Origin of the sequence: Streptomyces sp. NBC_00385 (assembly GCF_035917155.1) — a bacterium.
GTDB classification, from domain to species: Bacteria; Actinomycetota; Actinomycetes; order Streptomycetales; family Streptomycetaceae; genus Streptomyces; species Streptomyces poriferorum.
Genome location: NZ_CP107951.1, coordinates 2,552,663 through 2,608,276, shown reverse-complemented (window position 1 = coordinate 2,608,276; position 55,614 = coordinate 2,552,663). Strand labels below are relative to the sequence as shown.

Annotated in this window: 50 protein-coding genes and 3 pseudogenes (1 of these 53 running past the window's edge); 29 read left to right on the top strand and 24 right to left on the bottom strand. The window is 71.4% G+C overall.

What is annotated here, in order from left to right; genetic code table 11:
* Positions 1-102: 102 nt before the first annotated feature.
* From OG959_RS11230 to OG959_RS11215, 4 genes are read left to right on the top strand one after another with little or no spacing between them, the layout of a single operon-like run.
* Positions 103-1,467 carry a choice-of-anchor A family protein gene (locus tag OG959_RS11230; RefSeq protein WP_326658017.1) on the top strand — a complete coding sequence of 455 codons (1,365 nt, stop codon included), beginning with the start codon at positions 103-105 and terminating at the stop codon, positions 1,465-1,467.
* 10 nt (positions 1,468-1,477) lie between these two features.
* A complete protein-coding gene (locus OG959_RS11225) occupies positions 1,478-1,834 on the top strand; it encodes a DUF952 domain-containing protein (protein ID WP_326658016.1) in 357 nt (118 codons plus the stop codon).
* Positions 1,831-2,763, top strand: coding sequence for an SDR family oxidoreductase (locus OG959_RS11220; RefSeq protein WP_326658015.1), 933 nt, complete (start codon positions 1,831-1,833; stop codon positions 2,761-2,763). Before OG959_RS11225 ends, OG959_RS11220 begins: the two co-directional genes overlap by 4 nt.
* Before the next feature lie 31 nt (positions 2,764-2,794).
* Positions 2,795-3,409 carry a nucleotidyltransferase domain-containing protein gene (locus OG959_RS11215; protein WP_326658014.1) on the top strand — a complete coding sequence of 205 codons (615 nt, stop codon included), beginning with the start codon at positions 2,795-2,797 and terminating at the stop codon, positions 3,407-3,409.
* A gap of 50 nt (positions 3,410-3,459) precedes the next feature.
* Here OG959_RS11215 and OG959_RS11210 read toward each other — a convergent pair whose 3' ends face one another.
* The gene (locus tag OG959_RS11210) at positions 3,460-4,080 is read right to left on the bottom strand and encodes a TetR/AcrR family transcriptional regulator (RefSeq protein ID WP_326658013.1); all 621 of its coding nucleotides are present in this window, start codon (positions 4,078-4,080) and stop codon (positions 3,460-3,462) included.
* Positions 4,081-4,181: 101 nt separating this feature from the next.
* On the opposite strand from OG959_RS11210, the gene OG959_RS11205 reads away from it, so the two are divergent.
* Positions 4,182-5,639: an MFS transporter gene (locus OG959_RS11205; protein WP_326658012.1), complete on the top strand. Its 1,458-nt coding sequence runs from the start codon at positions 4,182-4,184 to the stop codon at positions 5,637-5,639.
* A gap of 110 nt (positions 5,640-5,749) precedes the next feature.
* Here the strand turns inward: OG959_RS11205 and OG959_RS11200 are convergent, their stop codons facing one another.
* A complete protein-coding gene (locus OG959_RS11200) occupies positions 5,750-6,100 on the bottom strand; it encodes a hypothetical protein (RefSeq protein WP_326658011.1) in 351 nt (116 codons plus the stop codon).
* 177 nt (positions 6,101-6,277) lie between these two features.
* Between OG959_RS11200 and OG959_RS11195 the strand changes: the two genes are divergently transcribed.
* The gene (locus OG959_RS11195) at positions 6,278-7,387 is read left to right on the top strand and encodes a hypothetical protein (RefSeq protein ID WP_326658010.1); all 1,110 of its coding nucleotides are present in this window, start codon (positions 6,278-6,280) and stop codon (positions 7,385-7,387) included.
* Positions 7,388-7,444: 57 nt separating this feature from the next.
* Here the strand turns inward: OG959_RS11195 and OG959_RS11190 are convergent, their stop codons facing one another.
* Together OG959_RS11190 and OG959_RS11185 are read right to left on the bottom strand one after the other, a co-directional pair.
* On the bottom strand, positions 7,445-7,747 hold the full coding sequence (locus OG959_RS11190; protein ID WP_326658009.1) for a hypothetical protein: 303 nt from the start codon (positions 7,745-7,747) through the stop codon (positions 7,445-7,447).
* A 281-nt stretch (positions 7,748-8,028) separates the two neighbouring features.
* The gene (locus OG959_RS11185; RefSeq protein ID WP_326658008.1) at positions 8,029-8,376 is read right to left on the bottom strand and encodes a DUF1330 domain-containing protein; all 348 of its coding nucleotides are present in this window, start codon (positions 8,374-8,376) and stop codon (positions 8,029-8,031) included.
* A 120-nt stretch (positions 8,377-8,496) separates the two neighbouring features.
* Here OG959_RS11185 and OG959_RS11180 point away from each other — a divergent pair, with 120 nt between their 5' ends.
* On the top strand, positions 8,497-8,817 hold the full coding sequence (locus OG959_RS11180) for a hypothetical protein (RefSeq protein ID WP_326658007.1): 321 nt from the start codon (positions 8,497-8,499) through the stop codon (positions 8,815-8,817).
* On the opposite strand, the gene OG959_RS11175 is transcribed toward OG959_RS11180, so the two are convergent.
* Both OG959_RS11175 and OG959_RS11170 read right to left on the bottom strand, forming a co-directional pair.
* Positions 8,789-9,190, bottom strand: coding sequence for a VOC family protein (locus tag OG959_RS11175; protein WP_326658006.1), 402 nt, complete (start codon positions 9,188-9,190; stop codon positions 8,789-8,791). The two genes, OG959_RS11180 and OG959_RS11175, sit on opposite strands and share 29 nt — an antisense overlap.
* A 58-nt stretch (positions 9,191-9,248) precedes the next feature.
* Positions 9,249-9,431 (bottom strand): hypothetical protein, encoded by a 183-nt coding sequence (locus OG959_RS11170; protein WP_326658005.1) that lies wholly within the window; start codon positions 9,429-9,431, stop codon positions 9,249-9,251.
* 106 nt (positions 9,432-9,537) lie between these two features.
* Here OG959_RS11170 and OG959_RS11165 point away from each other — a divergent pair, with 106 nt between their 5' ends.
* Positions 9,538-10,191, top strand: coding sequence for a TetR/AcrR family transcriptional regulator (locus tag OG959_RS11165; RefSeq protein ID WP_326658004.1), 654 nt, complete (start codon positions 9,538-9,540; stop codon positions 10,189-10,191).
* 259 nt (positions 10,192-10,450) lie between these two features.
* Here OG959_RS11165 and OG959_RS11160 read toward each other — a convergent pair.
* A pseudogene (locus OG959_RS11160) lies at positions 10,451-10,810 on the bottom strand (relaxase/mobilization nuclease domain-containing protein); the annotation flags it as partial.
* Positions 10,811-10,820: 10 nt separating this feature from the next.
* Here OG959_RS11160 and OG959_RS11155 point away from each other — a divergent pair.
* Entirely contained in the window at positions 10,821-11,546 is a 726-nt protein-coding gene (locus OG959_RS11155; RefSeq protein WP_326658003.1) for a site-specific integrase, read from the top strand.
* A gap of 7 nt (positions 11,547-11,553) precedes the next feature.
* Here the strand turns inward: OG959_RS11155 and sodN are convergent, their stop codons facing one another.
* Positions 11,554-11,949: a superoxide dismutase, Ni gene (gene sodN, locus OG959_RS11150; RefSeq protein WP_219567071.1), complete on the bottom strand. Its 396-nt coding sequence runs from the start codon at positions 11,947-11,949 to the stop codon at positions 11,554-11,556.
* 180 nt (positions 11,950-12,129) lie between these two features.
* On the opposite strand from sodN, the gene sodX reads away from it, so the two are divergent.
* The gene (gene sodX, locus OG959_RS11145) at positions 12,130-12,588 is read left to right on the top strand and encodes a nickel-type superoxide dismutase maturation protease (protein WP_326658002.1); all 459 of its coding nucleotides are present in this window, start codon (positions 12,130-12,132) and stop codon (positions 12,586-12,588) included.
* Here the strand turns inward: sodX and OG959_RS11140 are convergent.
* Positions 12,492-13,121 (bottom strand): CGNR zinc finger domain-containing protein, encoded by a 630-nt coding sequence (locus tag OG959_RS11140; protein ID WP_326658001.1) that lies wholly within the window; start codon positions 13,119-13,121, stop codon positions 12,492-12,494. The two genes, sodX and OG959_RS11140, sit on opposite strands and share 97 nt — an antisense overlap.
* Positions 13,122-13,196: 75 nt before the next feature.
* Here OG959_RS11140 and OG959_RS11135 point away from each other — a divergent pair.
* From OG959_RS11135 to OG959_RS11125, 3 genes and pseudogenes are all read left to right on the top strand, one after another.
* Positions 13,197-13,972 (top strand): annotated as a pseudogene (locus OG959_RS11135) (class I SAM-dependent methyltransferase).
* Positions 13,973-14,119: 147 nt separating this feature from the next.
* Positions 14,120-14,608 carry a SigE family RNA polymerase sigma factor gene (locus OG959_RS11130; protein WP_326658000.1) on the top strand — a complete coding sequence of 163 codons (489 nt, stop codon included), beginning with the start codon at positions 14,120-14,122 and terminating at the stop codon, positions 14,606-14,608.
* Complete coding sequence (locus tag OG959_RS11125; RefSeq protein ID WP_326657999.1) at positions 14,605-15,372, top strand: hypothetical protein; 768 nt, start codon at positions 14,605-14,607, stop codon at positions 15,370-15,372. Before OG959_RS11130 ends, OG959_RS11125 begins: the two co-directional genes overlap by 4 nt.
* A 66-nt stretch (positions 15,373-15,438) precedes the next feature.
* Here the strand turns inward: OG959_RS11125 and OG959_RS11120 are convergent, their stop codons facing one another.
* The 3 genes from OG959_RS11120 to OG959_RS11110 are packed head-to-tail and all read right to left on the bottom strand — an operon-like array spanning position 15,439 to position 18,150.
* Positions 15,439-16,200: an amino acid ABC transporter ATP-binding protein gene (locus OG959_RS11120; RefSeq protein WP_326657998.1), complete on the bottom strand. Its 762-nt coding sequence runs from the start codon at positions 16,198-16,200 to the stop codon at positions 15,439-15,441.
* Positions 16,197-17,147, bottom strand: a complete 951-nt coding sequence (locus OG959_RS11115) for an amino acid ABC transporter permease (RefSeq protein ID WP_326657997.1) — start codon at positions 17,145-17,147, stop codon at positions 16,197-16,199. Before OG959_RS11115 ends, OG959_RS11120 begins: the two co-directional genes overlap by 4 nt.
* A gap of 28 nt (positions 17,148-17,175) precedes the next feature.
* Complete coding sequence (locus tag OG959_RS11110) at positions 17,176-18,150, bottom strand: ABC transporter substrate-binding protein (RefSeq protein ID WP_326657996.1); 975 nt, start codon at positions 18,148-18,150, stop codon at positions 17,176-17,178.
* Positions 18,151-18,672: 522 nt separating this feature from the next.
* Between OG959_RS11110 and OG959_RS11105 the strand changes: the two genes are divergently transcribed.
* The 4 genes from OG959_RS11105 (at position 18,673) to OG959_RS11090 (ending at position 21,831) form a co-directional block, all read left to right on the top strand.
* On the top strand, positions 18,673-19,893 hold the full coding sequence (locus tag OG959_RS11105; RefSeq protein ID WP_326657995.1) for an NAD(P)-dependent malic enzyme: 1,221 nt from the start codon (positions 18,673-18,675) through the stop codon (positions 19,891-19,893).
* A gap of 149 nt (positions 19,894-20,042) precedes the next feature.
* Positions 20,043-21,014, top strand: a complete 972-nt coding sequence (locus OG959_RS11100) for a zinc-binding dehydrogenase (protein WP_326657994.1) — start codon at positions 20,043-20,045, stop codon at positions 21,012-21,014.
* 32 nt (positions 21,015-21,046) lie between these two features.
* Entirely contained in the window at positions 21,047-21,256 is a 210-nt protein-coding gene (locus OG959_RS11095) for a sigma factor-like helix-turn-helix DNA-binding protein (RefSeq protein ID WP_326657993.1), read from the top strand.
* A complete protein-coding gene (locus OG959_RS11090; RefSeq protein ID WP_326657992.1) occupies positions 21,256-21,831 on the top strand; it encodes a Clp protease N-terminal domain-containing protein in 576 nt (191 codons plus the stop codon). Before OG959_RS11095 ends, OG959_RS11090 begins: the two co-directional genes overlap by 1 nt.
* Positions 21,832-21,909: 78 nt before the next feature.
* Here the strand turns inward: OG959_RS11090 and OG959_RS11085 are convergent, their stop codons facing one another.
* Positions 21,910-22,914: a PadR family transcriptional regulator gene (locus OG959_RS11085; RefSeq protein ID WP_326657991.1), complete on the bottom strand. Its 1,005-nt coding sequence runs from the start codon at positions 22,912-22,914 to the stop codon at positions 21,910-21,912.
* Between the two features lies 1 nt (position 22,915).
* Positions 22,916-23,773: a DUF4097 family beta strand repeat-containing protein gene (locus tag OG959_RS11080; RefSeq protein WP_326657990.1), complete on the bottom strand. Its 858-nt coding sequence runs from the start codon at positions 23,771-23,773 to the stop codon at positions 22,916-22,918.
* Positions 23,774-23,937: 164 nt separating this feature from the next.
* Here OG959_RS11080 and OG959_RS11075 point away from each other — a divergent pair, with 164 nt between their 5' ends.
* Positions 23,938-24,801, top strand: coding sequence for a hypothetical protein (locus OG959_RS11075; protein WP_326657989.1), 864 nt, complete (start codon positions 23,938-23,940; stop codon positions 24,799-24,801).
* Between the two features lie 34 nt (positions 24,802-24,835).
* Here the strand turns inward: OG959_RS11075 and OG959_RS11070 are convergent, their stop codons facing one another.
* Positions 24,836-25,018 (bottom strand): DUF6104 family protein, encoded by a 183-nt coding sequence (locus OG959_RS11070; protein ID WP_018535226.1) that lies wholly within the window; start codon positions 25,016-25,018, stop codon positions 24,836-24,838.
* Between the two features lie 901 nt (positions 25,019-25,919).
* Here OG959_RS11070 and OG959_RS11065 point away from each other — a divergent pair.
* The 8 genes from OG959_RS11065 to fxsT all read left to right on the top strand — a co-directional run bounded on the left by OG959_RS11065 (position 25,920) and on the right by fxsT (position 39,249).
* Entirely contained in the window at positions 25,920-26,513 is a 594-nt protein-coding gene (locus OG959_RS11065; RefSeq protein WP_326657988.1) for a CU044_2847 family protein, read from the top strand.
* Complete coding sequence (locus OG959_RS11060; RefSeq protein WP_326657987.1) at positions 26,510-28,579, top strand: VMAP-C domain-containing protein; 2,070 nt, start codon at positions 26,510-26,512, stop codon at positions 28,577-28,579. The genes OG959_RS11065 and OG959_RS11060 overlap by 4 nt, the downstream gene beginning before the upstream one ends.
* Before the next feature lie 127 nt (positions 28,580-28,706).
* A complete protein-coding gene (locus OG959_RS11055; RefSeq protein ID WP_326657986.1) occupies positions 28,707-29,735 on the top strand; it encodes an AAA family ATPase in 1,029 nt (342 codons plus the stop codon).
* 34 nt (positions 29,736-29,769) lie between these two features.
* A complete protein-coding gene (locus OG959_RS11050) occupies positions 29,770-33,171 on the top strand; it encodes an SAV_2336 N-terminal domain-related protein (RefSeq protein WP_326657985.1) in 3,402 nt (1,133 codons plus the stop codon).
* Between the two features lie 173 nt (positions 33,172-33,344).
* A complete protein-coding gene (gene fxsA / locus OG959_RS11045) occupies positions 33,345-33,548 on the top strand; it encodes an FxSxx-COOH cyclophane-containing RiPP peptide (RefSeq protein ID WP_326657984.1) in 204 nt (67 codons plus the stop codon).
* A gap of 1 nt (position 33,549) precedes the next feature.
* Positions 33,550-34,791 (top strand): FxsB family cyclophane-forming radical SAM/SPASM peptide maturase, encoded by a 1,242-nt coding sequence (locus tag OG959_RS11040; protein ID WP_326657983.1) that lies wholly within the window; start codon positions 33,550-33,552, stop codon positions 34,789-34,791.
* Positions 34,788-36,176, top strand: a complete 1,389-nt coding sequence (locus OG959_RS11035; protein WP_326657982.1) for an HEXXH motif domain-containing protein — start codon at positions 34,788-34,790, stop codon at positions 36,174-36,176. The genes OG959_RS11040 and OG959_RS11035 overlap by 4 nt, the downstream gene beginning before the upstream one ends.
* 79 nt (positions 36,177-36,255) lie before the next feature.
* The gene (fxsT, locus tag OG959_RS11030; RefSeq protein WP_326657981.1) at positions 36,256-39,249 is read left to right on the top strand and encodes an FxSxx-COOH system tetratricopeptide repeat protein; all 2,994 of its coding nucleotides are present in this window, start codon (positions 36,256-36,258) and stop codon (positions 39,247-39,249) included.
* 74 nt (positions 39,250-39,323) lie between these two features.
* Here the strand turns inward: fxsT and OG959_RS11025 are convergent, their stop codons facing one another.
* From OG959_RS11025 to OG959_RS11000, 6 genes and pseudogenes are all read right to left on the bottom strand, one after another.
* Complete coding sequence (locus OG959_RS11025) at positions 39,324-43,136, bottom strand: multifunctional oxoglutarate decarboxylase/oxoglutarate dehydrogenase thiamine pyrophosphate-binding subunit/dihydrolipoyllysine-residue succinyltransferase subunit (RefSeq protein ID WP_326657980.1); 3,813 nt, start codon at positions 43,134-43,136, stop codon at positions 39,324-39,326.
* A gap of 257 nt (positions 43,137-43,393) precedes the next feature.
* Positions 43,394-44,470, bottom strand: coding sequence for a HAMP domain-containing sensor histidine kinase (locus tag OG959_RS11020; protein ID WP_326657979.1), 1,077 nt, complete (start codon positions 44,468-44,470; stop codon positions 43,394-43,396).
* On the bottom strand, positions 44,467-45,204 hold the full coding sequence (locus tag OG959_RS11015) for a response regulator transcription factor (RefSeq protein WP_148020697.1): 738 nt from the start codon (positions 45,202-45,204) through the stop codon (positions 44,467-44,469). The genes OG959_RS11020 and OG959_RS11015 overlap by 4 nt, the downstream gene beginning before the upstream one ends.
* A gap of 231 nt (positions 45,205-45,435) precedes the next feature.
* The gene (locus OG959_RS11010) at positions 45,436-46,131 is read right to left on the bottom strand and encodes a spermidine synthase (RefSeq protein ID WP_326657978.1); all 696 of its coding nucleotides are present in this window, start codon (positions 46,129-46,131) and stop codon (positions 45,436-45,438) included.
* 153 nt (positions 46,132-46,284) lie between these two features.
* Positions 46,285-47,102 (bottom strand): annotated as a pseudogene (locus OG959_RS11005) (nucleotidyltransferase domain-containing protein).
* Positions 47,099-47,698 (bottom strand): cysteine hydrolase family protein, encoded by a 600-nt coding sequence (locus tag OG959_RS11000; RefSeq protein ID WP_326657977.1) that lies wholly within the window; start codon positions 47,696-47,698, stop codon positions 47,099-47,101. The pseudogene OG959_RS11005 and the gene OG959_RS11000 overlap by 4 nt, the downstream one beginning before the upstream one ends.
* 247 nt (positions 47,699-47,945) lie before the next feature.
* On the opposite strand from OG959_RS11000, the gene lon reads away from it, so the two are divergent.
* Positions 47,946-50,366, top strand: coding sequence for an endopeptidase La (gene lon, locus OG959_RS10995; RefSeq protein WP_326657976.1), 2,421 nt, complete (start codon positions 47,946-47,948; stop codon positions 50,364-50,366).
* A 100-nt stretch (positions 50,367-50,466) separates the two neighbouring features.
* On the opposite strand, the gene OG959_RS10990 is transcribed toward lon, so the two are convergent.
* Positions 50,467-51,147: a polysaccharide deacetylase family protein gene (locus OG959_RS10990; RefSeq protein WP_326666325.1), complete on the bottom strand. Its 681-nt coding sequence runs from the start codon at positions 51,145-51,147 to the stop codon at positions 50,467-50,469.
* Between the two features lie 282 nt (positions 51,148-51,429).
* Entirely contained in the window at positions 51,430-52,275 is an 846-nt protein-coding gene (locus tag OG959_RS10985; protein ID WP_326657975.1) for a lysozyme, read from the bottom strand.
* A 224-nt stretch (positions 52,276-52,499) separates the two neighbouring features.
* Here OG959_RS10985 and OG959_RS10980 point away from each other — a divergent pair, with 224 nt between their 5' ends.
* Positions 52,500-52,997, top strand: coding sequence for a MarR family winged helix-turn-helix transcriptional regulator (locus OG959_RS10980; protein ID WP_389055172.1), 498 nt, complete (start codon positions 52,500-52,502; stop codon positions 52,995-52,997).
* Between the two features lie 47 nt (positions 52,998-53,044).
* Here OG959_RS10980 and OG959_RS10975 read toward each other — a convergent pair whose 3' ends face one another.
* Complete coding sequence (locus tag OG959_RS10975) at positions 53,045-53,827, bottom strand: protein phosphatase 2C domain-containing protein (RefSeq protein ID WP_326657974.1); 783 nt, start codon at positions 53,825-53,827, stop codon at positions 53,045-53,047.
* Between the two features lie 364 nt (positions 53,828-54,191).
* Between OG959_RS10975 and OG959_RS10970 the strand changes: the two genes are divergently transcribed.
* Positions 54,192-55,614: the 5' end (the start) of a sensor histidine kinase gene (locus tag OG959_RS10970; RefSeq protein WP_326657973.1), read on the top strand. The gene runs 1,577 nt beyond the window's last position; 1,423 of the gene's 3,000 nt are visible here — the first part of the coding sequence; it begins with the start codon at positions 54,192-54,194; the stop codon falls past the right edge of the window.

Here is a 55,614-nt window from a genome sequence, read left to right as displayed (position 1 = left end):
CGGCAGCCGCCCGAGGGGAGTCGGCGGACGAAGGCGACTGCCCGGCGTGGCAAGCCATCTCAGTGCCCCATAAGCTGCATATTGCGCTATATGGGAACCAAAATGCGCAGAAGCGGTAAAAACCACCGCGTGGCGGTGGCGGTGGCAGCGGCGGCGGTCATGGTGGGGGCGTTCGCACCCACCGCCGCCGCTGATCCGCTGCCCGGTGGGCTCGGCCCGTGCCTGGGGGACGACTGCCCTCCCGTCTGGCCGGATCCGAGCAATGATCCGGTCATCCACCACGACAGCAACATCAACATCTTCGTCGGGGGCGACTACCTGGTCAGGGAAGCCGCAGCGGAGGCCGAGGGCAAGATCGTCACCCTTGGGCAGTTCGACATGAACAAGCGGCAGGGCGCCTCGCAGGTCTACAACGTCGGCGTCGCGGGCGTGGGATCGCGGGTGCCGCCGCCCGACGGCTCCGACTACCTGACGGTGGGCGGCGATCTGAGCGTCGCGGACGAGCAGCGCCTCCTGGCCGAGGAAGGCTCCAACCACGGTGTGGTGCGCTATGCCCAGGACCTCAGCGGGACGGTGATCCCCGCCCCTGTCCACGACGCCGACGCCACCGGTCCGTACACCGGGCTGCGCGACCACCTGACGGCGGCCAGCCACTGCTACGCGTACGACGACAACGAGGACCACCGGCGCCCGGCCAACGGAACGGTGGAGCGGGACGGCTCCGAGACCTACTTCACCGGCGACGGTACCTCCGCCCTCCAGGTCTTCGCGGTGGACGCCGATCTGACGACGGAGGCGGGCGGTCAGGAGGGCATCTTCTTCCGTGACATCCCGGACGGCGCGACCGTGCTGGTCAACGTCTACGGCACCACCCGCAACATCAGCACCTACATGGGCTCACTGCCGCAGTCCGGACTCCGCGAGCACCTGATGTGGAACTTCCCGGACGCCACCACGATCGGGCTGAAGGGCACCGGGCAGTTCCAGGGAAGCGTGCTGATCGGCCAGCCGTCCAGCGTGGCGACGGTCGCGATCAGTGGCACCAACGGCCGTTTCTACAGCGCCGGTTCGCTGACCCACACGTCGGAGGGGGAGTCGGGCGGCCAGGAGCTGCACGCCTACCCGTTCGACGGTGATCTGCCGGACTGCGGAGAGGAGCCGTCGCCCACGCCCACGCCGACGGACTCGCCGTCACCGACCCCGACGGATTCGCCCACGCCGACGGACTCGCCCACGCCGACGCCCACCCCCTCCGACAGCCCCGGCCCGTCCCCCTCGGAGTCGACGCCGGCCCCGCGGCCCACTCCGACGGACAGCGGGCGGCCCGGGCCGCCCCATGACGGCGGACAGCTCCCGGACACGGGCGCGCGCGGCGGTGAATGGGTGATCGGCGGAATCGCGGCCGCCCTGCTCGTCGCCGGTTCGGCGGCCACGCTCATCGCCCGCAGGACGCGCCGGCGCGGCTAGTTTTGCACCCATGGCCGAACTGTTGCACCTGACCGACCGCCCGTTGTGGGAGGCGGCCCGCGGGACCGGGACGTACGAGATGTCCACCCGCGGCCGCACCCTGCGCGAAGAGGGCTTCATCCACTGCTCGCTGCCCCATCAGCTCGCCGGTGTGGCCGAGTTGCTGTACGGCGCCGGGAGCCGGGCCGGAGCCGGTGACCAGGACCTGGTGGTGCTCGTCATCGACACCGGACGGCTCCCCGTGCTCGTGCGGTACGAGTCGCTCGAACCCGGTGGCGAGGAGTTCCCGCACATCTACGGACCGGTTCCGGTCGAGGCGGTCGTGGAGGTGCGCCCCTGGCCGTACAAGAAAGGCAACCCCTCATGAGCCCCACAGACCCCACGCAGGAATCCGAAGGCGTCACGAACGGCCCCCTCACCGCCGTCACCGGAGCGAGCGGCGCGCTCGGCGGCCGGGTCGCGAAGCGGCTGACCCGGGCGGGCGTCCCCGTACGGCTCCTCGGCCGCGACCCGTCCCGGCTGCCCGAACTGCCCGGCGCCGACACCGCTCCGCCCGCCCCGTACGGGGACGGCGAGGCCATGCGCCGCGCCCTGGCCGGAGCCCACACCCTGTTCCTCGTCTCGGCGCACGAGAGCCCGGACCGCGTGCACGAGCACACCACGGCCGTGGACGCGGCGGTCGCGGCAGGCGTCGAACGGATCGTGTACGTCTCCTTCCTCGGCGCCGCACCGGACGCGACGTTCACCTTCGCCCGGGACCACTGGGACACCGAGGCCCATATCCGGGTCTCCGGCGTCCGGCACACCTTCCTGCGCGACAGCTGGTATCTGGCAGGCCTCCCGGCGATGACGGGCACCGACGGCGTCCTGCGCGGACCCGCCGGCGACGGCAGGGTCGCCGCGGTGGCCCACGAGGACATCGCCGACGCGGCGACCGCCGTCCTCCTGTCCGGCACCGATCCCACAGGCCCGACGCACGACGGGGTGACGTACGACCTCACCGGGCCCGAGGCGTTCACCCTCGCCGAGGCCGCCGAGGAGCTGGGCCGGGTCACCGGACGGACCGTCACCTACGTGCCGGAGACCCGGGAGGAGGCCTACGCCTCACGGTCCGGCTACGGGGCACCGGACTGGGAGGTGGCCGGCTGGGTGACCTCGTACGAAGCCATCGCGGCCGGGGAGATGGCCACCGTCTCCGACGCCGTGGCCACCCTCACGGGCCGGCCGCCCATGAGTCTGGCCACGTACCTCCGCGAGCACCCGGACAGCTACCGCCACCTCCTCACCGGCAACTGAGCGGCCGGGCCGACGATCCGACGGGAACCCGATGCGCACGGAAACACCCTGGGGCCCCTGGGAGCCGATGTCCCTCGCCGGCGCCGTACACCTGCTCGCCCCGCTGCGCACGCCGTGGTGGATCGCGGGCGGGTACGCGGTCGAACTGGCCGTGGGCCGCGCCTTCCGGGACCACGGTGACATCGACGTCCTGCTGCTGCGCCGCGACCAGCTCGCCGTCCAGCGGATCCTGCCGGACGGGCAGTGGTGGGCCGCCGACCCGCCCGGCACCCTGCGCCCCTGGCTCCCCGGCGAGATCCTCCCGCCGCGGGTCCACGACATCTGGTGCCGGCCGGGCACGGGCGAACCGTGGCGGGTGCAGTTCATGCTCGACGACGCGGAGGACGGTGACTGGGTGTTCCGCCGCGACCCACGGATCCGCCTCCCGCTGGAGCGGCTCGGCAGGATCTCCGACGACGGCGTGCCCTACCTCGCGCCGGAGGTCCAGCTCCTCTACAAGGCCAGGTCCCGGCGGCCCAAGGACGAGCAGGACTTCGAGGCCGCACTGCCCGTTCTCGGTGCGGACGGGCGCGCCTGGCTGACGGAGACGATCACCCTGGCCGAGGGCGCCGGCCATCCCTGGGCGGCCCGCCTGCGGGCGAACTGACCGCACTCACCTCGCGTACGCACGCCACTCACCTCTCGTGCGTACCGCACTCAGCTCACGTACGTCCCCGCCTTCGCCGCCACGACCGCGGCCTCGGCTGCGCGGTCGGCGGCCGCCTCGTCGAGCGGGTCGCCGCTGGCCAGGAGGCGGTAGTAGAGGGGGGCCGACACGGCGCGGATCACCTCGTCCGGGTCGGTACCGGCGGGAAGCTCGCCGCGCTCGACGGCCTCGGTGACGCACCCGGCCCACTCCTCGATGCGGACCGCGTAGAACCGGTGCAGGGCCTGCGCCGTGCGCGCGTCGCAGGTCGCCGCGGCGATCACGGACCGGAACAGGGCGCCCTGGCGGGGATCGGTGAGCGTCGACAGCACGAGCCGGGCATTGGCCCTGAGGTCCTCGGCCAATGAGCCGGTCCGGGTCCGTGGCGAGGACTGTTCGGCCATGTCGTCGAGCAGGTCGGCGATCAGGCCGGTCGTGGTGGACCAGCGCCGGTAGACGGTCGTCTTGCCCACCTCCGCGCGGCGCGCGACATCGGCGAGGTCGAGCCGGTCGAAGCCGTGTTCCGCCAGCGCGTCACCTGCCGCGCGCAGGACTGATTCACGGACCCGGGCGGTGCGCCCTCCGGGCCGGACCGTGCCGGGTTCCACGTTCTCCGCACTCTCGGATGTCATAACGGGTCTCCAGTTCCATTAATGGCCGTTCCTCTGCTACGGTCATCCCATCTTAACGGAACTCCAGACCCGTTAAAACTCCCGTCCGAGGAAGGACGACCATGTCCGCACCCAGCCAGATCCAGCAACGCGGCGCGACCGCTCCCGCCGTGGCCCCGCCGGCCACTCCCCGCATGACCGGGCGGCAGAAGCTCGTCCTCGCCCTCCTCCTCGGCGCCCAGTTCATGATCGCCGTGGACTTCTCGATCCTGAACGTCGCACTGCCCGTCGTCGGCGAAGGACTCGGCTTCTCGCTTCCGAACCTTCAGTGGATCGCCACCTCCTTCGCCCTGGCCGCCGCCGGATTCACCCTCCTGTTCGGCCGCATCGCCGACCTCGTCGGCCGCAAGCGCCTCTTCGTGGGCGGCATGGTCGTCCTCGGCCTCTCCTCGGCGCTCGGCGGACTGGCGACCTCCCCCGAGGTCCTCCTCACGGCCCGGGTCCTCCAGGGCCTCGCCACGGCGGCCGTCACCCCGGCCGGACTCGCCCTGCTCACCACCGCGTTCAAGGAGGGCCCGCTGCGCGAACGCGCCCTCGGCCTCAACGGCGCCCTGATGTCCGCGGGGTTCACCGCGGGCGCGATCCTCGGCGGACTCCTCACCGACCTGCTCTCCTGGCGCTGGGCCTTCTTCGTCAACGTCCCCGTCGCCGCCCTCGTCGTCGCCCTCGCCCCGTCCGTCATCACCGACTCACGCCCGGCCGGCCGGCCCCGGCTCGACATCCCCGGCGCCGCGACCGTCACCGGTGGACTGCTGCTCCTGGTCTACGGCCTGACCCAGGCCGGTGCGACCGGCTGGACCGAGCCCACCACCCTGACCGCCCTGCTCGCCGGTGCCGCGCTGCTCATCGCCTTCTGGTTCGTCGAGAAGAGGGCCGCCGCACCGCTCGTCCCCGTACGCATCCTCAAGCGCCGCAGCGTCATCTGGGGCAACGCCACCGGTCTGATCGCCTTCGTCACCGAGACCTCACTGGTCTTCCTGCTGACGCTCTACCTCCAGGAAGTCCTCGGCTACTCGCCGCTGGCGACGGGCCTCGCCTTCGGTGTCCTGGGCATCGGTACGGTGATCGGCGGCACGCTCGGCGGCCGGGCCGTCGGCCGCTTCGGCAACCGGGCGACCATCGTGACCGGCGGTGTCGTCCAGGCCGTCGCCACGCTCTCCCTGGTGGCGCTCGGCACCTCCGGTGCCTGGATCTGGCTCCTGCTGGCCGCCACGTTCATCGGCGGGATCGGCAACATGCTGATGATCGTCGGCTTCATGGTCACCGCGACCTCCGGCCTCCCCGACGACGAACAGGGCCTGGCCACCGGCCTCGCCACGATGACCCAGCAGGTCGGCATCACCATGGGCATCCCGATCATGAGCGCCATCGCCACGGCCCGGATGTCCGGCCTCGGCGACGGCGACCCGCAGTCCGTCCTGTCCGGGGTCTCGCTCGCGATCCTGGTCAACTCCGGCCTCGTTCTGGCGGGAGCCCTGCTGGCGGGGGCGTTCCTCGCGCCGCGGCGCGAGGCGCGCTAGCAACGGTGCGGAGCGCGCACCGTACGCAGACGACCACCGACCGGAGACGCGGGGCCACGGGGGCCCCGCGTCTCCGGTCGGTGGTCGCCCGTACGCCGTGAGCCGAGGCCTTACGAAGGCGTGCTCCCCGTCTGCCGCTGCTGCCGCACCCGCCGCATCATGACCACACCGGGTACGGCGACCGCGGCCAGGACCGGTGTCGCGGCGGCGATCCCGAACCAGAGGAAGATGGCGCCGTAACCGTGGGCACCCTTCGCCGAGTCCGCGTCCGCCTCGGCCAGGAGGACGAAGCTCATCACGAACGCCACCGCCATGAGGGCGGCGATGATGACGGCGAGCGAGACGAGAAGACCGGCCCCGCGCCGGTAGGCGGCGCTGACCGGCCGGGCCTGCGGTGGCGCGTACCTGCTGTGCGTACCGGGCACCTGCGCCGGGTGAGGGCCTGGCTGCTGGTTGGACATGGGGCTCAGTTCTACTGTGCCGGGTCCGGAAACACCACACCCATCAAAAGCGGCGGCCCTCCACGCAGGAACGCATCAGCTTCCTGCGCTGCGTCTCGGCGGGTTGGCCACTCGTAAACATGTTGGCCGGCTGCCGGCGAGCTGCGAGGATGCGTCTGTTTCCCAGGTGGAGGACCCTTGTTCGTATTCGCATGTGCGGGATGCGGTGACGAGTTGACCACCCCGCTGTCCCAGGTCGCACTGCCCATCCACGCCCGCCAGAAGTACGGGAACGGCGCCCAGCTCCCGGTGCTCATGAAGGCAGGAACGTTTGCCGTGGACCCGGACCCCTGGAGCGGGCCGTGGCGGATGTGGGACGAGACCGATCCCGCTGAGGCGGAGGTGCGCGGCATCTACGCGCCGGTCCGCGCTCTGTCCGACGGCACGCCCGGAGCGGCTGTCATCGCGCCCGGAGACGTCCGTGGAACCCGGCTGATTCCGGAGCGCGGTGGCGCCTGCTGTGGCCTCGATGGAGGCGACGGGCCCAACATGGCCTGCGAGGCATGCGATCTCCCCGTGGCGACCAGGGTCGACGATTGCTCGCTCTGGCAGGCGGTACGGCTCAGTTCGGACGCAGTGCACCGCATCCCCGTCGACGGCACCCACCCTGTGCCCCTCTCCTGGGCGGAGCTGGCAGAACAGGGGGAGGAAACGCCCCTGTTCGAGCCGATCTCCACGTGGGGAGGACCGCTGGGGCCGAGCCACTACTGGTCCTGGAGTCCGCAGTGGGAGGCGGCGGCCGGCCATGCGCTCGCCCACCTGCTGGTGGCCTCCCGGAGGCAGCCGGTGAAGGTTCCCGACGGTGCGGCTGCGGACGTGTTCCAGCGCGCGCTCGACACCCTGTTGCCCTCAGGTGCCCCGAAGCGGCGGGCCGTTCTGGCTGGACCGGGACGGCCTGCCCCCGACGCGGATGCCGACATCCTCCTCGTACCGGTCCATCCGCAGACGGGCCGGACCTGGGCCCCTGGGGGTCCGGCCGCGTCGGCGTACCTGGTGCCCCTGCCGCTTGGGGTGTGGCTGTGGCTGGCCTCGCCACAGCAGTACCTGCCGGTTCCCGCGTCGGGCCGCATACCCCAGGACGTCCTCCGCGACGACCCGCTCCCCATGCTGCCCGACTACCTCTTCCGGGCCGATCGGGAAACGTTCCAGCACACCCTGGTCCGCCTGCCGGCCGCGCGCAGCCCGTGGCTGCGCGCGATCCTCGAGGACCTCCCGCATCTCTCCGGTGCCTCGACTGCCCTCTTCTAGAAGGGAGCAGCCGGGGAGGGGATACCTTCACGTCTCGGTGCGGAGCTGCGGCGGCGTTTACGGTTTGTGGGTGACCCAGAGCATTTCTGCCGGCCGGCGGTGGGCCGGGTCAGGCGGATCGGTCCGGTTGTACCCGTTGGCCGTTCCGGGTTCGGGCCGCGGCTCGATGAGGTCATAGATGATGAGACCTGCGCCGCGCAGGAACCTGATCCCGTCGCCGCAGGTGAGCTGATAGCTGACCGCGCCCTGGCCTTCGGCGATGGTGTCCAGCCCGAAGTAGTCCTGGTGCGGCGTCGTGGTTGCGCGGCCGGCGGCTTCGTCGTAGCAGGCTTCGAACCACGGGCCGGCGACGTGGAACACCAGGCGCCCACCGCGGCGCAGGATGCCCGCCGGTGAGATCACCCTTGCGGTGGCCAGGGCCCGGCGAGCAGACGTCGTGGGTTCGGATCGCCGCGGCCAGGGCGTCGGTGCCGAGGTCCTCGCGCATGTGGTCGGCGATCGCCCAGCCGGCCAGACGGCGTGCTTGCGACCGTCGCATAGACGGAACCAACAAGCCGTACCTCGCCTGTTGGGCCTCGGGGGTGACTCTGTTCACGAGCTCGGGCCGGTGGAAGGCGGGCTCTGCAGCCTGGGGCCCGGGCTTAATCGGCAGGCAGAGCCTCCCTCATAGCCTTTGTGGTGGCGGTCGGGTCGTAGTCCTCGGAAACGCCTTCGACCAGGATGATGTCGCCTTCGATGTGCCGTGAGCGCAGCGGTGCGATCGCCTGGTAGGCGGGTGAGTCCCACCAGGCCCGCGCCTCGGCGATCCCGGGGAAGCCGATCACCACGACGTGTCCGGGCCAGTTGCCCTCCTTCACCTCGTGCTGGGTGGCGTGCACGAGGAAGCGGCCGCCGTACGGTTCGAAGGTGGCGGGTATGCGCTCGATGTATTCGACGATCTCCGGGTGTGGTGCGGCCTCTTGCAGGTGAGCTATGGCGTAGGCGGGCATGGCGTCCTTACGGTCGGTCGGGCTGCACGAGACGGGCCGCACCGCTGAGCGGCAACGTGCTGAGGCGCCTAAGGGCTGGCGAAGTGCAAGCGGTTCCAGGCAGGGCAGATCGCTGAGGCGGTGTACCGCAAGGAGGCCGCGTCGAAGAACCGCCTCGTCGCTCTGATCAATATCGCGCTGGGGAAGGTGGTGGCTGCCGGACTGAAGCTGCCGACGCTTTCCGCCTTCGACACGATGACCTTCACGAGCCGCATCGAGGTGAACACCTCGATCTGGTGCGGCATCCACGACCGGATGAGCCTTGCCGAGCGGGCAAGGATGCCGCAGCTGCCGGGTTGCGGGTTGTGCCACATGATGAGGGGCGTGTGGTGCCGCGTGTGGATGCGATGTGGCCAGGCGGGGTGGACGGTTGTCAGGCGTTCTCAGAGCTGGACGGCGTGACCCACTCGACGAACTGGACGATCACGCCGTTGGGATCGGTGACCTGGAAGAGCCGCTCGCCCCAGGGTTCCTCGCGCAGAGGCATGGTGATGTCCACGCCCTCGGCGCGCAGCCGCTTCTCCTCGTCCTCGATGCCAGCGGTGAGGGTGAAGGCGAGGATGAGGCCGGAGGCGCGCTTATCCCGCTGCTCGGGCGGCAGTATCTCGATGCCGCCGGCGAGCAGGACGATGTCGGCGGCCGCGTCCGGCCGGGTGAGCGAGGCGAAGCCGTCGGCGGCGGCCTGCTCGCTGTAGCCGAGGCGGGTGGTGAAGAACGCCTGGGAGGCGGCGACGTCGTCGACGGTGAGCGAGACGGTGGAGGCGGTGATCTGCAAGGTGATTCTCCTCTGTGGTTTCCGGGAGGCGAGAGGACGGGTGCCGGGTGGGTGCAGGTCAGTAGCCGGAGCGGCGCGGCAGATTGCGGGCCTTCGGGGGAACTTGGCGGGTGGGCGCGGGGATGGCGCGGGTGGGGCGCTTTCCGCGAGGAAGGGCCGGGGTGCGGCTGGTGCGCTCGGTCAGGACCGGGCCGATCTTGACGGGTGCGATGAGAACGGCGACAGGGCGGAGTTCGAGCATGGGCACATCCATTCTTAGTGTCGTGGAAAACTTGCGACGGACGTAAACTTAACCCGAACCACGCCAGGGAGTCAACATATAAATGCCACGAGGGTAAGATTGCCTCATGACTACAGAAGCCACCTCGTCCGCACCCCCTGTCGGCCTGCGGGAATCGAAGAAGCAAGAGACCCGGCAGCTCATCTCCGACGTCGCCACCGGCTTGTTCCTCCGCCAGGGCTTCGAGCCGACCACCATCGCCGAGATCGCCGCCGCCGCGCGGGTGGCGAAGAAGACGGTGACCAACTACTTCCCACGCAAGGAGGACCTGGCCCTGGACCATCAGGACGCCTTCACCGCCTCCCTGGCCCACACCGTGACGGGCCGACGGGTCGGCGAGTCGGCTCTGTCGGCCCTGCGCCGCGCCTTCCTGGACGCGGCCACGGATGCCAACCCGGTCGCCGGGTTCTCCGGCCCCGACTTCGCCCGCATGGTCGCCGACAGTCCTACCCTCTCCGCCCGTCTGCGCGATCTGCACGACCTGCGCGAGGCAGCCCTGGCCGATGCCCTGGCCGACGCCGTCGGCGCATCCCGCGGCGACATCGCCCCCCGCACCGCCGCCGCCCTCCTCGGCTCCGTACACCGCACCCTGTTCCAGCGGATCCAGGAACTCACCCTCGCCGGCCAGGACAACGCCGGGATCTCCGCCACTGTCATCGCGGAGGCGGACACCGCCTTCGGCCTGTTGGAACCCTCGCTCGCCGACTACGCCGTGGCGTGAGCCACGCGTCGCTCGTCGGCGTTCCGGCACAGCCCGGACCCTGGCGGCAAAACTGATTCAGCAGAGACGCTCATGCTGTTTGAGTAGACACTGCGGCTCCTCCGGCCTGACCACTTGTGGCGGAGGGCTCCGCGGCGGCTCTCCGGAGGGGCAAGCCCCGTGAGCACTCGGCGACAGGCGCGGCTCGGATTGCTGCCCCTTGCGCGCACCCAGACGTTCAACGGCCCCACCACGGTCAGTGGTGGGGCGGCTGGCGGGCTTAGCGGCTTCGACCGGGTTCTTCGGACCTGTTGCCTATCGGTGGTGAGGTCGGAGGACGGATGATGGCGGAAGCGGGCGAGACGCTCCTCAGGGTGCTTCGGCTGCGAGCTGCTGGCGTCCGCCGGTTCGGTTGTGCGGCGATGCGCCAGTTGAGGACCTCGGCGGCGGGCTCGGCGCTGTCGAGCTCTCGTTGGGCGCTCGCCTCGATCAGGAGACGTCGAGGGTGGTGGCCGGCGGCTTCGGCTCGAACGAGGGTTGTGGTCAGGGCGGTCCACGTGGGGTCGGCGAGGATTCGGTGGGCGTGGCCGGGGAGGGCGGCGCGTACGTCCCGCTCGAAGCGACTCTTCGAGCTCCCCCGCGAAGAGCTGATGTCGCCACCCCTCGAAGGGCTCGACGTCGACAGCCGACGGCTCGTCCAGGAAGCCGTCGAAGCGTTCTGCGAAACCCGTGACGCCCGCGACCGTCTGCACCGTGCAGTGGTCGCCGTCGTCATGCTCGCCGGGTCAGGCTTGCGCATAGGTGAGTTGCTGGGCCTGAAGGTGTCGGACATCGACTTCAAGGCCGGCAGCATTCGCGTGGAGCGGCAGCGGCTCCAGTCGGGGAAGGTCGGTCCGCCGAAGACCGCCAAGTCCCGGCGGACGGTTCCGGTCGGGGAGATCGTCACCGACGCGCTCCTCGGGCATCTCGCCGCGCGCCCCTCCGCGGAGTGGCTGTTCACCATGGAGGAGGGGGAACCGCTCAACTGCCGACGCTGGAAGACCGAGTGGAACTGCGCCCGCAGGGCGCTCCAGGCGGAGGAGAACAAGGCGGCCGGGCGTGAGGGCCGCAAGTCCGTCGAGCTGCCGCACATGGTGACCCACGACCTGCGGCACTTCTGCGCCTCCGCGCTCATCGCGGGCGGGGCGAGCGTCAAGCAGGTTCAGATGGTCCTCGGCCACGCCTCCGCCGTCATCACGCTGCGGATTTACGCGCACCTGTGGCCGGGGGAAGAAGACCGCACCCGGTCCGTGATGGACGCCGTTCTCGGCGGCCTGCGGACCGGGTGCGGACAGGTAGGCGACGTGACCAGCGAAACCGCAGGTCAGACGGCCTAACCAGAGATCAAGCCTTCTTGGTCTCCCAGAAGATCTTGTCGATCTCGGCGATCAGGTCGAGCGCCTTCTGGCCCGTGGCCGGGTCCGTGGAGCCCTTCGCGGCCGACAGCGCCTTGAGGGCGTCGTTGACCAGCTGGTGCAGCTCCGGGTACTTCTCGAAGTGCGGGGGCTTGAAGTAGTCGCTCCACAGCACCGAGACGTGGTGCTTCGCGAGCTCGGCGCGCTGCTCCTTGATGACCACCGCGCGGGCCCGGAAGTGCGGGTCCTCGTTGGCCTGGTACTTCTCCTGGACGGCCTTGACGGACTCCGCCTCGATGCGGGCCTGGGCCGGGTCGTACACGCCGCAGGGGAGGTCGCAGTGGGCGCTGACCTTCACCTTGGGGGCAAACAGGCGGGAAAGCATTGAGCTGTCCTTCCTCGTGATCGTCTTCTCAGGTGGGACATTACTCCGTGAGAAGCGTGTTTTTGCGGGTGCCCCCAAGGGCTTAGGCCAAAAGTCCAGGGTGGGGATGAGACCAGTGGCCGAATGTACGGAACTCTGTCAAGGACGGTGTACCGGACGGACCGGGGAGGTGCAGGAGAGATGCGAGAGGTGCCGGAGGTGCCGGAACTGACCGATGACCAGCCACGAAGGGGTCTGGCGGCGAGAGTGCCGTTCCAGGTGGTGGAGGTGACGGGGCCTTCGATGGTGCCCACGCTCCACCACGGGGACTGGCTGCTCGTGCAGTACGGGGCGCAGGTGCGCCCCGGTGACGTGGTGATTCTGCGGCATCCGTTCCAGCAGGACCTGCTGGTCGTGAAGAGGGCCGTGGAGCGGCGGCCCGGGGGCTGGTGGGTGCTGGGTGACAACAGGTTCGCGGGCGGGGACAGCACGGACTACGGGACCGTGCCCGAGGATCTCGTACTGGCCAGGGTCCGGGCCCGGTACCGGCCGCTGACGAAGGATCAGCGCTCGGTGCGCGGGGTGGCGGGCTGGGCCGTGTCCGCGCTGCGGCCGGTCTCCGTGGCCCGTTCCGTCTCCAGGCGCTTCCGGGCCCGGTAGGCGGCCACGTTGGCGCGCGTCGCGCAGCGGTCCGAGCAGTAGCGGCGGGAGCGGTTGGTCGAGGTGTCGAGGTAGGCGTTGCGGCACGGTGCCGCCTCGCACAGGCCGAGCCGGTCCACGCCGTACGACGTGAGGTGGAAGGCGAGGCCCATCGCCGCGATCGCGGCGTAGCCCGCCGTGGCGTTGGACGGGTGGTCGGTCAGGTGCATGTGCCAGTCCGGCTTGCCGTCCGAGTCCCGGATGTCGTGCCCGGAGATCTGCGGGCTGACGGGGAACTCCATCAGCAGGGAGTTGAGCAGGTCGACGGCGAGCGTGTCGTCGCCGCCGTCGGCCGCCTCGAAGACCGCGCGCAGTCGGGCCCGTACGGCCCTGAAGCGGGTCACGTCCGCGTCGGTCGCCCGCCGTGCGGCCTGCCCATTGGCGCCGAAGAGCTCGCGCACCGCGTCGACCGAGGTGAGGGCGTCCTTGTTGCGGGCCGGCTCCTCGGTGTTGACCAGCCGCACGGCGTAGTCCGAGTAATAGGCCAGTTCCACTTGCAGTCCTTACAGTGTCGGTTTAGGGTCGATCCAGCGGTTAAGTAATGGGCTTCAATGGGCCTAGGGTATTACATGGGAGGGTTTCGGGTGACGGAGACAGCTACGGGCGCCGACTGGCAGGCCTGGCAGAAGAGCTGGGACCGGCAGCAGGAGTGGTACCTGCCCGACCGCGAGGAGCGCTTCCGGGTCATGCTCGACATGGTCGAGGCCTTCACCGGCCCGGAACCGCGGGTGCTCGACCTCGCGTGCGGTACGGGAAGTATTACGGACAGGGTGCTGCGGCGGTTCCCGAACGCCACCAGCACCGGCGTCGACCTCGACCCGGCGCTGCTCGCCATCGCCCGCGGTACCTTCGCCGGCGACGAGCGCGTCAGCTTCGTGACCGCAGACCTCAAGGACCCGCGGTGGACGGAGCGGCTGCCCCACGACTCGTACGACGCCGTCCTCACCGCGACCGCCCTGCACTGGCTGCACACTGAGCCGCTCACCGCGCTGTACGGGCAGATCGGCGGCCTCGTCCGGGACGGAGGTGTGTTCATGAACGCCGACCGCATGATCGAGACGGGTACTCCCCGGATCAACGCCGCCGAACGCGCGCACCGGCACGCCGGCATGGACCGGGCCAAGGCCGCCGGGGTCCTGGACTGGGCGCAGTGGTGGGCGCTGGCCGCGGAGGACCCGGTGCTCGCCGGGCCCACCGCCGAGCGGTTCGAGATCTACGGTGAGCACCCGACGGAGACATGCCGTCCGCGGCCTGGCATGCGGACACCCTGCGCGCCGCCGGGTTCGCCGAGGCGCGGGCCGTCTGGTCCTCGCCCTCGGACAGTCTGGTGCTCGCGGTGAAGTAGGGGCACCATGCGGGGCGGGGCGGTACGGACGACGGTCCGGACCGCCCCGCCATCTTTTCGTGGCCCACGGCCGCAACCCGCCCTGCGTCCCACCGCACTGGAAGGGTGAGACGGTCCGCACCCGCGGACCGGGGAGGGACGGTGACGATGCGGAGCGATGACGACGACGCGCTGCACGCCTTCGTCGAGAGCAGACGCACCGCACTGTTCCGCAGCGCGTATCTGCTCTGCGGCGACCGGCACGAGGCCGAGGACCTGGTCCAGGCGACGCTGGTCAAGGTGGTGCTCGGCGGACGACGGCACGGGCGCCTCGACAACATCGAGGCGTACGCGCGCAAGACCCTGGTCAACACCTTCATCGCGTCCCGCCGCCGGTTCTGGCGACGCGAGCAGTCCTACGGCGAACTGCCCGAACGGGCGGCACAAACACCCGACACGGACGCCGGCCTCGCGGTACGGGCGGCACTCGCCCGGCTCACGCCCAGGCAGCGGGCCGTTCTGGTGCTGCGCTACTGGGAGGACCTGAGTGTCGAGGCCACGGCCGCGCTGCTCGGGATGCGGGAGAACACGGTCAAGAGCCACACGGCTCGGGGATTGGCGGCGCTGCGCGCCGAGATGGCGGAGGAACTGGTATGAACGACGTGCATGAGCTGCTGGGGCGGGCCGCCGAGGACGCCGGGCAGCCGGTCATCAGTACCGAGGCGGTATACGCGAAGGCAGGCCGGGTCCGCAGGCGCCGCCGGGTCGCGGTGTCGGCCGCGGCGGTGTGCGCGGTGGCGGCGGGCGCGTTCGTCGTCCCCGGGTTGTCGGGGCAGACCCCGCAGAAGGCCTCGGTGGCGGCCCCCACCGAACTGGTCGGCAACAGCGGGCGGGCCCAGCAGCTCGTCAAGCTGCTGCCCACGGACGTGGGGGCCGTCGAGCAGGTCTCGCTCGCCGTGATCATCAAGCATGCGACGCCGGAGCAGGCCGAGGAGCACCCGGTGGGGCCGTTGGACGGGCACTACGCGGTCCGCAGGGACGGCGGAGTCGGCTACCTGACTGTCACGGCCATGAACGCGAAGATGCTGGAGAAGAAGCTCGGGGGCGTACCCGCGGACACGAACCTGTGCGAGGCCGCGGCCGGAGAGCCGCAGCGTACGGACTGCGTCCGCGAGGTGCTGCCGGACGGGCGGGTGCTGACCATCTGGAGCGACGCCATGGAGTACGGGGACGGCACTCCGCAGTGGGGCCCGGAGCTGGTGGCCCGGATCACGCTCGAGGACGGGGGGCAGCTGGCCGTGCGCGACAGCACCGGCTTCGAGGCCGGCACCGCGCTCGGGCCGCTCCTGAAGACCCCGCCCCTCACCCGGGCACAGCTGCGGACGCTGATGCTCCGCCCGGAGCTGCTGCCGAAGAAGTAGCACGCGACACGTGAGAGGGCGGTACGAGCCCCGCTGGGGTCGTACCGCCCTCTCACGTGTGTACGGCTACAGCACCTTGGACAGGAACGACTTCGTCCGGTCGTGCTGCGGGTTGGTCAGGACGTCGCGCGGGTGGCCCGACTCGACCACCACGCCGTCGTCCATGAAGACCAGCGCGTCGCCGACCTCACGGGCGAAGCCCATCTCGTGGGTCACGACGATCATCGTCATGCCGTCCTCGGCGAGACCGCGCATGACGTCGAGTACGTCTCCCACCAGCTCCGGGTCGAGCGCCGAGGTGGGCTCGTCGAAGAGCATCAGCTTCGGCTCCATGGCCAGCGCCCGGGCGATGGCCACCCGCTGCTGCTGTCCGCCGGAGAGCTGCGAGGGGTAGTTCCTCGCCTTGTCGGACAGGCCGACCCGGTCCAGGAGCCGTTCGGCGCGGGCCCGGGCGACCGCCCGGGACTCGCCCTTGACCTGGACGGGGGCCTCCATGACGTTCTCGATCGCCGTCATGTGGGGGAACAGGTTGAACCGCTGGAAGACCATGCCGATGTCACGGCGCTTCAGAGCGACTTCGCTGTCCTTGAGCTCGTAGAGCTTGTCGCCCTTCTGGCGGTAGCCCACCAGCTCGCCGTCGACGGACAGCCGGCCGGCACTGATCTGCTCCAGGTGGTTGATGCACCGCAGGAAGGTCGACTTGCCGGAACCGGACGGGCCGATCAGACAGAAGACCTCGCGCGGGGCGACCTCCAGGTCGATGCCCTTGAGGATGTGCGCGGCGCCGAAGGACTTGTGGACGCCCTCGGCCTTCACCATGGCGGTCATGCCATGCCTCCCTTCGGGCGGCCCAGCGACAGCAGATTGGCCCGGATCTTCTGCATCGGTGTGGGCGGCAGACTGCGGCTGGAGCCGCGCGCGTAGTACCGCTCCAGGTAGTACTGCCCGACGCTCAGCACCGAGGTCATGACCAGGTACCAGGCCGCGGCGAGGAAGTACATCTCCACCGGGGCCCCGGACGCCTGACCGATGTCCTGGGCGTATTTGAACAGTTCGTAGAACTGGACGGCCGCCACCAGTGACGTGGTCTTCAGCATGTTGATGACCTCGTTGCCCGTGGGAGGCACGATCACCCGCATCGCCTGGGGGATGACGACCCGGCGCAGCGTCTTGCTGTGGCTCATGCCGAGCGCGTGCGAGGCCTCCGTCTGGCCCTCGTCGACCGAGAGCAGACCGGCACGGCAGATCTCCGCCATGTACGCGGCCTCGTTGAGGCCGAGGCCGAGCAGCGCCGTCAGCAGCGGCGTCATGAAGCTCGACCAGTAGTCCTTGTAGATCGGCCCGAGGTTGATGTACTCGAAGACCAGACCGAGGTTGAACCAGACGAACAGCTGGACCAGGACCGGCGTACCGCGGAAGAACCAGATGTACGACCACGCGATCGACGAGGTCACCGGGTTCTTCGACAGGCGCATCACGGCCAGCAGGATGCCGCCGACCACGCCGATCACCATCGACAGGACGGTCAGCAGCAGCGTCTGGCCGACGCCCTTGATGATCCGGTCGTCGAAGAAGTAGTCCGGGACCGCGCCCCAGTTGATCTTGCCCTGGCTGAAGGCGTAGATGATGGCGAAGAGCGCGGCGATGGCGATGACCGCCGAGACGTACCGGCCGTAGTGCCGGACCGGAATGGCCTTGATCGCCTCCGGGCCGGCCGGTGGTGTGGGGGGTGCGGGCGACCGGTCGGCCGGGCCCGTCTTCTCGATGTCAGTCACGGCTGATGCCTTTCAGCGCCGGATCCGGTCAGGATCCGCCGTTCAGCTTGGCCTCGGTGACCGCGCCGGCCTCCACGCCCCACTTGGCGATGATCTTCTCGTACTCGCCGTTCTTGATGATCGCCTCCAGGGCAGCCTGGATGGCCTTGGTGAGCTGGTCGTTGCCCTTGGCGACGGCGATGCCGTACGGGGCCGCCTCGACCTGCTCGCCGACGATCTGGAAGTCCTTGCCGCCGCCCGAGGTCTTCACCGCGTACGCGGCGACCGGGAAGTCGGAGGAGCCGGCGTCGGCCCCGCCGGAGCGCAGCCGGGTCTGGGCCTGGAGGTCGTTGTCGTACGACTCGATGGCGATCTTCTTGCCACCGGTGCACTTCTTGGACTCGGCCTTGGCCAGGTCGTTGGAGACGGTGTTGCGCTGGACGGCGATCTTCTTGCCGCAGAGGTCGGCCCAGGTCTTGATCCCCTGGTCGTCGCCCTTCTTGGTGTAGATCGAGACACCGGCGGTGAAGTAGTCGACGAAGTCGACACCCTCGCCGACCTTCTTCTTCGTCTCGGGGTCGATGCCCTCCTGACGGTCCTTGGTGTCCGTCATCGCCGACATCGCCACGTCGTAGCGCTTGGCGCGCAGACCGGTGACCAGGGTGTCGAAGGTGCCGTTCTCGAACTGGAACTCCACGCCCAGCTCCTTGCCGAGCGCGGCGGCCAGGTCCGGGTCGATGCCGACCGTCTTGCCGGAGCCGTCCTTGAACTCGACCGGCGGGTACGCGATGTCCGAACCGACCTTGATGACGCCCTTGGACTTGATGTCCGCGGGGAGGAGGTCGGCGGGGGAGGAGGCGGCGGCGGACGCGCCGTCGCTGGTCTTGGCCGAGGCCGAGTCACTGGAGTTGTTCTTCGTCTGGTCGCCACAGGCGGTCAGCAGCATGGTGCCGGCGACCGCGATGGCGCCGACCGCGGCAATCCGGGACTTCGCGGTCGTGCGACGCGTGGTACGTGCGGTCATGTTGGGGTTCCTCCGGCAGGTGAGGGTGGTGTCGCCAGGCGGTATGGCACACGGCGTCGGGTGTCGCCGCCTTGTGTGATTACGGCATCTTGCCATTCGGACTAGCCCAATCAGGGGGCACCGCATGTCAAAATCGGGTAACGGGACACCCCCGAACCCAGTGGGCCGGCACATCAAGGCCGGACCTTTCCCTGGAATCGCTTCTTCCTGCCGGAAGATCCACCGACCTGGACCTGCTCTGGGCGGATTTCATGTCGCGTGGCCGACTTGTGTGTATGTCCCACTATGAGACGCGTCACCGTGGGTATACCGACTCGTCTGCGGTGCGGCCTGTCCGGTAAGAAGGACGTTTACACCCCTCATCCGGGGCTCAGGGCGCGTGTGCGGCGCGCCCGCGCGTATGAATCCCTCCCTGCCGAGGCGGACCAATCGCCAGTGCGGGGAACGTACGCGGTGCCCACCCACCCCTCCTCAACCAGGAGTGGCCACCCTCGAACGATGAAGACTTAAGGGGTCAACACCATGGCAGCGGAGATCGTCAATCCTCGCAGCGACAGCAATACGGACAGCGCGACCAGCACCACCGACGAGCCGTTCGATCCGGCCTTCGCGCTCCACCGGGGCGGGAAGATGGCCGTGCAGGCCACCGTCCCGATCCGGGACAAGGACGACCTGTCCCTCGCGTACACGCCCGGCGTGGCGAAGGTGTGCAGCGCGATCGCCGAGAACCCGGAGCTCGTCCACGACTACACCTGGAAGTCGCAGGTCGTCGCCGTCGTGACGGACGGCACCGCGGTGCTCGGTCTCGGCGACATCGGCCCCGAGGCCTCCCTCCCCGTGATGGAGGGCAAGGCGATCCTGTTCAAGCAGTTCGGTGGCGTGGACGCGGTGCCGATCGCGCTCGCGACCACCGACGCGGACGAGATCGTGGAGACCGTCGTCCGGCTCGCCCCGTCCTTCGGCGGTGTGAACCTGGAGGACATCTCGGCGCCGCGCTGCTTCGAGATCGAGCGCAAGCTCCAGGAGCGGCTCGACATTCCCGTCTTCCACGACGACCAGCACGGAACGGCCGTGGTCACCCTCGCCGCCCTGCGTAACGCGGCGAAGCTGTCCGGGCGCAGCCTGGGCGAGCTGCGCGGCGTCATCTCGGGCGCGGGCGCGGCCGGGGTCGCCATCGCCAAGTTCCTGCTGGAGGCGGGGCTCGGTGACGTGGCCGTCGCCGACCGCAAGGGCATCGTCAGCCGGGACCGCGAGGACCTGACCGACGTCAAGCGGGAGCTGGCCGAGCTCACCAACAAGGCCGGGATCTCCGGATCCCTGGCGGACGCGCTGGCCGGTGCGGACCTCTTCATCGGTGTCTCCGGCGGTACGGTCCCGGAGCCGGCCGTCGCCTCGATGGCACCCGGCGCCTTCGTCTTCGCCATGGCGAACCCGAACCCCGAGGTGCACCCCGACATCGCGCACAAGTACGCGGCGGTCGTGGCGACCGGGCGGTCGGACTACCCGAACCAGATCAACAACGTGCTGGCGTTCCCCGGGATCTTCGCGGGCGCCCTCCAGGTGCGGGCGTCGCGGATCACCGAGGGCATGAAGATCGCCGCGGCGAACGCGCTGGCCGACGTGGTGGGCGACGAGCTGGCCGCCGACTACGTGATCCCGTCGCCGTTCGACGAGCGGGTGGCCCCGGCGGTGACGGCCGCGGTGGCGGCCGCGGCGCGGGCGGAGGGCGTCGCCCGGCGCTGAGGTGAGGGGGTGCGGGGGTTCGGGCGCGGCGCCTTTCGGGGGCGCTTCCCCGGGCCCCCGCTCCTCGATCTCCGGAGCGGCTTCGAGTTGGCGCGTGTCACACCCGCAGCCGGTTACGCCCGGCCGGGGCCCCGCCTATCGTCGGGCCCATGTTCGCCGCCTACGCATCCCGCCTCGACCGCGACCACCCCCTCAACGGCCTTGAGCTGGGCGAACGCCCGGCTCCCCGGGCGCGTCCCGGGTGGACCACCGTCAACGTCCGGGCCGCCTCCCTCAACCACCACGACCTCTGGTCCCTGCGCGGTGTCGGGATCACCGAGGACAAGCTGCCGATGATCCTCGGCTGCGACGCCGCGGGCACCGACCAGGACGGCAACGAGGTCGTCCTGCACTCCGTCATCGGCCAGACCGGACACGGAGTCGGCCCCGACGAGCCCCGGTCCATCCTCACCGAGCGCTACCAGGGCACGTTCGCCGAGCAGGTGACCGTCCCCAGCTGGAACGTGCTGCCGAAGCCCAAGGAACTCACCTTCGAGCAGGCCGCCTGTCTGCCCACCGCCTGGCTGACCGCGTACCGCATGCTCTTCACCAACGCCGGGGTGCGGCCCGGTGACTCCGTCCTCGTCCAGGGCGCCGGTGGCGGTGTCGCGACCGCCGCGATCGTCCTCGGCCGGGCCGCCGGTCTGCGGATCTACGCCACCAGCCGCGACGAGGCCAAGCGCAGGCGGGCCGTCGAACTCGGCGCGATCGAGGCGTACGAGCCCGGCGCGCGGCTGCCCCACCGGGTCGATGCCGTCATCGAGACGGTCGGCGCCGCCACCTGGTCGCACTCCGTCAAGTCCCTGCGCCCCGGCGGCACGCTGGTCATCTCCGGGGCCACCAGTGGCGACCGCCCCTCGCACGCCGAACTGACCCGGATCTTCTTCCTGGAGCTGAAGGTCGTCGGCTCGACCATGGGGTCCAAGGACGAACTGGAGGACCTCCTCGCCTTCTGCGCGACCACGGGGGTGCGACCCGTCATCGACGAGGTGCTGCCGTTGGAGCGCGCCCGTGAGGGGTTCGAGCGGCTCGCCTCGGGTGACCAGTTCGGGAAGATCGTACTGACTGTCAACCAGGGTTGACATGCGTCATGGTGTCAACGTAAGTTGACACCATGACCGATGCAACGGATCTCGCCGAGCGCGCCGGCGACCGCGACCCCCGTGTGGGGCTGCGGTCGGTAGCAGCGCTGCGGCGGCTGCTGGAGCAGCTGGAAGCCGTACAAGTCAGAAGCGCCCGGGTGCAGGGCTGGTCGTGGCAGGAGATCGCGGCCGAACTGGGCGTCAGCCGGCAGGCCGTGCACAAGAAGTACGGGAGGCGTTGATGTTCGAGCGATTCACCAAGGGTGCCCGCGCCACCGTGGGCGGCGCCGTGGCCCATGCCGAACGGACCGGCGCCGACACGGTCTCCGAGGAGTGTCTGCTGCTCGCCCTGCTGGACCAGGAGGGCGGCCGGGCGCCGTTCGCCCTGGCCGCGCTGGGCCTCACCGACCGCAGGGAGTCCGTGGAGGCGGCCCTGGCCGACGCGCGCAGGCGCGGCGGTATGACGAGGGCCGATGCCGACGCCCTCGCGGACATCGGCATCGATCTCGGCGCGATCGTGTCCCGTGTCGAGGAGACGCACGGTGAGGGGGCTCTGGGGGGCGACCGCGGCGGCCGTCGTCGGCGGACGGGGCATCGCCCGTTCACTCCGGGGGCCAAGAAGATCCTGGAACGGTCGCTCCGGATCGCGGTCGGCCGCGGTGACCGCTTCATCGGTGAGGAGCACCTCCTGCTGGCCCTCACCGCGTCCCCCGGCGTCGTCGCCGATGTGCTCGCCGAGCACGGCGCGACGTACGAGACGGTCAGCCGTGCGCTGTACGGAGACGGCGAAGCGGGCCAGGACCGCGAGGCGGTCTGAAAGACGGGCGGCCCGGGGAGTGTTACCGCTCCCCGGGCCGCCCGGCAGGTCCTGGCCCGCACCGGCCCTGCTCCGGTCCTACTGCGTGGTGCCGTCGGTGTCCTTCCGCAGCAGCGCCCCGATCTGGGCAGCCGCAGTCGACAGATGGCGGCGGGCCTCCGCGAGCTGGTCCTCCGTCACCCCCCGGTCCCTGGCCGCATCCCGGATGTCGTCGCGGAACCGGTCGAGCAGGCGGTCCAGGTCGCGGGCCGGATCGCCGGTGCCGCCCGAGTCCTTGCCCCACTCGGGGTCCGTTCCGGCGGCGTCCGGCTTCACGTAGGGCGGCCAGTTGCCGGTGCGGGCGAAACCGCCCAGCTGGCCGGTGATCTCGGCCAGCCCCTCCCGTACGCCTGCCGGCCAGTCGCCCCGGGCGAAGTGGTCCTGGACCTGGCGGGCGGCGTTCTGCATCTGCTCACGCGCCCTGTCCTGGGCCTCCTTGGCCTGGCGGCGGGCCTGCTGGGCCTCCTCGCGGGCGCGCCGGGACTCGTCCTTCGCCCGGCGGGCCTGCTCCTTCCACTCCTGCTTCGCCTTGCGCAGCTCCTCCTTGGCGGTGCGCCAGGACTCCTTGTCGCCGAAGTCGCCGAAGTCCCCCACCCCGAAGCCGCCGAAGGGGGGCTCCTTGGCGGTCCTGCCGCCCGGCCGGGAAGGGCCCGTGTGCCGCGACTCGTCGGCCGCGGCACGCATCTCGCTGCGCAGCTTGCCCGCAGCGCCCCGGACGTCGTCGCGGATCTCGGCGGCCAGCTCGGAGACCGACTCCCTGATCTCCAGCTCCAGGTCGGCGAGCTCGCCGGTGCGGCCCGCCAGTTCGGCGCGGCCGGCGTCGGTGATCGAGTAGACCTTGCGGCCGCCCTCGGTGGCGTGCGTGACCAGGCCCTCGGCCTCCAGCTTGGCCAGGCGGGGGTAGACGGTGCCCGCGGAGGGGGCGTACAGCCCCTGGAAGCGTTCCTCCAGGAGCCTGATCACCTCGTAGCCGTGGCGGGGGGCCTCGTCGAGCAGCTTCAGCAGATAGAGGCGCAGGCGGCCGTGGGCGAAAACGGGGGGCATGTCAGAGCACCTTTCCGGTCGGCTCGGCGTCGTGAGGTTCGTCCTCGGCCGGTGGGCGGCGCAGCAGGGCGATCGATCCCGAGACCGTCGTCGCCCTCAGTGTCCCCGTTCCGGAACCCAGTGTGCCGGTGATCTTCTTCGCCCCCCACTGGCCGCTGACCCGGAGGTCCTCGAAGCCGTTGGAGACGGAACCGCTCGCGGTGTTCGCCTCGACCCTGGCGTCGGCCGGGTGCGGCAGCCGGATGGCGAGCTCGCCGGAGACCGTGGCCAGCCGGACGTCGGTGGGCCGCCCGGTCGGGTCGAGGTCGAGCACCATGCTGCCGCTGACGGACTCCGCCTTCACGGAGGTGCCGGCGCCCTCGACGACGGTCAGGTCGCCGGAGACCGAGTGGAAGCGCAGATCGCCGGTGACGGCCTGGGCCTCCACATTGCCGGACACGGTCTCCGCGCCGACCGGCCCGGCGAGCCCGACGAGCGTGGTGTCGCCGGTGACGCCGCGTACGTCCGTACGGCCGCGGACCCCGGAGACGAACGCGCCCGCGCCGACCACGCCGACCTCCACCGTCGACCCGGCCGGGACCGCGAGGGAGACCACCGCGCGGCGGTGCCAGCCCTTGCGGTCGAGCCACTTGAGCATGCTCTGCCAGGCCAGGTCCTCGTACGAGACGGTCAGGACGCCGTCCTCCTGCGTGGCGATCAGCGGTGGTCCCTCGATGTCGGAGACCTCCAGCCTGGCGGCCGGCTCGTCGGTGCCGACGACGTTGACCGTCCCGTTGACGATGCGCACGCTCAGCGCGGTCACGGGTTCGTCGAAGGTGAGCTTGCGAGGCTCGGCGATGGCCCACGTCGACACAGGCATGGATCTGACCTCCTGGGGAGCGCGGATGACGCAACATATCGCGTCTCTTGCAGAACACGATATATCGCGGATGGGGGAAGTCAAGGCCGGTAAGGGGGAGTGGGTGGGGCGGTGGTCGCGGCAAAGTGCCTCAAAACCGGGCAATCTGACCTACGGTGTGGGGCATGGACGCGACATCACCCGTGGGAGCCGTGCTGCTGTGCCGGGCCGAACCGGACACCGTGCGGCCGGTCGCCCATCTGCTGCGCGAGCGGATGCTGCTCGCGCCCGCCGGCGAGGACTGGAGCGTCCTCGTCCCGGAGGGAACGCCCTGGCGGGGCAGGAGCGCCGGGCCGCCGGCGGAGGGGGAGACCGCCGAACCCGTCGACCGGGTGCTCGGGGGCTGGGCCACCGCGCTCGCGGTCGGCTCCACCTGGCCGGTCCTGGCGCTGTGGTGGGACGGCGACCGGGCCGGATACACGCTCGCCGCGGGATTCCGCCGCCCGGTCGGCTACGTCTGGCTCGCCGACGGGACCCCCGCCGGTGAGGACGAGGCGATGCGTACGTTCGCCGAACGGCTCGGCCTCGATCCCGTGCCGGACGTCCAGGCCCTCGAAGCCCTGACCCGCCCCGATCCGGAGGCGGACGCCCGGGCCCGGCTCCGCGGACTGCTCGCCGTCCTCACCCGCATCGGTCTGGACCTCCCGCCGGGCCTGGACCCCGGTGAGCCCTCCGGCCGGCTGGCAGCGGGGGCCGGGCTGCGGCCGGAGGCCGAGAGGATCGCGTGGACCGGCTGGCGGGACGCGGTCAGGGTCGAACTCGACGCCGTCGAGAGCAGTCGCCTGGGCCCCTGGATGCGTGGCCCCCGGGCCCGCGCCCTGGCGGGCGCCCAGCTGGCGGCGGGACTCCCGATGGCCCTCTGGGGAGCGGGCCGGCGCAGGGGCGGATGGGTCTTCGCGGGGGCCTTGCTGATGGTGCACGGCGCGCTCGGCCTCGCGTACGACCGGATCAGGGACGAGGAGCCGGGCGAGGGGACGGCCGGTCCCTGAACGCCCTTTGTCGATCAGTCCTCGCGCCGTTGAGTCAGTCCTCGTCGTCCTCGTCGTCCAGTCGGGCGAGCCAGGTGGCGAGGCGCTCGACCGGCACCTCGAAGTCGGGGTTCAGATCGACGAAGGTGCGCAGCTGCTCGGCGAGCCACTCGAAAGTGACCTCTTCCTCGCCTCGTCGCTTCTCCAGCTCCTCGATACCGCGGTCGGTGAAGTACATGGCACAAGTTTAGTGAAGGGCGTGGGCTCCGTACGCCCAGGTCGTCCGGCCGGCACACGGGGCGGCCCGCTGCACGCTCACCTTGTGATCGGCGCGTGCTTCGCGCTCTCGTCGTGGCCGCCACCGTGCGCATCCGTCCATAAGGGGCCGGGTATGCCGTCGATGAACGTGGCAGGTTCCCGGGGAGAGGCTTCTTCGTCGCACCGAGCCGGATCCTGACGTGCTCCCATGCGGTGATGCGCGGAAAGGGAGCGAGGTGGCGGTGGTGCCGGTGCTCTGCCGATAGGACGGCCACCGCTTCGAACGACCGGGTGTGCTCGGGCGGCTGCCACGGGCACGGCTCTCTTCTGGGACGATCCGGCACGTCACCAGCCGGGCCCTTACGACCTTCGTTGAGGCCCCTACGGTGATGCACGTTCGATGGATCCGAGGAGAAGAGCGATGACGAAAGGAGACAGGCTGCAAAGGCTGCGGCCCCCTGCTGCGAACAGGAGGCCGCGTGCCTTGCCCAGTAGCTCCACCGACTGAAGGAGAGAACCATGGGGTGCACACCCGAGCCTACGGGCGATCCGGAACGCACGTCGACCCTCCCCGCGCTGCGCCGTGACCTGCGATCCCTGGCCCGTACCGCCGGCCATGGACTGGTCTACGGCCTGACGTCCGCAGCAGGCGGGGCCGTCGTGACCGGTCTCGTCTGGTGGTACCAGCGGTGATGTGGCGGGCCCGCCGCTTCCCCGAGCGGTGGGCCCGGCCGCTCCGGCCGAGCGGACTGACCGGCCGCCCCGGTGGTGTGCGTGTCGGCCGAGAACCGGCTCGCCCTCCCCGTGCGTCATGGTCCATCTGGCTCCCATCGGATGTCTACGCCCGTTAACCTGCGGGTAGTTGGGGAACGGGGGGTGTCATGGACGACAGCGGGGCCCGTGTGACGCGCATCGAGATGCCGGACGGAACACCGGTCTGGGCGCGGATCTCCGGAGCCGAGGAACTGGACCGTCCCGAGCCCGGTGGGCTGACGTTCACGGACACCGGCTTCGGGGACATCGGGGACCGGGTGCAGGCCCGGGTCGAGAGCCTGCACTCCGTGGTGACGAGCGTCGCGCGCTCGCTCGCCGTGCCGCTGCGTGCCGTGCGGCCGGACGAGGTCAGCGTCGAGTTCGGGATCGAACTCACCGCCAAGTCCGGCAAGGTCGTCGGTCTGCTCGCGGACGGCGAGGCCAAGGGCGCGATCAAGGTCACGCTCACCTGGAACGGCGGTGGACCACCGGTCGATCCGCCCGTCCCCCCGTCCCCGCCCGCACAGGTGCCCGCTCAGGTGCCCGCGTCCGCGACATCCCCTGCCCCCGCACCGGTACCGCAGGTTCCGTTCGCGCCCCCGGCGCCCGCGCCGCAGCCGCCGTCCGCCGGCGCGCCCGCGGGAGTCCCGCACGCCGGGGCAGCTCCCGGCGCACCGGGACTCCCGGACGGCGCGGACGACACCGACGGCGGCGGGGCATGACCTCGGACACCGACGGGGGCGTGGACGGGGGTGCGGGGCAGCGGGACGATGCGCTCATGACCCTCGTGGAGGACGCCACCGTACGCATCCATCGCCCGGCGTCCGGGTATGCCCCTGACGGGCCGGTCGGCGAGTTCTTGGGGAGCGGGTTCTTCGTCGCGCCGAGCTGGATCCTGACGTGCGCCCATGTGGCGATGCGGGGGGAGGGGGGTGCGGTGAGCGTGATGGTCAGGAGTGACCGGTACGGCGGGAAGCTGACCGAGGTCCAAGGCCGGGTCGTCGTCGCCATGCCCGGCACCCGGCCGCCCGGTGCGGCCGGCTGGCCCGCCCCCGACCTCGCGCTCATCCAGCTCCGGCGGCCCGTCGAGCACGCCTGTGTGTACGTCACCGAGCGCTCCGGAGGCCTGCGGCGCGGCAGCGACATCCGCTGTGTGGGATGGGTCGAGTCACCCGGCGGCGGACTGAAGCTGCGCGACGGCGCGTACGGGGTGAACGGCTCCTACGGCGCCGACGACGACGTGGAACAGCTCATCGTCCTCGAAGGCGGATGGCTGGAGCCGGGCATGTCCGGCGGCCCCGTGATCGACTTCGCCCGGGGTGAGGTGGTCGGCGTCGTCAAGTCGCGCCTGGACCGTCAGCAGGGTGGCACGGCCGTCGGGATCGAGCGGCTGCGCGCCCTGGACGTGCCCGCGGAGCCCGTCGAGGCCGAGGCCGACGACCTCTACCAGGCCATCTTCCACGCCCACGACCGCTACCACGCGGACCGGCACACCAACCCGGCGAGTACCGCCCGGACCTGGGCCGACGTACAGAGCGAACTGCCCGTACCGGCAGGCGGGGTGCTCGGGCCCAAACGGCGCGCGGACCTGCTCGGCCGGCTTGCCGAGTTCCCGCCCCCGGTCAGCACCCGCAGTCTGCTCGTCCTCCTCGACACCCTGCCCGGCGTCCACTCCCGCGAACACCGGCCCGCCCCGCGCGGCTGGCGCGACGGCCTGGGTGCGCTGTATGGCGCCCAGCAGCGCCACCGCGACGCCCCACTCGAACTGGTCCTGCGGTACTGCATGGGTGTCCTCGCCGCCGACCGGCCCTTCGACACACCTTCCACCAGGACCGCCGCCGAACTGCTGTGGGACTGGGTGAAGCGGATCGCGGAGGAGGAGCTGTCCCGCGACTTCCGGCGGCAGCTCGCCATGGAGTGGCCCACCGTCCGGCGGCGCCTGGAGCAGCAGGCCGGGCACTCCCGCGCCCTGCCCGCCGAGCCCGGCCGGGCCGGTGAGCGCGCCTACGTCCTGCTGGAACTGGAGCCACAGGGCTGGGCCAGGGGCCGCTACGACTGGCGGATCGGGGTGGCCCGCCCCACCGGGGAACTGCTCCCCGTCGCCGAGGACGGCCAGGGCTGCGCCCTCGACACCCTGCCGGATCGGCTCGCCGCCCCGCTGGCCGAGGCCTTCCGGCGCTGCGACGAACCGGGCAGTCCGGCGATGCTCCAGGTAGCGGTCGCCCCCGCGCTCTTCGGGCTCGGCGTCGACCGCTGGCGGCTGGCACCGCACGGGCCGCCGCTCGGTGTCGTACGACCGGTGGTGCTGCGCAGTTCCTACCACGGCCCGACCGATGAGTGGTCGGCGCGCTGGGACGCCACGCTGCACACCGGGATGCGGGCCGAAGTGGTCGACTGCGAGAGCGGCTGGGGGGTACGCGTACCGGAGGCGGACCGGCTGGGCGCGCTGCCGAAGGAGTCCGTTCCGGTGTTCTGCCGCTACGGCGACCGGCCGGACCCCGAGACTACCGCCGGGGTCGTACGGGCCCTGGACACCGGGTTCGGTGTGGCCCTGCTGCAACGGAGGGCGGTGGAGCCCGACACGGTCTGCGGGGAGTTCCACCGGCGCGTGGCCGAGACCGTCTCGGACGCGCGCACCTGCGACCGGCTGCCGTGGGCGGTCCATGAGCTGAGGCGGGGAGTGAACGAGGGGCGCCCGGAGGTGTTCTGGTCCGACGGAATGGCCTTGTACTACGCGAATCCGCACCATTCCCTGCCCGGTTCCGGTGAGTTCCTGGAGGCGCCGTGAGGAGACGGGCCCGTGACCCGAAGGGCCGTGCCGGTCCGCCCCTTACGGGGGGTGTGCCGGATCGCTACGGTAAGGCACGTTCGACGGCTGCTGCCCGTGGCGGACGAGTGACGACGAGGAACACGCTATGAGTGAACCCAGCGAGTGGCTCATCTACCGGGGGATCGGCGAACCCCATGACGACGTGGCACAGTTGCCCCCGCCGCCGCCCTGGCGCGATTTCGCGGCCGGCCGCGCGGACGGGACCGCCGAGACGGACCCGGGCGAGTCGTCCGACCGCCGCCTCGGCATTCCCGGACGCGTCGCCGAGGAGCACCGGCCCGGGGCCGAGGAGCTCGAGATGATCAACGCCGCCCTGTATCTGCGACGCCCGCTGCTCGTCACCGGGGACCCGGGTGCCGGGAAGAGCACCCTGGCCCACTCCGTCGCCCGGGAACTGGAGTTCGGCAAGGTGCTGCGCTGGCCCGTGGTCAGCCGCACCACTCTTCAGGACGGCCTCTACCACTACGACGCGATCGCGCGGCTGCAGGACGTGCAGATCGCCTCGCACGCATCCGCCGACGGCGCCGCCACGGACGCGGCCCAGAGCGTGGGCAGTTACATCCGGCTCGGCCCGCTGGGCACCGCGCTGCTGCCCTCGGACCGGCCGCGGGTGCTGCTCATCGACGAGCTCGACAAGAGCGACATCGACCTGCCGAACGACCTGCTCAACGTGCTGGAGGAGGGCGAGTTCGCCATTCCCGAGCTGGAGCGGATCGCCGACCGGCTGCCCGGCGGCGAGGCGGACGTGCTGGATCACGACGGCAACAAGGTGCGGATCAAGGGCGGCCGGGTGCAGTGCCGGGCGTTCCCGTTCGTGGTGCTCACCAGCAACGGGGAGCGGGATTTCCCCGCCCCCCTGATGCGCCGCTGCATCCACCTGGAGTTGGGCCGTCCCGACCACAAGCGGCTGGCCGCGTTCGTGAAGGCCCATCTGGGCGAGGAGGCGGCCCGGTCGAGCGAGGACCTCATCACCCACTTCCTGGAGCGCTCACGCAGTGAACTCCTGGCCACTGACCAGCTGTTGAACGCGATCTACCTCACTCAGGCCGCAGCGCCGACCGGCCGGGACCGGCTGGCTGACCTGCTTATCCAGCGACTCGACCGGCCGAGGTGACCCGCTGATGCACGGGGTGGAGGGGGCGCCAAGGATGCCCGGGCCGGACGAGTCCGCCGGATCGGAGCCGCTCGCGACGCTTGTCGCCCGGCTGCGCGCGGCCGGGCTCGACCCCGGCGTCGAGCAGCTGTGCGATGCGCTCTGGCTGGCCGGATGGACCCGCGGCACCGACGGGCCCCCGGAGGACCGGGGTGAGGGCGGGGGTGCGCCCGTGCCCGCCGGGCTCCCCGGGGAGCAGGTGGCTCCCGGCCGTGCGGCTTCCGGGGCCGCCCCGGACGACGCCGTCCCGGACCCCGGCGGGGACGACCGCGCCGACCGTCCGGCCGGTCCGCGCGACGACGGACGGATCTCCCTCTACCCCGACCCGGGCCGCGAGCCTCCCCGGGGCGGCGACGCGCCCCCGCCGGGCCGGAGGTCCACGGCGGACGCCCCGGCAACGGCTCTCGCCTTCGGGGTACCCGCTGCCCCGGTCCTCCCGGACCCCCTCGAACTCACCCGCGCGTTACGCCCGTTGCAGCGCTACCACCCGGCCTCGGCGCCACTGCGGCACGTCCTGGACGAGACGGCGACCGCGGAGCTCAGCGCCCGGGCGGGCGGCATGGTCATGCCGGTGTTCCGTGGCGTCCGCCGGGGCGAGGCCATCCTCCAGTGCGTGATGGACGCCTCCTCCTCCATGCTGGTGTGGGACCGGATGTTCGGCGAACTCCAGCGCATTTTCGCCCAGTTGGGCGCGTTCCGGGATGTCCAGGTGCGCTATCTGCACCAGGGGCCGGACGGCGGATGCGCGGTCAGCCGCAGTTCCGACCCGGTCACCGGGCCGCTTCACTCGGCGGACCGGCTCAGCGATCCGACGGGACGCCGGGTCACCGTCGTCATCAGCGACTGCGCCGGCCCGCTCTGGCACAGCGGGCGCGCTCACCGGCTGCTGCACCAACTGGCCCGCCAGTCACCGGTCGCCGTGCTGCAGCCACTGCCGCAGCGGATGTGGAACCGGACCAGGCTGCCCGTCACCTTCGGCTCGCTCTCCCGCGGCGACGGGCCGGCCGGAGCCACCCTGCTGAAGGTCGTCGAGGACGCCGGTACCGGCCCCGCCGTGCACCCCGGCGCCCTGGCCGTCCCGGTCCTCCCGCCGGTGGCGGACGCCCTCGCCTCCTGGGCCAGACTGCTCTCGGGTACGGGCGAGGCGCGGATCCCCGGCGCGGTCGGCTGGGTGCGGGGCGACCAGCCCGCGGCCGCCGCCCAGCGGTCCGGCGGACCGCTCTCCTCGCTCCAACTGGTCAGCCGCTTCCGCTCGGTGGCCTCCCCGGCCGCCGGACAACTGGCCGTCTATCTGGCGGCGGCCCCCCTCTACCTCCCGGTGATGCAGCTCGTGCAACGCACGATGCTCCCCCACTCGGGCCCGTCCGAGCTGGCCGAGGTGCTGCTGAGCGGGCTGCTCACCCGTGCCGACGGCGGCGGCGGGCGCGGCCAGTGGTACGCCTTCGCGCCCGGGGTCCAGGACGCGCTGCTCGGCCCGCTCGGCCGGGACGAGGCCCTGCTCGTGCTCAAGCACTGCTCGCAGTACATCGAGCAGCGTTTCGGCAAGGGCGGGCCCAACTTCCCGGCCCTGGCTTTCGCCCAGCTCGGTGACGGTGCGCTGCACGACTCCCGGCACTCCGCCGCCACCGCCGCCGGGGGCGCCTGGGACAGCGAGGAGAACGGGGACGGCGAGGAGAAGGACGAGAGCGGGATCGGGGGCGGGACCGGGGAACACGGGAGGCACGGCGCCCGGGGCGTCCCCCATGCCTTCGCCGAGGTCGCGGCGCGCGTACTGGAGCGGTTCATGCCCGTACCCCCCAGGTTCGTCACCCGGGACCCCGACGCTCCGGGGGGCCTCCCGGCCTCCGGCACCAGTCCGGCCGTGGAGCAGGCCCGGGAGCTCGTCCGGCAGTTCGAGGCCGACACGATGGTGCAGCGCCTGATCGACGCCGTACTGCTGCTGCGGGGGGCCGCCGAGAGCAGTCCGCCGCCCGGGGCGGGGCCGGAGCTCTGGGCCGAGTATGCGCGGTGCACGCTGCGGCTCTGGGAAGTGAGGGGCGGCGCCGATCTGCTCGGCGAGGCCGGACGCGCGGCCGAACGGGCCGTCGCGTATCCCGGAGCCGTACACGAACGGGCGGTGCTGGCCCAGGTGCTGCACGCACGCGCCGACGACCGGCGCAGGCGCGGGGACCGTCGCGGCGCCCTGGAGCTGCTGCGGCGTGCCGAGCGCGAGTACACAGCCGCGTGCGCGGCCCCCGGCCTGGCGCCGGCCGAGGCTCTGCGCCTCACTCTGGAACGGGTGCGGGGCCTGGAGGCGCAGTGGCGGCTCGACGGCGACAGCGCCCTGCTGCAGAGCGCCTGCGGAATGCTTGAGGCCTTCGCCGACTCCTGGCCCGACGAGGAGAACCGGCCGGCCGCCCTGCCGCTCCAGCACGGCCGGACGCTGCTCAGGCTGGCGGGCGCCACCGAGGACACGGAGCAGTCCCGGGAGTACGCGCGGCAGTCGGCCCGTTCGCTGCGCACGGTGTTCGCCCTGGGCGACGGGCACACCACGGCCACAGGGAACCGCATCGTGCTCGACCTGGTCGACGCCCTGCTGGCCTCGGGCGAGGAGCCGGACGAGGCTGCGGCACTGACCGGCCGGGCGCTGGAGACCGTACGCGAACAGCGTCAGCGTGCCCAGTTGCAGACCCGGGCCGGACGGATCCGGGCGGCCCGCTACGAGCACACCGGCGACCCGGACGAACTCGTCGCCGCCACGAACTGGTTCGCCCGCGCCGCCCGGGGGACCCCCCGGGACTCGCGGGCCCACACCGATCTGCTGGCCGAATGGGGCGCCACCCTGCTGCGCCGCGCCGAACTCCCGGACGGCGGCGCGCACATCGGTGCCGCCGTGCGGGTGCTGCGTGACTGCCGTTCGGAGACGCCGTCGGGCGGCGCGCACCAGTCGGAGCGGCTCCTGATGCTCGGCCGCGCCCTGATGCTGCGGCACCGGGCCACCGCGGACCGGGTCGACCTCCGTGAGGCCGAGTACCTGTTCGGGCTCGCGGCGCAGGAGGCGGCGGACCCGCTGACCGGGGCCCGCTGCTGGCTGGAGCTGGGCCGGGCCCATCTGGCGGCCGCCGACGTACTGGACAGACCGGCCCGCCGCGACGACGCGGCGGAGGCCTTCCGGTCCGCCGCCGAGTCCGCGGCGGAGGCCGAAGCGGAGCAGCGGAGTCCACAACGGACCCAAGAGGCAGTGGAGTTGGGTGCTACAGCCAACCACTGGCGGGGTATGACCTATGAGAGGGCAGGCCGCCCCCGGGCCGCGCGGGACGCGTACCGGGCGGCCCGTCAGGAGTGGCGCAAACTGCCGGACGGCGGCGGCGCGGCGGGGGAGTCGACCGCCGGGCGGCTGGCCGAGCTGGAGCGCTGAGTGCTCAACGGCGAGCACCGGGGCGGCCCGCGACCGGAGAGCCCGGCGCACGACCGGCGCCGGGCCGGGCGCGAACGGCAGGACGAGGCGGGTCAGGGACGCGGGAGCCGCGGTGTGCGCTCAAGGGCGAGCACGGCACGGCGGGCCCCGGTGCTGCACTACGGGGAGGCGTGATGATCGAGTCGACACGTAAGGACGGGGCAGAGGCGGCCGCCGAGGCGCCCGGTGCCACGGGCGAGCTGCCGGATCTGCTGGACCTCGACCTGGAGGCGCTGCGGACCCTGGACCACCCGGTGCTCGCCGAGGTGGTCGCCGATCTGCGCAGCCGGGCGGACCAGCCGCAGGAGATGCTCTGGGGTTTCGACGCGGCCTTCTGAGATGGGCAGCCCCACAGGACCGCGCCGCGGATCCCGCCCGCCGCTCCTGCGGGCCGTGCCGCGGCCGCTCACCCCGCACCCACCTGTTCCCTTCGGGCAGTTCATCGTCAAGGTGCACGGCCGCTGCAACCTCGCCTGCCGGTACTGCTACCTGTACGAGGGCCCCGACCGGACCTGGCGCGCCCGGCCGGCCGCCGCGTCACCCGCGGTCCTGGACCGGACGGCGGACCGGATCGCCGAACACGCGGCCGCGCACCACCTCCGGCACATCGCGCTCGTCCTGCACGGCGGCGAGCCCCTGCTCGCCGGCCCCGGCCGGCTGGGCGCCCTCGCCGACCGGCTGCGCGAGCGCGCGCCCGACGGCTGCACCGTCCACACCGTCGTGCAGACGAACGCCACCCTGCTCACCGACGCGCGCATCGCCACCCTGGCCCGGCACGGCATACGCATCGGTATCAGCCTGGACGGCGGACTGGCCGCGCACAACACCCTGCGCACCGACCACGCCGGCCGTTCCTCCTGGCCCGCCGCCTCGCGGGGCGCCAGGCTCCTCGCCGACCACCACCCCGAGGCGTACGCGGGCATCCTCACCGTCGTCGACCCGCGCACGGACCCGGTCGAGGTATACGAGTCGCTGCTGGAGCTGCGCCCCCCTGCGCTCAACCTGCTGCTGCCGCACGGCAACTGGACCAGCCCTCCGCCCGGACTGCCGGACCTGACGGACACTCCCAGGCGCCCCGGATCGGGACGCGCCACCCCGTACGGCGACTGGCTGTGCGCCGTCTTCGACCGCTGGTGGCCCGCCGCCCGGCGGGAGACCCGGATCCGGCTCTTCGAGGAATGCATCGCCCTGCTCCTCGGCCTGCCCGCCGCGACCGAATCCCTCGGCCTCGACCCCCTCAACGCGGTGGTGATCGAGACGGACGGCTCGATCGAACAGATCGACTCCCTCAAGTCCGCGTACGACGGCGCGACCGCCACCGGCCTCGACGTCTTCCGGCACACCTTCGACGACGCCCTGCGCCACCCCGGTGTCGCCGCCCGCCAGGCCGGCTCCGCCTCACTCGCCACCGCCTGCCGGTCCTGCCCGCTGCTGACCGTGTGCGGTGGCGGCCACTACGCCCACCGCTACCGCGCAGAGAACGGCTTCGCCAACCCCTCCGTCTACTGCGCCGACCTCGAACGGCTGATCCGTCATGTCGCGGACCGGCTCGCCGAAGCAACCGCAGGAGACCCCCCATGAGCACCACCGTCCCCGACCCCGTACTGCGCGAACTCGGCCGGACCGAGGGCGGCCCCGCCACCCTCGGCCTGCTCGCCCGCGCCCAGGACACCCGTCGCCTGGTCCTCCTGAGAGCCGTGCTCGACGCGGCGGCCGCCGCCCCCGCGACCGTGTGCCCGCCCCCGCTGCTCGACCGGCTGCGCGAGGACTGGGCGCTGCTGGAGGCCGCCGAGCGCACCGACCGGGCAGCGGTACGCACCGTGCTCCTCCACCCGATGGCGGGCCCCTGGGCGCAACGGCTCCTGGCCGGCCTCATGGCCGGCCCCGACGGCGGCCCCCACCCCGTTCTCCGCGACGACCTGTCGTATCTGACCGCACTCGCGGCAGCGGCCGCGATCCGGGCGGGAACACCCTGCCGTGTCACCCTCCGCCCACGCGACGGTCTGGCCGCACTGCCCACTCTGGGCGCGGTCAGGGCCCCCGACGGCCCGGTCGGACTCAGTCACGCCGACGGAGAGATATCGCTGCGGCCGGCCGGTGCCGCGCCGCTGACCGTACGGGCCCAGCCGTACGGCACGCCGACGTCGGCGGACCCGCGCTGGCTGACGGTGCTCCTGCTGCCCGCACTGCCCGGCTCCCGCCCCGTACCCCTGGACGACATCGACCCGTACGGCACCGAGGGCGACGGGCTCGCGCGCTACGGGCTGAGCGCGGTCGCTCCCGTCCCCGACCAGGAGCGCAAGGCCTGGGCCGAGTCCTGGTCCGGGGTGGAGCGCCTGCTGCGGATCGGCGGTGAGCACCGCCTCAACGAGGCCGCCGTGCTCCTGCGGAGCGTCATACCGCTGGGCAGCCCCCCCGGCGCCGAGGACGAGGACGCGTCGCACTGCAGCGGGACCAGGCGGGAGGCGTTCGGAGCCGTCCTCAGCAGCAAGCCCGCCACCTCCCTCTTCTTCGCCTCGACCCTCGTCCACGAACTCCAGCACACCAAGCTGGCGGGCCTTGCCGATCTCGTACCGCTGCACCAGGAGGACGCGACACCACGCCACTTCGCCCCCTGGCGCCCCGACCCCCGGCCCTTCGACGGTCTCCTGCACGGCGCCTACTCGCACCTCGCGCTCGCCGACTACTGGCAGCGGTACGCGCTGCACGCGCGCCGCGTCAGCCACCGGGACCTGGCCTGGGCCGAACACGCCCGCTGCCGCGAACAGGTGGGTGCCGTACTGCCCGTGCTGGCCGCATCGGCGGGGCTGACCCGCGAAGGCCGGGTGCTGGTCAACGAGATGATCACGGTCTACCACCGTCTGGACGATTCTCCGCCTCCCCCGGGGCACCTCGCGCGCGCACAGGCCTATGTGAGCACCGCCCGGGTGATATGGCAGCAGAGGAACGGCTCGCGAAGGCAGTGAGAAGCCCGTGACAGCGGCTGGGGCGGCCACGCCCCGGTGTAAGTTGGCAAGGCTTGTATCGAGGCAGGGAGACGGTTGAATGCCCGGAACACGTAGGCCAGTTGGGGGAACCGGGGCGCAAACCGTCACGATCAGTTTCGCCGGTTTCAATCGCGCCTGGTCGGCGTGGATCACGGACCGTCTGGAACGGCGTGGTGTGACGGTACGCCAGCAGCGCTGGGATCCCCCGGTGGAGATCCCGCTGGAGGAGTCCCTGCGGGATCTGAGGCTCGCCCAGGGCCGCATCCTGGTGATCCTCAGCGACTGGTACTTCCAGCTCGGCCCCCGCAGCCACGACGAGTGGAACAGGGCTCTGCGCGCCGAGGTCGCCCCGGACCCCGACCGGTTCGCCGCCGTCTGCGTCACGACCTCCGCCCTGCCCGGAGCCACCTCGGTCTTCGGCGCGGCCGACCTCACCAATGTCGGCGCCGACGAGGCCGAGCGCAGGCTCCTGGCCCGACTGGGGCTGCCCGACGACCCGCTGCCCGAGCCGTCCGGTTCCCGGCCGGGCCCCCGGTATCCGGCCGAGACCCCCCAGGTGTGGGGCGGGGTGCCGCGCCGCAACATCCGTTTCACCGGGCGCGAGGAACTGCTCACCAACGCCTACCGGTCGCTCCAGGAGTCCGGAACGGGCGCCGGGGTCGTGACCCTGCACGGCATGTCCGGCGTGGGCAAGACCCAGCTGGCCGCCGAGTACGTGTACCGCTTCGGTTCCGAGTACGACGTGGTCTGGTGGGTGCCCGCCGACCGGCGCGCGCTCTACCGCCAGAAGCTCGCCGAACTCGCCCCCGAACTGGGCCTGTCCACCGGTGCCGAGTACGGCGAACGGCTGCGTGCCGTCCGCGACGCGCTGCGTCGCGGCGACCCGCACTCCCACTGGCTGTTGATCCTGGACGGTGCGGACGACCCCGACCAGATCTGGGACCTGTTGCCCACCGGGCCCGGACACGTCCTGATCACCTCCCGCAACCCGGAGTGGAGCGAGCACAACAGCGACCTCGTCGAGGTGCCCGTCTACGCCCGCCACGAGTCCGTCGCCTTCATCCGCCGCCGCGCTTCCCGGCTGACGCCCGCCGAGGCCGACCAGTTGGCTGATGCGCTGGAGGACCTGCCGCTCCTTCTCGACCAGACCGCCGGCTGGCTGAACGACTCCGACCTGTCGGTCGACGAGTACATCGGTCTGCTGGAGGGTGGCATCGACCAGGACGTCGTCAAGGTCTCCGCGGACTTCCCGCTCGCCTTCCAGACCGCCTGGTCGATACTGCTGAACAAGCTCAAGGACACAGTCCCCGAGTCCGTCGACCTCCTGCGCCTGTGCAGCTTCTTCGCCCCCGGGTCCATTCCCGTCAGGATGCTGAAGGAGATGCCGCCGGGGGAGCTGCCTGAACAGGTTGCGGGGCTGATGAACGACCCTCTCCTCTGGAACAGGGCGATCAGCCAGCTCCGCCAGTACTCCGTGGTCCGGCTGGAGTCGCACGAGTCCGTCGTCGACGCGGCGTCGTCCGGGGAATCGCTCTACATCCACCGCATGGTGCATCAGATCGTCGGCCACGACATGGCCGACCAGGACCGCCAGGAGTTCATCGACGTCGTCCGCCGGGCCCTCGCCGCGGCCGACCCCGGCCAGCCCATCGACACCCGTCTGTGGCCCGCGTACGCCGAGATCACCCCGCACCTGAAGTGGGCCGACGTCCTGCGCAGCACCGACCCGGCCGTGCAGACCCTGGTGCTCAACTGCCTGCGCTACATGTACTTCTCCGGGGAGTACCGGGCCGGCATCAAGCTGGGCGAACGCGCCATGAACACCTGGCAGGAACTGCTGGGCGACAACCACGCCCGGATCTGGGACCTCAGCTACCACTACGCCAACCTGCTCCGGGCCGTCGGCGACTACACCGGCACGGAAGCCATCGAACGCGCCGCGGTGGAGCACCTGCGGGCCGAGCGCGGCACCCAGGACCTGGAACATCTGCGCGCCGCCACCGGCCTTGCCGCGGACCTGCGGGGCCTCGGCCGGTACGACGAGGCGCTGGAGATCTCCGCCGGCGTCGCCGCCGCATACCAGGAACTGCTGGGCGACCAGGACTCGCGCACGCTCAACGCGCAGAACAACCTGGCCGTCTCCCTGCGGCTGCTGGGCCGCTACCGGGAGTCCCTGGAGCTCAACCGCCGCACGCTGGACTCCCGCCGCCAACTCCTGGGCCAGCGGCACACCTGGACCCTGTCCTCCGAGATCCACTACGCCACCGACCTGCGCCTGCTCGGCCGCTACGGCGACGCGATGTCACTCCAGAACCAGAGCGCCCAGGTGCACCGGCGGGTCCTGGGCCCGGACAACCCGCAGACGCTGCGGGCCGAGTTCAACCTCGCGCTGTGCCACTATCGTTCGGGCGAGCGGACCAAGGCCGCGGCCCTGTTCACCCGCGTCCTGGAACGATGCGAACGGGTCCTCGGCGACAGTCACCCGCTGACCATGATGTTCGCGGCCGGTCAGAGCTGCTTCGCCCGGGAGCACGCCAACATCGACCAGGCCAGGGCCATAAGCGAGAAGGTCGTCGCCGGCTACGCCGACATGCTTGGTGACGAGCACCCGTATGTGGCGGGGGCCCGGGCCAACCATGCCCTGATCCTGCGCAACGTGGGGGAGCGGGACCACGCCCACGCCCTGATGGAGGAGGCGCTCGCCGCCATGACATCGGCCGTGGGAGAGAACCACCCGTGGACGCTGGGCTGTGCGGTCAACGCCTCGGCGGTACGCAATCTGGTCGGTGACCCCGAGTCCGCCGCCACGCTGACGGACTCGGTCGTCACCCGGGCCGTCGAGGTCCTGGGGCGCACCCACCCGCTCACGCTCTCCGCCCGGATCGCCCACGCCGCGGACCTGCGCGGCCTGCGGGAACGGCAGAGGGCCGAGAAGATCGAGGGCGAGGCCCTGGAGGACCTGGTGTCGACGCTCGGCCCCCAGCACGTCCACACCATCTCGGCCCGCTCCCGGAACCGGCCCTACTGGGACTTCGAGCCCCTGATCGTCTGAGCCGGGCGCCCACGCCGAGGGGCCCGGCCCGCGATCGGCTCGCGGGCCGGGCCCCTCATTGCGTACGCGACCGGTCAGGCCTCGAAGACCTCCGCGACCAGCTGTGCCTGCTCGGCCTGGTGGCGCTTGGCCGAGCCGACCGCCGGGGACGAGCCGCGCGGCCGCGAGATGCGGCGCAGGCGCTCACCGTGCGGGACGTCGGCGCCGACGGCCAGGTCCAGGTGGTCGATCAGGTTCAGGGCGATGAACGGCCACGCGCCCTGGTTGGCCGGCTCCTCCTGGGCCCACAGGTACTTCGCCGCGTTCGGGTACTTGGCGATCTCGGCCTGGAGCTCCGCACCCGGCAGCGGGTACAGGCGCTCCAGACGGATGATCGCGGTCTCCGTGTCGCCGCGCTTCTGGCGCTCGGCGTCCAGGTCGTAGTAGACCTTGCCGGCGCAGAAGACGACCTTGCGGACCGCGCTCGGGTCGACCGAGTCGTCGCCGATCACCGGGCGGAAGCCACCGGTGGTGAACTCCTCCGCCTTCGACGCCGCCGCCTTGAGGCGGAGCATCGACTTCGGGGTGAAGACGATCAGCGGCTTGTGGTGCGGGTTGTGGACCTGCCACCGCAGAAGGTGGAAGTAGTTCGACGGCAGGGTCGGCATCGCGACCGTCATGTTGTCCTGCGCGCACATCTGGAGGAAGCGCTCCGGGCGGGCGGACGAGTGGTCCGGGCCCTGGCCCTCGTAGCCGTGCGGCAGCAGCAGCGTGACGCCGGAGGTCTGGCCCCACTTCTGCTCGGCCGAGGAGATGAACTCGTCGACGACGGTCTGCGCGCCGTTGACGAAGTCACCGAACTGGGCCTCCCAGATGACCAGCGACTCCGGGCGGGCCAGCGAGTAGCCGTACTCGAAGCCCATCGCCGCGTACTCGCTGAGCAGCGAGTCGTAGACGTTGTAACGGGCCTGCTCGTCGGAGAGGTAGAGCAGCGGGGTGTAGTCCTCGCCGGTCACCTGGTCGACCAGCACCGCGTGGCGCTGGCCGAACGTGCCGCGGCGGGTGTCCTGGCCGGCGAGCCGGACCGGGGTGCCCTCCATCAGCAGCGAACCGATGGCCAGGGTCTCGCCCATGCCCCAGTCGATCGTGCCGTCCTCCACGGAGGCCGCACGACGCTGCATCTGCGGCATCAGGCGCGGGTGGACGGTGATGTGGTCCGGGATGTTGACCTGCGACTCGGCGATCCGCTTCACGACCTCCTGGGAGACCGCGGTGGTCACGGCCACCGGGAACTCCGCCTGCGGGTCGGAGACGTGCGGCTGCGCCGGGTGCGAGGTGGCCTCGCGGACCTCCGCGAACACCTTCTCCAGCTGGCCCTGGAAGTCCTGGAGCGCCTGCTCCGCCTCTTCCAGCGTGATGTCGCCGCGACCGATGAGGGACTCGGTGTAGAGCTTGCGCACCGAGCGCTTCTTGTCGATCAGGGTGTACATCTGCGGGTTGGTGAACTGCGGGTTGTCGCCCTCGTTGTGACCGCGGCGGCGGTAGCAGATGAGGTCGATCACGACGTCCTTGTTGAACGCCTGACGGAACTCGAAGGCCAGCCGCGCGACGCGGACGACGGCCTCGGGGTCGTCACCGTTGACGTGGATGATCGGCGCCTCGATCATGCGCGCCACGTCGGTGGCGTACATCGAGGAGCGCGAGGACTCCGGGGCGGCGGTGAAGCCGACCTGGTTGTTGATCACCACGTGCACGGTGCCGCCGGTGCGGTAGCCGCGCAGCTGCGACATGTTGAGCGTCTCGGCGACGACGCCCTGGCCCGCGAAGGCCGCGTCGCCGTGGAGCGCGACGGGCAGGACGGTGAAGTCCGTGCCGCCCTTGTTGATGATGTCCTGCTTGGCGCGGGCGATGCCCTCCAGGACCGGGTCGACCGCCTCCAGGTGCGAGGGGTTGGCGGCCAGCGAGACCTTGATCTGCTCGCCGTCCAGACCGGTGAAGGTGCCCTCGGCGCCCAGGTGGTACTTGACGTCGCCGGAGCCGTGCATCGACTTCGGGTCGAGGTTGCCCTCGAACTCCCGGAAGATCTGCGCGTACGACTTGCCGACGATGTTCGCCAGCACGTTCAGCCGGCCGCGGTGGGCCATGCCGATGACGACCTCGTCGAGGCGGGCCTCGGCGGCGGAGTCGATGACCGCGTCGAGCAGCGGGATGACGGACTCGCCGCCCTCCAGCGAGAACCGCTTCTGGCCGACGTACTTCGTCTGCAGGAAGGTCTCGAACGCCTCCGCGGCGTTCAGCCGGCGCAGGATGCGCAGCTGCTCCTCGCGCTCGGGCTTGGGGCGCGGACGCTCCACCCGGTCCTGGAGCCACTTGCGCTGCTTCGGGTCCTGGATGTGCATGAACTCGATGCCGGTGGTGCGGCAGTACGACTCACGCAGCACACCGAGGATGTCGCGGAGCTTCATCATGGTCTTGCCGGCGAAACCGCCGACCGCGAAGTCCCGCTCCAGGTCCCACAGGGTGAGGCCGTGCTCGGTGATGTCCAGGTCGGGGTGCTTGCGCTGGTGGTACTCCAGCGGGTCGGTGTCGGCCATGACGTGACCGCGGACCCGGTAGGAGTGGATCAGCTCGAAGACCCGTGCGGCCTTGGTGACGTCGTCGTCGTGCGAGGCGTCGATGTCCTTGAGCCAGCGGACCGGCTCGTAGGGGATGCGCAGCGCCTTGAAGATCTCGTCGTAGAACTCGTTCTCGCCGAGCAGCAGCTGGGAGAGGATCCGCAGGAACTCGCCGGAGGCGGCGCCCTGGATGACCCGGTGGTCGTACGTCGAGGTCAGCGTCATGACCTTGGAGATGCCCAGCTTGTTCAGGGTGTCCTGCGACGTGCCCTGGAACTCCGCGGGGTAGTCCATCGCGCCGACGCCCATGATGAGGCCCTGTCCGGGCATCAGGCGGGGCACCGAGTGAACGGTGCCGATGCCGCCGGGGTTGGTCAGCGAGGCGGTGACACCGGTGAAGTCGTCCATGCCGAGCTTGCCGTTGCGGGCCCGGCGGACGATGTCCTCGTAGGCCTGCCAGAACTCGAAGAAGTTGAGCGTCTCGGCCTTCTTGATGGCCGCGACGACCAGCTGGCGGTCGCCGTTCGGCTTCACCAGGTCGATGGCCAGGCCGAGGTTGACGTGCTCCGGCTTCACCAGGGTCGGCTTGCCGTCCTTCTGGGCGAAGGAGTAGTTCATCGCCGGCATGGCCTTGAGGGCCTGCACCATCGCGTACCCGATGAGGTGCGTGAAGGAGATCTTCCCGCCGCGGGCGCGCTTGAGGTGGTTGTTGATGACGATGCGGTTGTCGAAGAGCAGCTTCACCGGGACGGCGCGGACGGACGTGGCCGTCGGCAGCTCCAGCGAGGCGTTCATGTTCTTCGCGACAGCGGCGGAGGGGCCGCGCAACGTCACGTACTCCGGACCGGCCGGGGCCTCGGTGGCCGGGGCGGCGGGAGCCTTCGCGGCCGGAGCCGGTGCGGCCTTCGCCGGTGCGGCCTTCACCGGAGCCGCCGGGGCGGCAGGTGCGGGTGCGGCCGGCGCGGGCGCCGGAGCGACGGGTGCGGCCGGCGCCTTGGCCGCGGGTGCGGCAGGCGCGGCCGGAGCCGGTGCGGTGGCGGCCGGAGCCGCGGGCACCGCAGCCCCCGCGGCTGCGGCGCCGGGAACGGGCTTGTCCGCCGTGCCGGACGTACCCGGCTTGTAGTCGGCGAAGAAGTCCCACCAGGCGCGATCGACCGAATTGGGATCCTGGAGGTACTGCTGGTAGATCTCGTCGACGAGCCACTCATTGGGGCCAAAAGCGGCAGCCGGGTTCGTACCCGGGCTGGCTTGGTCGGTGGAGATGCTCGAGTTACTGGGGGACTGAGACGACACGGCGGCAACCGCCCTCTTCCGCTTCACAAGGTGATGGACAGCGGAAATCAAGGCTACGCCTCCCCGGCCGTTCCATGCAGGCCGGGCCGGTCTTCGTCGTGCAAGTCACATCGAAAGTCGGGTTTCGGGGCAGGAAATGGCGGGAAACAAGCTTGGTTCCGCTTCGCTCCGGGTACGCGAGACCGCAGTTACGGCCCCTTGGACCGTACCCCTTGAACAGAACACGTAGAACGTGCCCTTCCGGTTCGAACCCTATGTCAACCTCGTGGCTGATGGATCCCCGGAAGAGTGACGCGGATGCGGCAGCCGCGAGCCGATTCGGCCACACCGATCCGGCCGCCGTGCAGATCCACCGCCCAGCGGGCGATCGCCAGGCCCAGGCCCGTACCGCCGTCGCTTCCCGGACCGTGCGGAGAGGGCTCCTCGCCCCGGTTGAACCGCTCGAAGACCCGGTGGCGCTCGGACTCGGGGATGCCGGGGCCCTCGTCCACGACCTCCAGATGCAGCGACTCGGGCTGCCCGCCGCGCCGGGCGCGTACGGTGACCCGGCCGTGCGGCGGGCTGTGCTTCACGGCGTTGTCGATCAGGTTGGCCACCACCTGGTGGAGTCGCTCGGCGTCCGCGTGCGCGGTCAGCTCCGGTGGCGACACGTCCAGGTGCAGATGCACGTCCGTACGGGAGTGGTTGCCGGAACCCGAGGACAGTCGGCGGTGCGCGGCGGCGAGGTTCGCCTCCTTGAGGACCCCCGACAGATAGGGCCACACCTCGAAGCGGCCGGCCTTCAGCGTGACGACGCCGTTGTCCAGCCGGGACAGGTCCAGCAGCGTCTCCACGAGCCTGCCGAGCCGTTCCGTCTGTTTCAGGGCGGTGCGCATCGTCTCCGGATCGGCCGCGGACACCCCGTCCACGACGTTCTCCAGCACGGCTCTCAGCGCCGCGATGGGCGTGCGCAGCTCATGTGAGACATTCGCCACCAGCTCCTTGCGGTGCCGGTCCACGGCCGCCAGGTCGTCGGCCATCAGGTTGATCGTCTGCGCCAGGTCGCCGAGCTCGTCGCGCCGGTCGGCGCCGCTCACCCGTCTGGTGTAGTCGCCGTGCGAGATCGACCGGGCGACGGCCCTCATCTCGTCCAGCGGCGCGGTCAGACCGTGCGCCACGAACTGGGTGATCAGCAGGGTCGCGATCACGGAGAACACCGTGATGAACCGCAGCTCCGTGCGCGTCCGCATGGCCACCATGATCAGCCCGGTCGTGATGAACACCGAGACCACGACCAGGGTGCCCAGCTTGGCCTTGATCGAGAACGGCCGAAGCCCCGGTCCGGGCGCGGTCATGGCGCGGGGGTCTCCAACGCGTAACCGACACCGTGCACGGTACGGATCCGCTCCGCGCCGATCTTCCGCCGCAGCGCCTTGATGTGGCTGTCGACGGTACGGGTGCCCGAGGCGTCCGCCCAGTCCCAGACCTCCGCCAGAAGCTGCTCCCGCGAGAGCACCGCGCGCGGGGTGTTGGCCAGGCAGACCAGCAGGTCGAACTCGGTCGGCGTCAGGTGCACGTCATCGGCACGGACCCGTACCCGGCGCTGCGCGTGGTCGATCTCCAGCTCGCCGAGCCGCAGTATCCCGCTGCGGGGCGTCACGGCGGCCAGTGCGGCCCGCTCGACCCGGCGCAGCAGGACATGGACCCGGGCCGCCAGCTCACGCATGGAGAACGGCTTGGTCATGTAGTCGTCCGCGCCGACGCCGAGGCCGACGAGCATGTCGGTCTCGTCGTCGCGGGCGGTCAGCATCAGTACCGGCACCGGGCGCTGGGCCTGCACGCGCCGGCAGACCTCCAGGCCGTCGAAGCCGGGAAGCATGATGTCGAGCACCATCAGATCCGGCTGCCAGGCCTCGGCCGCGTCCACGGCCGCGGGGCCGTCGAGTGCGGTCTGCACCAGGAAGCCCTCGGCCCGCAGCCGGGCGGCAATGGCATCGACGATCGTCGCGTCGTCCTCGACCACCAGCACGCGGCGCTGCGCGCCCGGGGTGGCCGCGACACCTGTGTGGGTGGTGTGTGTTTGTTCCATCGCCCCGCCCCTGCCCGTTCTCACGGAGGCCATTCCCCCGGACGTACGGTCTTCGCTCGTGAATTTCGTGGGTGATCCCGCTATCGGTCAGCAGCGTAAAGGCAGCGGAGGGCTCCCGGCTACGCAGGGTGCAAGCCCGCGGGGGCGGGCCGGGGGAACAGCGGAGGCGGAGTGTCGCGCTTGTGGCGCTTGGCCCCCGGGCGTCCGGGGGCCCGCATACCCGGCGGGGGGTTATCGGGCTGCTCGAATTGCGAGATGGACCACGTCGGGCACACCTCGGGCAACGCCTACTTCTTCCGTCCTTACCCCACGGAATCCGGCATTCCGCAAGGCTTGTTCGAACTCCTCGGACGGCTGTGCGGACCACACCGCGAGCACGCCTCCCGGTGTGAGCCGCGCGTGGCAGCCGGCGAGCCCGGCGGGGGAGTACAGATTTCCGTTGTCGTCGGTGACGGTCCAGTCCGGCCCGTTGTCGATGTCCAGACACAGCGCGTCGTAACGGTCCGTAGTCGTACGGAGGTGGGCGACGAGGTCCGTCGTCAGGACCACGGTCCGCGGATCGGCCAGCGCCGCCCCCGAGATCCCGGCCAGCGGCCCGTCCCGGTGCCAGTCGACGATGGCCTGCTCCCGCTCGGCCACCGCGATCCGCCCCCACCTCGGCTCGGCGGCGGCCCGGGCGAGCGAGAACCCGACGCCGAGCCCGCCGATGAGCACCGCCGGGGCGGTCCGGCCGGCGGGCAGCGCGTCGAGCGCGGCGTCGACCAGCAGCCGCTCGGAGCGCCCGTCCGAGGTGTCCATCAGGAAGCACCCGTTGGCGATGATCTCGAAGTCGTCGCCCCGCCTGCGCAGGACGACCTCCCCGTACGGTCCCTCGCGGCGGTCCAGGATGACGGGGGCGAGGGCGTCGGGGCCGAAGGTGAGGGGCATGGCGATGGTCTCCGGTGGATGGCGGTCGCTGTTCCCGCCATCCTGGCGCCTGCCGCGACGGCCGGGCCAGCGGTTTCCCCGAACGAGGACGGGTCGAGCCGCGTTCCCGGGAAGTGCTCCTGCTTACGCACGCGGATGCGGACGCGGGCCCGGTCAGGGGCGTGGCGCCGTCTCGCCGTGCACCGCGATGTGCTCGGCCGCCAGCCAGGGCGCGAGGGCGTCGACGAGCAGGGACAGGACGGCAGGGTCGGCGGTCGGGGTGCGGCCCGTGCGCGCGGCCGGCCGCATCTGTTCGGCCCGTTCGGGAAGGTGCGGGTGGTAGCGGGCGAACAGCTCGGCCGACTCGGCCAGGTCACTGGTCCAGCCGCCCACTGCGGCATGACCAGCGTGAACCCGGTACGTACGACCCGACGGGCCGCCACCCGGCTCGAGGCGCGTCGCGCGGCGTCCGTGGTCGCCCCGGCGGCCCGCTCGCGCCAGCGCGGGAGTGCCAGGCCCAGGCCCCCGTTGGTCTCGCGGGCCAGCAGCGAGGTCGGCCGGTAGCGCGGCAGCCGGGCGGCGAGGTCGTCGCCGAGCAGCGGAGTGCACAGGCACGCGACGAAGAAGCCCATGTCATGGCGTTCGAGTGTGCCGAGCAGCGTGTCCGCGTCGAAGAGAAGGATGCCGACGCCGTCGATCTCGTCGAACGCCGCGTCCAGGGCGGTCTCGACGGCGTCGGCGTCGGCGCGGTCCGGTCCGGTGGGCCCGTCGCGCAGGGCGAGCAGCAGGTCCAGGTCGGAGACCCCGGGTGTGGCCGTGCCGCGCGGGATGCTGCCGTACACGTAGGCGCTGTCCAGCCGGGCGGGACCGAAGGCCTCGGAGATCCGGGAACGGGCCGCGGCCACGACCGGCGCGAGTGCGGGCCGCACCCGGCCGAGTGAGCCCTCGCGCGCGATCGTGCCGTCCCGGTTCAGCCCTCGGTCCTCGTTCATGACGGCACTCTGCCCCGTGGGAGCGGCCGCGGCGCCGTGAACGTCACCTCCGCGGCCCGCGCCGTGACGTGGGCGTCCGCACTGATCGCCCAGGCCGCGACCCGCGAGACCACGGCGGCCGGGACCGCCTCGCTGATGCCGGGGGCGGCCGGGATGTCCTGCGTGGCGTGCGCGTCGTGGGGGAGGACGACCCGGTAGCCCAGGGCCAGCGCCGTGCGGGCCGTCGCCTGGACGCACATCTCCGACATCACGCCGCAGACGGTGACCGCCCCGACGCCGGCCGCGCTCAGGACGGAGCCCAGCGACGTCTCCGCGAAGCCGTCGTCCCGCGTCTTGCGGATCACGAACTCGGTGGGGCCCGGCCGGACCGGCAGGTGGAGCGCCCAGCCGGGGGTGTGCGGCTCGTCGCCGGAGCCGGGGGCGCCGTCGTTCTGCAGATGCACGACGAGCGCACCGCTCCGGCGTGCGCGGGCGATCAGGTCCGCCGTCCGCTCCAGCAGTCCGGCCGCGCCGGGCACGGCCCGGTCGCCGGTCACCCCGGCCTTCTGGATGTCGACGACGAGCAGGGCCTGGGAAGGAAGGGCGGCATCGGGCATGGGGGCATCCTGTCCGGCGGCATCTTCGTGTTCCACGGGATTTCGTGCGGCCTCGGGTCCGCGGGCGGAGGGACTGAGGCGTCCGGATCCGCGGGCGGAGGGACTAAGGCGTCCGGATCCGGCGTTGGACCAGGGCATGACGCGGCAGTCGTACGTGATCGCTCACAGCGAACGCGCTCCCGGGAACATTGAGCGGCTCAGGAGCATTGAGTCTGCATAACTCAACTTGACTGCCGAAGGGGAGATCATGGCTACTGAGTCCAATGCGGTCACACCGCTCACGCTGCCTGTGCTGCCGCTCGACGACGAGGTCGTGCTGCCCGGAATGGTGGTACCTCTCGACCTGTCCGAAAGCGAGGTCCGGGCCGCGGTGGAGGCCGCGCAGGCCGCAGCCCGCGAGGGTGGCGGCAAGCCCGAGGTGCTGCTCGTTCCGCGCATCGACGGGGCCTACACCGGGATCGGTGTCATCGGGACCGTCGAGCAGGTCGGACGGCTCTCGGACGGCGACCCGGGTGCCCTCATCCGCGGTCGTGGGCGCGTACGGATCGGGGCCGGGACCAGCGGGCCCGGTGCCGCGCTCTGGGTGGAGGGGACCCGGGTCGACGGTTCCGTCCCCGAACCGCTCCCCGGAGCCGTCGCCGAACTGGTCAGGGAGTACAAGGCCCTCGCCACCAGCTGGCTGAAGACCCGCGGCGCCTGGCAGGTCGTGGACCGGGTCCAGCAGATCGAGGACGTCTCCGCGCTCGCCGACAACTCCGGATACTCCCCCTTCCTGACCACCGCCCAGAAGGTGCAGCTCCTGGAGACCGCCGACCCGGTCGCCCGGCTGAGGCTCGCCGTCCAGTGGCTCGGCGAACACCTCGCCGAGCAGGACGTGGCCGAGTCCATCGCCAAGGACGTCCAGGAGGGCGTCGACAAGCAGCAGCGCGAGTTCCTGCTGCGGCGCCAGCTCGACGCCGTACGCAAGGAGCTCTCCGAGCTCAACGGGGATCCGGAGGACGAGTCCGACGACTACCGGGCACGCGTGGAGGCCGCAGACCTTCCCGAGCACGTCCGCGAGGCCGCGCTCAAGGAGGTCGACAAGCTGGAACGTGCCTCCGACCAGAGCCCCGAGGGCCCCTGGATCAGGACCTGGCTCGACACCGTCCTCGAACTCCCGTGGACCGAGCGGACCGAGGACGCGTACGACATCAAGGGCGCCCGGGAGATCCTCGACGCCGAACACGCGGGCCTGCAGGACGTGAAGGAGCGCATCACCGAATACCTCGCGGTGCGCAAGCGCCGCGCCGACCGCGGGCTGGGCGTGGTCGGAGGCCGGCGCGGCGGTGCGGTGCTGGCCCTCGTCGGGCCGCCCGGGGTCGGAAAGACCTCGCTCGGCCAGTCCGTGGCGCACGCCATGGGGCGCAAGTTCGTCCGCGTCGCCCTCGGTGGTGTCCGGGACGAGGCGGAGATCCGGGGCCACCGGCGTACGTACGTCGGCGCGCTGCCCGGCCGCATCGTCCGCGCCATCAAGGAGGCCGGCTCGATGAACCCGGTCGTCCTGCTCGACGAGATCGACAAGGTCGGCTCCGACTTCCGGGGCGACCCCGCCGCGGCCCTCCTCGAAGTGCTCGACCCGGCCCAGAACCACACCTTCCGCGACCACTACCTGGAGGTGGAACTCGACCTCAGCGACGTCGTCTTCCTGGCCACGGCCAATGTGCTGGAAGCCATCCCGGAGGCGCTGCTCGACCGGATGGAACTGGTCAGGCTCGACGGCTACACCGAGGACGAGAAGGTCGTCATCGCCCGCGACCACCTGCTCCCGCGCCAGCTGGAGCGGGCCGGCCTGGAACAGGACGAGGTCGCTCTCGACGAGTCGGCGCTGCGGAAGCTGGCCGGCGAGTACACGAGGGAGGCCGGGGTCCGGAACCTGGAGCGGGCCGTCGCCCGGCTGCTCCGCAAGGTCGCGGCCCAGCACGAGCTCGGCGGCCGGGAACTGCCGTTCACGGTGACCGACGAGGAGCTGCGCGGGCTCATCGGCCGGCCGCACCACGTTCCCGAGTCCGCCCAGGACCCGGCCGAGCGCCGTACCGCGGTGCCCGGCGTGGCCACCGGGCTCGCGGTGACCGGAGCCGGGGGTGACGTGCTCTTCGTGGAGGCGTCGCTCGCCGACCCGGAGACCGGGGCGTCCGGCCTGACCCTCACCGGTCAGCTCGGCGACGTCATGAAGGAGTCCGCGCAGATCGCGCTGAGCTTCCTGCGCTCGCACGGCGCGGAGCTCGAACTGCCGGTCGCCGACCTCAAGGACCGGGGCGTGCACATCCACTTCCCGGCGGGCGCGGTCCCCAAGGACGGCCCGAGCGCGGGCATCACCCTGACGACCGCGCTGGCCTCGCTGCTCTCCGGACGGCTGGTCCGTACGGATGTGGCGATGACCGGTGAGGTGTCGCTGACCGGACGCGTCCTGCCGATCGGCGGCCTGAAGCAGAAGCTGCTCGCCGCCCACCGTGCGGGCATCACCACCGTGGTGATCCCGCAGCGCAACGAGGCCGACCTGGACGATGTCCCCGCCGAGGTGCTCGACACGCTGGAGGTCCACCCGGTCACGGACGTCCGCCAGGTCCTGGAGATCGCCCTCGCCCCGGCCTCGGCCCCGGCTGAGCGGAGGATCCCGGCCGCGGCGTGAGTGTCACGGCGTGACGGACGTGGCACCACGGACACGGCCGGTACGGGCGGCCCGTCCCCCCTCGCGGGGAGGCGGGCCGTTCCGCGTGGGCAACGGTGACTCAGGGGCGGTAGATGGTGCCCGGGACCGGCTCGGCCGGGGCCATCAGTTCGGGGACGGTGACGAAGGTGTAGCCGCGCTTCTTCAGTTCCTCGATGATGCCGGGCACCGCGGGCACCGTGCCCTTGTAGATGTCGTGCAGCAGGATGATGCCGTCCTTGGTCGCCTGGTCGAGGATCCGCTTCTTGATGAGCGCGGAGTCCGTCGTCGAGTAGTCCTTGGCGGTGGCGTTCCACAGGATCTGGGAGAGCCCGAGGTCCTTGCTGATCCCGGAGACCGTGTCGTCGGTGCGGCCCTGCGGCGGACGCATCAGCCGGGGCTTCTTGCCGGTGATGGCCTCGATCGCGTCCTGTGTCTTCTTCAGCTCGGCGCGTATCTCCGCGGGCTTCTTGTCCGTCAGGATCTCGTGCGACCAGGTGTGGTTGGCGATCTCGTGGCCCTCCGCCGCGATCCGGCGGACGGTTTCGGGGTGCTTCTTCACGTGGTTCTTGCCCAGCAGGAAGAAGGTCGCGTGGACCTTCTCCTTCTTGAGGATGTCCAGCAGGTGGGGGGTGGCCTCGGCCGGCCCCGCGTCGAAGGTCAGGGCTATGCACTTCGCCTTGCGGCAGTCGACCGGGCCGAACGAGCCCTTCGCGTCCGAGCCGGCGTCGCCGCGGGCGGATCCGGGGGCCGTGGTCTCCATCGAACAGCCGCTCAGCGTCAGCGTGAGCGCCGTCACAAGAGCGACGGCCAACCCCGTACCGATCGACTTCGTCCTACTGGGCAAGGCGGGTCACTCCCTCATCGCTTACATCGCACTTATGTGCGGACTGCAAGGACTATACATAGTGCGTATACACGCGATGTATAGGGGGTGGGGTGAGTGCGGCAGGAAGCCTTCGTGCCTGCTCGGAGACGTGGAACGGGGCGGAGCCCGGTGACGGGGTGCGTCACCGGGCTCCGCCTGGAGAAGGAGTGCGAGGGGCTAGCCGTTGGCCAGCGCCTGTACGCGGTCGAGGGCGCCGTTGAAGTGGTTGTGGTCACCCACCGTCGGGCCGGACGAGGTGTACTGCCAGATCGTGTAGAAGCCCCAGCCGGCCGGGAGCGTTCCGACCGTGGTGTTGTAACGGGCCACCCAGAGCGGGTTGGTGGTGCCGAAGCTCGCGTTGTTGCCCGTGCAGGACTGCCACCAGCTGGTCGCGGTGTAGATGACCGCGTCGCGTCCGGTGCGCGCCTTGTAGGTGTTCACGAAGTCGCGGATCCAGGAGACCATCCCGGCCGCGGTCTTGCCGTAGCACTGCGCGCCGTACGGGTTCCACTCGATGTCGAGCACGCCCGGCAGCGTCTTGCCGTCCTTGGACCAGCCGCCCCCGTGGTCCACGAAGTAGTTGGCCTGGGTGGCGCCGCTCGTGGTGTCCGGGGTGGCGAAGTGGTACGAGCCGCGGATCATCCCGACGTTGTACGAGCCGTTGTACTGCTGGGTGAAGTCCTCGTTCGTGTAGTACGTGCCCTCCGAGGCCTTGACGTAGGCCCACTTGACGCCGCTGTTCCAGAGAGTCGACCAGGCCACGGCGTTCTGGTGGCCACTCACGTCCACGCCTTCGGTCTGGGCCGCTCGGCTGGTGGGCAGGCCGCCCTGACCGTCGTGGGCGATGACGCCCATACCCATCGTGGCCGTGCCCCGGGCGGGTGCGGTGGGGTCGCCGGCGGTGGGGGCCGCGCCGGCGGCGCCGGGCAGGGCGACAAGGAGGGAAAGAGCTGCGAGCAGAGTTCCCGCCGCGGCGAAGCGCGAGCGACGGACTGTCGTGGAGCCGGATCTGTGCACGGGCATTGCGTGCCTCCGAGGCCTCAGTGGGGGGATCTGCTGACCCGGGGCACGACGGACGCACCCCTTGCGGCATGCCATGGTGTGAACATGCCATGCATGACGCTACGCACGTAGACCCGGGTGGCGGAAGAGGGCCTGGGCGGTGCCGTTGGTCTACTCCTGCGAAATACTGGTGGAGCTGCGGCGATGACCGGCGGCGAAAGAAACTTTCAGTGGCGGGAAAGCTCATGAGGGGTGTTGACGTGCACGGGAGCGAACGCGGGAGTGAACCCGGCGCAACCGGGGGAAGTGGTGTGGACCACGAGTTCCTCGCCCTGGAGCTGGAGTTGGCGGTCTTCCTGCGCCGCGCCCGGGCCAACTCCGGTGAAATGGCGCGTGAGGTGCACCCCGAACTGGAGGCGGCGGCCTACGGGCTCTTCGTACGCCTGGAATCGGCCGGCCGTCAGCGGGCCACCGACCTCGCCTCCTACTTCGGCGTCGGCAAGGCCACCATGAGCCGTCAGCTGCGCGCGCTGGAAGACCTCGGCCTGGTGGCCCGCGAGCCCGATCCGGCCGACGGGCGGGCCTTCCTCGTCCACCTCACGGACGAGGGCCTCGCCCGCTTCCGCAGTGTCCGGGACGCGCGCCGCGACCGCTATGTGCGCAAACTCGCCGACTGGGACCGCACCGAGGTCGCGGAGCTGGCCCGGCTGCTGCACCAGCTGAACGCCCGCGCCGAGAGCTGAGCCGGACCGCCCCGCGCGAGGTGGTTCGCCCGTCGCGTTCGCGGCGGTCACAGCTGCGCGCAGACCACCGTCGCGTCGTCGTGCTGCTTGCTCCGCCGCAGGTGCGTACGGTCCGTGTCCGCTTCCTCCAGAGCCCGGACCCGGTCGATCAGCCCCTGGGGGCCCTCCTTGTGGAGCACCCCCAGGCAGTCCGTCCAGTCGCCCTCGCCGAACATCTCCGTCCAGCGGCTCGCCCCGTCCGTCATCGCGGCGACCGTCCGCACCCCGGCGCGCGGCGCGCGGCCGGTGACCGCGCGGTCCGCGACGGCCGGGTCGGCGGCGGCGGTGAAGAAGCCGCCCTCCTTGTTCCGCAGCGCGTCGGCGGCCGCCTCGGAGGCGAGCGACCCCGGCGGCAGCCGGTCGAGCCGGTCGTCCAGCACGGCGTGGACGGCGCCGCCCGGAGCCTCGAACAGCAGCACCGAGTCGGACAGCACCAGGTACTCGATCTCCGCCTCGTCCCAACGCACCATCACGACCGTTGCCTGTGGCGTCCGTACGTGAGAAAGGTCACACAGGGAACGGTGCGTGTCGGCGGTGCGCCGGATGGACTCCGCGAGGATCTCGCGCAGGGGTAGATCCCGCCGCGAACCCGACAGTTCGACCAGAGCGCCACCGAGCCGCGCCGTGAACCACGGGACCGAGTGTGCACAACCGTCGTCACCCCGCGGCGGAGTCACCCCGTCGAGCAGGACGAGCCCCCCACCCTGGCCGGAGGCGGGCAGGACCGTGGCCGCCCAGTCCTCGTTCGGACGCCCGGCGAGGCCGGCGGCGGTGGCGAGTTCGATGCGCATGCGGCCAGTCTGCACGATGCCTTCACGGGGCCTGCACCGACCGGGGATTGGCCCGTACCAGCAGGTCAGAAGGGCGGGTGGAGCGGAAGGAATCACTCCGGGAAGTGTGCGGGCGGGCATCCTGCCAAAGCCTGCCCCGAAGATCCAGCCGGACGCCCGGGTGTGCCGTGGAGGCCCCGGGGGGAGACTTGTTCGCCAACTCAGGAGTGCGGTTCACTCGTTCGAGTGGCGGAGCGGTTGATGCGCGCCCCCCTCTCAAAAGCACTGGAATGGTCAGAAGCCGTACCAGGGGTCGGGGCGCTCGTTCACGTGACCGAGCGTCACCTCTGCTTCAAGGGCGGACGAGTCGAGATTGCGAGCACCGGTGCAGAAGAAGCGGCCTCGGAGCAAGGGCAGCCAGCACAGCGGTTCCGAGGTGGCGTCGTCGGCGCCGGCTGAGCGCGGGCGCACCGTGCGCGTGCGCAGCCGGCTCGTCGCGGGCGTCGCCGTCGTCGGGATCACCGTCATAGCCGCGGGAGCGCCCGCGGCCCTGAGTGCTTCCTCCGACCTGACGGAATCGCAGCGCCTGGTCACCCTCGCGGAGCTGAACCAGCAGGCCATCGCGCTCGCGCACTCCCTCGCCGACGAGCGCGACGAGGTCACCGCCTTCATCGCCGCCGGCCGGGAGGGCAAGCCCGGTGCGACGAGCGGCTCCGCGGGCAGCCGCAGCGCCCGCGTCGACCAGCAGGTGGACGAGATCCGGGACGCGGCCTCCGCCGTCCTGCGCCGCGACCTCTCCACGATCCCCTCCCTGCGCCGCGACGCCATCAGCGGCAAGGGCACGGCGCTGGAGGCCCACCAGGCGTACACCGAGGTCATCTCCAAGCTCCACGACCTCGCCGAGGAACTCGCGGACAACACCTCTCCGCGCGCCGCCGAGGCGGTCCGCGCCCCCCTCGCGCTCGGCCGGGCCACCGAACAGGCCTCCGCCACCCGCGGGCTGCTGCTCGCCGCGCTCGCCGTCCCCCGCAAGGAGCCGGCCGAGCCGCAGATCGACCCCTTCACCGGCCTGCCCGTCCAGACCCAGGACGAGGGCGAGACCAAGGAGGACCGCACCCGCGACGAGCTGAGCGGCGCCGCCCAGCAGTCCCGGGTCGGCGAACTCTCCGCCCTCGCCGACTTCGACCAGGCCGCCGGCGCCACCGCCCGCGACAAGCTGTCCACCACGGTCACCGGTCCCGAGGTCAACAGCGCGGAGAAGTACCTCGCCGGGCTCACCGACCGCCCCGAGCTCTCCGAGTCCGACCAGAAGGTCAGCAGCAAGAAGCTTCAGGCGGCCCTCTCCGCCCGGATCGACCGGATGCGCGGCGTCGAGTCCGCCCTCGGCACCGCCCAGGTGCAGCGGCTCGGGGAACTGCGCGACGACGACGTCACGGCGCTCGAACTGCGGATCGCGCTCCTCGGTGGCTGTCTGCTCATCGCCGTCGGCGTCTCCACCGCCGTGGCCCGCACCCTCACCCAGCCGCTCGCCGTCCTGCGGATCGGCGCCGGCCGCCTGGCCGCCGAGCCCGAGACGGCCGAACCGGTCCGCTACACCGGCCGCAACGACGAGTTCGCCCAGGTCGTCCGCTCCATCAACGCCCTGCACGGCCGGCTGCACGGACTGCTCCACGAGTTCAACGGACGGTTCGAGAAGCTGGAGGCCGAGCGCGGCGAACTGATCGCCGGCCGCGAGGCCCTCACCCTCCAGCGCGCCGAACTCCAGGTCCACACCGCGGATCTGACGGCGCAGCTGGAGAAGCTGAGGA

What these genes read in the sequence shown, in the direction of transcription:
- OG959_RS11210 (WP_326658013.1), bottom strand. Translation starts at nt 4,080, where the DNA reads ATGACATCCGAGAGTGCGGAGAACGTGGAACCCGGCACGGTCCGGCCC.
- OG959_RS11050 (WP_326657985.1), top strand. Translation starts at nt 29,770, where the DNA reads ATGCCCGGGCCGGACGAGTCCGCCGGATCGGAGCCGCTCGCGACGCTT.
- OG959_RS11130 (WP_326658000.1), top strand. Translation starts at nt 14,120, where the DNA reads ATGCGGAGCGATGACGACGACGCGCTGCACGCCTTCGTCGAGAGCAGA.
- OG959_RS11155 (WP_326658003.1), top strand. Translation starts at nt 10,821, where the DNA reads ATGTCGCCACCCCTCGAAGGGCTCGACGTCGACAGCCGACGGCTCGTC.
- OG959_RS11125 (WP_326657999.1), top strand. Translation starts at nt 14,605, where the DNA reads ATGAACGACGTGCATGAGCTGCTGGGGCGGGCCGCCGAGGACGCCGGG.
- OG959_RS11095 (WP_326657993.1), top strand. Translation starts at nt 21,047, where the DNA reads ATGACCGATGCAACGGATCTCGCCGAGCGCGCCGGCGACCGCGACCCC.
- OG959_RS11065 (WP_326657988.1), top strand. Translation starts at nt 25,920, where the DNA reads ATGGACGACAGCGGGGCCCGTGTGACGCGCATCGAGATGCCGGACGGA.
- OG959_RS11000 (WP_326657977.1), bottom strand. Translation starts at nt 47,698, where the DNA reads ATGCCCGATGCCGCCCTTCCTTCCCAGGCCCTGCTCGTCGTCGACATC.
- OG959_RS11170 (WP_326658005.1), bottom strand. Translation starts at nt 9,431, where the DNA reads ATGCTCGAACTCCGCCCTGTCGCCGTTCTCATCGCACCCGTCAAGATC.
- OG959_RS10975 (WP_326657974.1), bottom strand. Translation starts at nt 53,827, where the DNA reads ATGCGCATCGAACTCGCCACCGCCGCCGGCCTCGCCGGGCGTCCGAAC.
- lon (WP_326657976.1), top strand. Translation starts at nt 47,946, where the DNA reads ATGGCTACTGAGTCCAATGCGGTCACACCGCTCACGCTGCCTGTGCTG.
- OG959_RS11080 (WP_326657990.1), bottom strand. Translation starts at nt 23,773, where the DNA reads ATGCCTGTGTCGACGTGGGCCATCGCCGAGCCTCGCAAGCTCACCTTC.
- OG959_RS11040 (WP_326657983.1), top strand. Translation starts at nt 33,550, where the DNA reads ATGGGCAGCCCCACAGGACCGCGCCGCGGATCCCGCCCGCCGCTCCTG.
- OG959_RS11090 (WP_326657992.1), top strand. Translation starts at nt 21,256, where the DNA reads ATGTTCGAGCGATTCACCAAGGGTGCCCGCGCCACCGTGGGCGGCGCC.
- OG959_RS11120 (WP_326657998.1), bottom strand. Translation starts at nt 16,200, where the DNA reads ATGACCGCCATGGTGAAGGCCGAGGGCGTCCACAAGTCCTTCGGCGCC.
- OG959_RS11100 (WP_326657994.1), top strand. Translation starts at nt 20,043, where the DNA reads ATGTTCGCCGCCTACGCATCCCGCCTCGACCGCGACCACCCCCTCAAC.
- OG959_RS11055 (WP_326657986.1), top strand. Translation starts at nt 28,707, where the DNA reads ATGAGTGAACCCAGCGAGTGGCTCATCTACCGGGGGATCGGCGAACCC.
- OG959_RS11020 (WP_326657979.1), bottom strand. Translation starts at nt 44,470, where the DNA reads ATGACCGCGCCCGGACCGGGGCTTCGGCCGTTCTCGATCAAGGCCAAG.
- OG959_RS11185 (WP_326658008.1), bottom strand. Translation starts at nt 8,376, where the DNA reads ATGCCCGCCTACGCCATAGCTCACCTGCAAGAGGCCGCACCACACCCG.
- sodX (WP_326658002.1), top strand. Translation starts at nt 12,130, where the DNA reads ATGCGAGAGGTGCCGGAGGTGCCGGAACTGACCGATGACCAGCCACGA.
- OG959_RS11200 (WP_326658011.1), bottom strand. Translation starts at nt 6,100, where the DNA reads ATGTCCAACCAGCAGCCAGGCCCTCACCCGGCGCAGGTGCCCGGTACG.
- fxsA (WP_326657984.1), top strand. Translation starts at nt 33,345, where the DNA reads ATGATCGAGTCGACACGTAAGGACGGGGCAGAGGCGGCCGCCGAGGCG.
- OG959_RS11075 (WP_326657989.1), top strand. Translation starts at nt 23,938, where the DNA reads ATGGACGCGACATCACCCGTGGGAGCCGTGCTGCTGTGCCGGGCCGAA.
- OG959_RS11220 (WP_326658015.1), top strand. Translation starts at nt 1,831, where the DNA reads ATGAGCCCCACAGACCCCACGCAGGAATCCGAAGGCGTCACGAACGGC.
- OG959_RS11070 (WP_018535226.1), bottom strand. Translation starts at nt 25,018, where the DNA reads ATGTACTTCACCGACCGCGGTATCGAGGAGCTGGAGAAGCGACGAGGC.
- OG959_RS10980 (WP_389055172.1), top strand. Translation starts at nt 52,500, where the DNA reads ATGAGGGGTGTTGACGTGCACGGGAGCGAACGCGGGAGTGAACCCGGC.
- OG959_RS11010 (WP_326657978.1), bottom strand. Translation starts at nt 46,131, where the DNA reads ATGCCCCTCACCTTCGGCCCCGACGCCCTCGCCCCCGTCATCCTGGAC.
- OG959_RS11105 (WP_326657995.1), top strand. Translation starts at nt 18,673, where the DNA reads ATGGCAGCGGAGATCGTCAATCCTCGCAGCGACAGCAATACGGACAGC.
- OG959_RS11165 (WP_326658004.1), top strand. Translation starts at nt 9,538, where the DNA reads ATGACTACAGAAGCCACCTCGTCCGCACCCCCTGTCGGCCTGCGGGAA.
- OG959_RS11085 (WP_326657991.1), bottom strand. Translation starts at nt 22,914, where the DNA reads ATGCCCCCCGTTTTCGCCCACGGCCGCCTGCGCCTCTATCTGCTGAAG.
- OG959_RS10985 (WP_326657975.1), bottom strand. Translation starts at nt 52,275, where the DNA reads ATGCCCGTGCACAGATCCGGCTCCACGACAGTCCGTCGCTCGCGCTTC.
- OG959_RS11205 (WP_326658012.1), top strand. Translation starts at nt 4,182, where the DNA reads ATGTCCGCACCCAGCCAGATCCAGCAACGCGGCGCGACCGCTCCCGCC.
- OG959_RS11215 (WP_326658014.1), top strand. Translation starts at nt 2,795, where the DNA reads ATGCGCACGGAAACACCCTGGGGCCCCTGGGAGCCGATGTCCCTCGCC.
- OG959_RS11110 (WP_326657996.1), bottom strand. Translation starts at nt 18,150, where the DNA reads ATGACCGCACGTACCACGCGTCGCACGACCGCGAAGTCCCGGATTGCC.
- OG959_RS11225 (WP_326658016.1), top strand. Translation starts at nt 1,478, where the DNA reads ATGGCCGAACTGTTGCACCTGACCGACCGCCCGTTGTGGGAGGCGGCC.
- OG959_RS11015 (WP_148020697.1), bottom strand. Translation starts at nt 45,204, where the DNA reads ATGGAACAAACACACACCACCCACACAGGTGTCGCGGCCACCCCGGGC.
- OG959_RS10990 (WP_326666325.1), bottom strand. Translation starts at nt 51,147, where the DNA reads ATGGAGACCACGGCCCCCGGATCCGCCCGCGGCGACGCCGGCTCGGAC.
- fxsT (WP_326657981.1), top strand. Translation starts at nt 36,256, where the DNA reads ATGCCCGGAACACGTAGGCCAGTTGGGGGAACCGGGGCGCAAACCGTC.
- OG959_RS11035 (WP_326657982.1), top strand. Translation starts at nt 34,788, where the DNA reads ATGAGCACCACCGTCCCCGACCCCGTACTGCGCGAACTCGGCCGGACC.
- sodN (WP_219567071.1), bottom strand. Translation starts at nt 11,949, where the DNA reads ATGCTTTCCCGCCTGTTTGCCCCCAAGGTGAAGGTCAGCGCCCACTGC.
- OG959_RS11060 (WP_326657987.1), top strand. Translation starts at nt 26,510, where the DNA reads ATGACCTCGGACACCGACGGGGGCGTGGACGGGGGTGCGGGGCAGCGG.
- OG959_RS11230 (WP_326658017.1), top strand. Translation starts at nt 103, where the DNA reads ATGCGCAGAAGCGGTAAAAACCACCGCGTGGCGGTGGCGGTGGCAGCG.